46 protein-coding genes, 1 tRNA gene and 1 pseudogene (1 of these 48 running past the window's edge) are annotated in these 57671 nt (G+C 71.6%); 25 read left to right on the forward strand and 23 right to left on the reverse strand.

Translation table 11 applies throughout. The annotated features are described in order from the left end of the window. Positions 1-87 precede the first annotated feature (87 nt). A pseudogene (locus IE274_RS31360) lies at positions 88-774 on the forward strand (DegT/DnrJ/EryC1/StrS family aminotransferase); the annotation flags it as partial. Between the two features lie 106 nt (positions 775-880). Continuing rightward, positions 881-953, forward strand: a tRNA-Thr gene (locus IE274_RS31365). Positions 954-1050: 97 nt separating this feature from the next. On the opposite strand, the gene IE274_RS31370 is transcribed toward IE274_RS31365, so the two are convergent. Continuing rightward, positions 1051-3669 (reverse strand): SpoIIE family protein phosphatase, encoded by a 2619-nt coding sequence (locus tag IE274_RS31370; protein ID WP_190119325.1) that lies wholly within the window; start codon positions 3667-3669, stop codon positions 1051-1053. A 306-nt stretch (positions 3670-3975) separates the two neighbouring features. Here IE274_RS31370 and IE274_RS31375 point away from each other — a divergent pair, with 306 nt between their 5' ends. From IE274_RS31375 to IE274_RS31415, 9 genes are all read left to right on the forward strand, one after another. Further along, on the forward strand, positions 3976-9510 hold the full coding sequence (locus IE274_RS31375; RefSeq protein WP_190119326.1) for a HAMP domain-containing protein: 5535 nt from the start codon (positions 3976-3978) through the stop codon (positions 9508-9510). 309 nt (positions 9511-9819) lie between these two features. After that, positions 9820-10503, forward strand: a complete 684-nt coding sequence (locus IE274_RS31380) for a response regulator (protein ID WP_190119327.1) — start codon at positions 9820-9822, stop codon at positions 10501-10503. 127 nt (positions 10504-10630) lie between these two features. Beyond that, positions 10631-13417 carry an FtsK/SpoIIIE family DNA translocase gene (locus IE274_RS31385; protein WP_229909941.1) on the forward strand — a complete coding sequence of 929 codons (2787 nt, stop codon included), beginning with the start codon at positions 10631-10633 and terminating at the stop codon, positions 13415-13417. 268 nt (positions 13418-13685) lie between these two features. After that, the gene (locus IE274_RS31390) at positions 13686-14555 is read left to right on the forward strand and encodes a helix-turn-helix domain-containing protein (protein WP_190119329.1); all 870 of its coding nucleotides are present in this window, start codon (positions 13686-13688) and stop codon (positions 14553-14555) included. 83 nt (positions 14556-14638) lie between these two features. Further along, positions 14639-16168, forward strand: coding sequence for a 30S ribosomal protein S12 methylthiotransferase RimO (rimO, locus tag IE274_RS31395; protein WP_190119330.1), 1530 nt, complete (start codon positions 14639-14641; stop codon positions 16166-16168). Further along, the gene (gene pgsA, locus IE274_RS31400; protein WP_190119331.1) at positions 16165-16875 is read left to right on the forward strand and encodes a CDP-diacylglycerol--glycerol-3-phosphate 3-phosphatidyltransferase; all 711 of its coding nucleotides are present in this window, start codon (positions 16165-16167) and stop codon (positions 16873-16875) included. Before rimO ends, pgsA begins: the two co-directional genes overlap by 4 nt. After that, complete coding sequence (locus IE274_RS31405) at positions 16875-17459, forward strand: CinA family protein (RefSeq protein ID WP_190119332.1); 585 nt, start codon at positions 16875-16877, stop codon at positions 17457-17459. Before pgsA ends, IE274_RS31405 begins: the two co-directional genes overlap by 1 nt. Positions 17460-17568: 109 nt before the next feature. Beyond that, positions 17569-17943 carry a helix-turn-helix domain-containing protein gene (locus tag IE274_RS31410; RefSeq protein WP_030362858.1) on the forward strand — a complete coding sequence of 125 codons (375 nt, stop codon included), beginning with the start codon at positions 17569-17571 and terminating at the stop codon, positions 17941-17943. Positions 17944-18241: 298 nt separating this feature from the next. Beyond that, positions 18242-18712: a Dps family protein gene (locus IE274_RS31415; protein ID WP_190119333.1), complete on the forward strand. Its 471-nt coding sequence runs from the start codon at positions 18242-18244 to the stop codon at positions 18710-18712. An 892-nt stretch (positions 18713-19604) separates the two neighbouring features. On the opposite strand, the gene IE274_RS31420 is transcribed toward IE274_RS31415, so the two are convergent. From IE274_RS31420 to IE274_RS31430, 3 genes are all read right to left on the reverse strand, one after another. After that, positions 19605-20381, reverse strand: coding sequence for an SDR family NAD(P)-dependent oxidoreductase (locus IE274_RS31420; RefSeq protein WP_190119334.1), 777 nt, complete (start codon positions 20379-20381; stop codon positions 19605-19607). A 108-nt stretch (positions 20382-20489) separates the two neighbouring features. Next, a complete protein-coding gene (locus tag IE274_RS31425; protein ID WP_190119335.1) occupies positions 20490-21290 on the reverse strand; it encodes an Fpg/Nei family DNA glycosylase in 801 nt (266 codons plus the stop codon). A gap of 626 nt (positions 21291-21916) precedes the next feature. Beyond that, complete coding sequence (locus tag IE274_RS31430) at positions 21917-26590, reverse strand: ATP-dependent helicase (protein WP_190119336.1); 4674 nt, start codon at positions 26588-26590, stop codon at positions 21917-21919. Between the two features lie 79 nt (positions 26591-26669). On the opposite strand from IE274_RS31430, the gene IE274_RS31435 reads away from it, so the two are divergent. From IE274_RS31435 to IE274_RS31445, 3 genes are read left to right on the forward strand one after another with little or no spacing between them, the layout of a single operon-like run. After that, complete coding sequence (locus IE274_RS31435) at positions 26670-27593, forward strand: AraC family transcriptional regulator (RefSeq protein ID WP_190119337.1); 924 nt, start codon at positions 26670-26672, stop codon at positions 27591-27593. Continuing rightward, positions 27533-28390 carry an AzlC family ABC transporter permease gene (locus IE274_RS31440; RefSeq protein ID WP_190119338.1) on the forward strand — a complete coding sequence of 286 codons (858 nt, stop codon included), beginning with the start codon at positions 27533-27535 and terminating at the stop codon, positions 28388-28390. The genes IE274_RS31435 and IE274_RS31440 overlap by 61 nt, the downstream gene beginning before the upstream one ends. Beyond that, positions 28387-28695 (forward strand): AzlD domain-containing protein, encoded by a 309-nt coding sequence (locus IE274_RS31445; RefSeq protein WP_190119339.1) that lies wholly within the window; start codon positions 28387-28389, stop codon positions 28693-28695. The genes IE274_RS31440 and IE274_RS31445 overlap by 4 nt, the downstream gene beginning before the upstream one ends. 49 nt (positions 28696-28744) lie before the next feature. On the opposite strand, the gene IE274_RS31450 is transcribed toward IE274_RS31445, so the two are convergent. After that, entirely contained in the window at positions 28745-29704 is a 960-nt protein-coding gene (locus IE274_RS31450; protein ID WP_190119340.1) for a hypothetical protein, read from the reverse strand. 79 nt (positions 29705-29783) lie between these two features. Between IE274_RS31450 and IE274_RS31455 the strand changes: the two genes are divergently transcribed. Both IE274_RS31455 and IE274_RS31460 read left to right on the forward strand, forming a co-directional pair. Next, the gene (locus tag IE274_RS31455) at positions 29784-29978 is read left to right on the forward strand and encodes a DUF3046 domain-containing protein (protein WP_190119341.1); all 195 of its coding nucleotides are present in this window, start codon (positions 29784-29786) and stop codon (positions 29976-29978) included. A 136-nt stretch (positions 29979-30114) separates the two neighbouring features. Further along, on the forward strand, positions 30115-31350 hold the full coding sequence (locus IE274_RS31460) for an AI-2E family transporter (RefSeq protein WP_190119342.1): 1236 nt from the start codon (positions 30115-30117) through the stop codon (positions 31348-31350). 10 nt (positions 31351-31360) lie between these two features. Here IE274_RS31460 and IE274_RS31465 read toward each other — a convergent pair whose 3' ends face one another. Beyond that, complete coding sequence (locus IE274_RS31465; RefSeq protein ID WP_229909953.1) at positions 31361-32320, reverse strand: SDR family NAD(P)-dependent oxidoreductase; 960 nt, start codon at positions 32318-32320, stop codon at positions 31361-31363. A gap of 298 nt (positions 32321-32618) precedes the next feature. Further along, on the reverse strand, positions 32619-33404 hold the full coding sequence (locus tag IE274_RS31470; protein ID WP_190119470.1) for an ArsR/SmtB family transcription factor: 786 nt from the start codon (positions 33402-33404) through the stop codon (positions 32619-32621). Positions 33405-33958: 554 nt separating this feature from the next. Between IE274_RS31470 and recA the strand changes: the two genes are divergently transcribed. The 4 genes from recA to IE274_RS31490 all read left to right on the forward strand — a co-directional run bounded on the left by recA (position 33959) and on the right by IE274_RS31490 (position 39284). Beyond that, positions 33959-35086, forward strand: a complete 1128-nt coding sequence (gene recA / locus IE274_RS31475) for a recombinase RecA (protein ID WP_190119344.1) — start codon at positions 33959-33961, stop codon at positions 35084-35086. Positions 35087-35089: 3 nt separating this feature from the next. Further along, complete coding sequence (gene recX / locus IE274_RS31480) at positions 35090-35851, forward strand: recombination regulator RecX (RefSeq protein WP_190119345.1); 762 nt, start codon at positions 35090-35092, stop codon at positions 35849-35851. Between the two features lie 95 nt (positions 35852-35946). Beyond that, positions 35947-36723 carry a winged helix-turn-helix domain-containing protein gene (locus IE274_RS31485; RefSeq protein WP_229909943.1) on the forward strand — a complete coding sequence of 259 codons (777 nt, stop codon included), beginning with the start codon at positions 35947-35949 and terminating at the stop codon, positions 36721-36723. After that, the gene (locus tag IE274_RS31490) at positions 36720-39284 is read left to right on the forward strand and encodes an FtsX-like permease family protein (RefSeq protein ID WP_190119346.1); all 2565 of its coding nucleotides are present in this window, start codon (positions 36720-36722) and stop codon (positions 39282-39284) included. The genes IE274_RS31485 and IE274_RS31490 overlap by 4 nt, the downstream gene beginning before the upstream one ends. A 69-nt stretch (positions 39285-39353) precedes the next feature. Here IE274_RS31490 and IE274_RS31495 read toward each other — a convergent pair whose 3' ends face one another. From IE274_RS31495 to IE274_RS31525, 8 genes are all read right to left on the reverse strand, one after another. After that, positions 39354-39794, reverse strand: coding sequence for a rhodanese-like domain-containing protein (locus IE274_RS31495; RefSeq protein WP_190119471.1), 441 nt, complete (start codon positions 39792-39794; stop codon positions 39354-39356). Between the two features lie 14 nt (positions 39795-39808). After that, positions 39809-40369, reverse strand: coding sequence for a cupin domain-containing protein (locus IE274_RS31500; protein WP_190119347.1), 561 nt, complete (start codon positions 40367-40369; stop codon positions 39809-39811). A 72-nt stretch (positions 40370-40441) separates the two neighbouring features. Continuing rightward, the gene (locus IE274_RS40465; RefSeq protein ID WP_361832679.1) at positions 40442-40528 is read right to left on the reverse strand and encodes a putative leader peptide; all 87 of its coding nucleotides are present in this window, start codon (positions 40526-40528) and stop codon (positions 40442-40444) included. Positions 40529-40595: 67 nt separating this feature from the next. Further along, positions 40596-42449 (reverse strand): FAD-dependent monooxygenase, encoded by a 1854-nt coding sequence (locus IE274_RS31505; RefSeq protein WP_190119348.1) that lies wholly within the window; start codon positions 42447-42449, stop codon positions 40596-40598. 222 nt (positions 42450-42671) lie between these two features. Further along, complete coding sequence (locus IE274_RS31510; protein WP_229909944.1) at positions 42672-43751, reverse strand: amino acid ABC transporter permease; 1080 nt, start codon at positions 43749-43751, stop codon at positions 42672-42674. Beyond that, positions 43748-44395 (reverse strand): amino acid ABC transporter permease, encoded by a 648-nt coding sequence (locus IE274_RS31515; protein WP_190119349.1) that lies wholly within the window; start codon positions 44393-44395, stop codon positions 43748-43750. The genes IE274_RS31510 and IE274_RS31515 overlap by 4 nt, the downstream gene beginning before the upstream one ends. 109 nt (positions 44396-44504) lie before the next feature. Beyond that, positions 44505-45425, reverse strand: a complete 921-nt coding sequence (locus IE274_RS31520) for a glutamate ABC transporter substrate-binding protein (RefSeq protein ID WP_190119350.1) — start codon at positions 45423-45425, stop codon at positions 44505-44507. A gap of 131 nt (positions 45426-45556) precedes the next feature. After that, positions 45557-46333 (reverse strand): amino acid ABC transporter ATP-binding protein, encoded by a 777-nt coding sequence (locus IE274_RS31525; RefSeq protein ID WP_190119351.1) that lies wholly within the window; start codon positions 46331-46333, stop codon positions 45557-45559. A gap of 360 nt (positions 46334-46693) precedes the next feature. Here IE274_RS31525 and IE274_RS31530 point away from each other — a divergent pair, with 360 nt between their 5' ends. Both IE274_RS31530 and IE274_RS31535 read left to right on the forward strand, forming a co-directional pair. Continuing rightward, positions 46694-47383, forward strand: coding sequence for a response regulator transcription factor (locus IE274_RS31530; protein WP_190119352.1), 690 nt, complete (start codon positions 46694-46696; stop codon positions 47381-47383). 9 nt (positions 47384-47392) lie between these two features. Further along, positions 47393-48823 (forward strand): sensor histidine kinase, encoded by a 1431-nt coding sequence (locus tag IE274_RS31535; RefSeq protein ID WP_190119353.1) that lies wholly within the window; start codon positions 47393-47395, stop codon positions 48821-48823. Positions 48824-48914: 91 nt separating this feature from the next. Here IE274_RS31535 and IE274_RS31540 read toward each other — a convergent pair whose 3' ends face one another. The 3 genes from IE274_RS31540 to IE274_RS31550 all read right to left on the reverse strand — a co-directional run bounded on the left by IE274_RS31540 (position 48915) and on the right by IE274_RS31550 (position 51464). Beyond that, positions 48915-49907: a TAXI family TRAP transporter solute-binding subunit gene (locus IE274_RS31540; RefSeq protein ID WP_190119354.1), complete on the reverse strand. Its 993-nt coding sequence runs from the start codon at positions 49905-49907 to the stop codon at positions 48915-48917. A 79-nt stretch (positions 49908-49986) separates the two neighbouring features. Further along, positions 49987-51048: an aminoglycoside phosphotransferase family protein gene (locus IE274_RS31545; RefSeq protein WP_190119355.1), complete on the reverse strand. Its 1062-nt coding sequence runs from the start codon at positions 51046-51048 to the stop codon at positions 49987-49989. 44 nt (positions 51049-51092) lie between these two features. Continuing rightward, the gene (locus tag IE274_RS31550; RefSeq protein WP_229909954.1) at positions 51093-51464 is read right to left on the reverse strand and encodes a MarR family winged helix-turn-helix transcriptional regulator; all 372 of its coding nucleotides are present in this window, start codon (positions 51462-51464) and stop codon (positions 51093-51095) included. Positions 51465-51813: 349 nt separating this feature from the next. Here IE274_RS31550 and IE274_RS31555 point away from each other — a divergent pair, with 349 nt between their 5' ends. Further along, positions 51814-52755 (forward strand): MBL fold metallo-hydrolase, encoded by a 942-nt coding sequence (locus IE274_RS31555; RefSeq protein ID WP_190119357.1) that lies wholly within the window; start codon positions 51814-51816, stop codon positions 52753-52755. 16 nt (positions 52756-52771) lie between these two features. Here the strand turns inward: IE274_RS31555 and IE274_RS31560 are convergent, their stop codons facing one another. The 5 genes from IE274_RS31560 to IE274_RS31580 all read right to left on the reverse strand — a co-directional run bounded on the left by IE274_RS31560 (position 52772) and on the right by IE274_RS31580 (position 56494). Beyond that, entirely contained in the window at positions 52772-53548 is a 777-nt protein-coding gene (locus tag IE274_RS31560; RefSeq protein WP_190119472.1) for an SAM-dependent methyltransferase, read from the reverse strand. Between the two features lie 384 nt (positions 53549-53932). Further along, a complete protein-coding gene (locus IE274_RS31565) occupies positions 53933-54517 on the reverse strand; it encodes an alkaline shock response membrane anchor protein AmaP (RefSeq protein ID WP_190119358.1) in 585 nt (194 codons plus the stop codon). Beyond that, complete coding sequence (locus IE274_RS31570) at positions 54514-55683, reverse strand: DUF6286 domain-containing Asp23/Gls24 family envelope stress response protein (protein WP_190119359.1); 1170 nt, start codon at positions 55681-55683, stop codon at positions 54514-54516. Before IE274_RS31570 ends, IE274_RS31565 begins: the two co-directional genes overlap by 4 nt. Next, a complete protein-coding gene (locus IE274_RS31575) occupies positions 55680-55865 on the reverse strand; it encodes a hypothetical protein (RefSeq protein ID WP_190119360.1) in 186 nt (61 codons plus the stop codon). Before IE274_RS31575 ends, IE274_RS31570 begins: the two co-directional genes overlap by 4 nt. A gap of 113 nt (positions 55866-55978) precedes the next feature. Next, positions 55979-56494: an Asp23/Gls24 family envelope stress response protein gene (locus tag IE274_RS31580; RefSeq protein ID WP_190119361.1), complete on the reverse strand. Its 516-nt coding sequence runs from the start codon at positions 56492-56494 to the stop codon at positions 55979-55981. A 400-nt stretch (positions 56495-56894) separates the two neighbouring features. Between IE274_RS31580 and IE274_RS31585 the strand changes: the two genes are divergently transcribed. Together IE274_RS31585 and IE274_RS31590 are read left to right on the forward strand one after the other, a co-directional pair. Beyond that, the gene (locus IE274_RS31585) at positions 56895-57437 is read left to right on the forward strand and encodes an RNA polymerase sigma factor (RefSeq protein WP_190119362.1); all 543 of its coding nucleotides are present in this window, start codon (positions 56895-56897) and stop codon (positions 57435-57437) included. Then, a protein-coding gene (locus tag IE274_RS31590; RefSeq protein ID WP_190119363.1) for a hypothetical protein crosses the window boundary here: on the forward strand, positions 57428-57671 show its beginning. Its footprint extends 473 nt past the window's final position; only the first 244 of its 717 coding nucleotides appear in the window; the start codon lies at positions 57428-57430; its stop codon lies off the right edge, out of view. Before IE274_RS31585 ends, IE274_RS31590 begins: the two co-directional genes overlap by 10 nt.

The raw sequence follows: 57671 nt of genomic DNA on the forward strand, positions 1-57671 counted from the left end.
ATTTGATAGAGAGCTGGTCCCTGAACTTCGGTTCAGGGACCAGCTCTTTTTTGTTGCGCGTTACTCCCCGTTCACGTTGCGCGACCAACATCCGCAGACATGGGAACACTTGCGATGCTGCGAGCCGCAGGAGTCGGCAGCGGGGACGAGGTCATCGTCCCCGCCTACGGGAACGCCGAAGTGGCCGAGGCCGCCGTGCTCGCGGGCGCCATGCCCGTGTTCGCGGACATCGACCCTCGGACGTACTGCCTCGACCCCGAGGCGGTCGACGCCGTCGTCACCCCCCGCACCGCCGCCGTGGTCGCCGTACACCGCTTCGGCAACCAGGCGGACATCACCGGGCTGCACCGCGTCGGACAGCGGCACGCGCTCCTCGTACTCGAACACACGGAGCCGGACGCGCCGCGTGCCGGGCTCGCTCAGCGGCAGGCGTACGCCTCGTATCTGAACGGGCGCCTCAACGGAGTGATAACGCCGGCCGGGAGCGCCGCCCACAGCCACCAGTACGTCGTGCGGGTGCCCGGGAACGGGCGGCCGGACCGCGACGCGTTCGCGCGGGCCGTACGGGCCAGGGGAGTTGACTGCCACGTACCCGTGAAGACGCCGCTGCACCGGACGCCGAAGTACTGGCGGGACGTGGAGCTGCCGGAGACCGAGCGGGCTGCCGATGAGACGCTGACGCTGCCTGTGGAGGCCTCGTTGACGCGGCGCGAACTCCAGCGGATGGTGTCGGCGTGCAACGCGCTCGGTGGACTGCTCCAGCCCGCTTTCTGAATCCGGCCGCGTTCTTCGTGCCTCAGAAGTCGGCGGTTCTGAGGCGCTCGATGTTCGGGTATGATCTATTCCGTTGCCGCGCGGGAAACCGCGCAGAACGCAACTGGCCCCTATAGCTCAGTCGGTAGAGCGTCTCCATGGTAAGGAGAAGGTCAGCGGTTCGATTCCGCTTGGGGGCTCAGAGATTGATCGAAGGAAGTAAGAGAGAAGGCCACCGTCCTGGGGACGGTGGCCTTCTTTGTTGTGTGCCCCTCAGTAGAAGGGGGCCGTTGTCGCTCAGTCGTCGAGGCCCGGGACGCGCATCGCCAGGATCGCCATGTCGTCCGACGGGGCGTCCGACGCGAAGCGCTCCACCGCGCGCATGATGCGGGCCGCCACCGCGCCCGCCGTGAGACCCGTGCACGTCGTGAGGACGTCGGCGAGACCGTCGTCACCCAGCATGCGCGTGCCCTCGCGGCGCTCCGTCACGCCGTCCGTGACGCACAGCAGGACGTCGCCGGGATCGAGTGTCACCGTCTGCTCGTACAGCTCCAGGTCGTCCATGACGCCGAGGAGGGGCTGCGGCTCCGCGTACGGCTCGACTGTGCCGTCCTGGCGCAGGCGCAGCGGCAGCGGATGGCCGGCGCAGACGATCTTCAGGACCGCCGAGCCGTCCTCCTGGGGCCACAACTCGCCGTACAGGAGCGTGAGGAAGCGGCTGCGGGCGCCCTCGTCGAGGATCGCGGCGTTCAGGCGCTCCAGGACCGCGGGGCCGCCGAAGCCCTCGCGGGCAAGGAGACGCAGCGCGTGCCGGGCCAGGCCCGTGACCGCGGCCGCCTCCGGGCCCGTGCCGCACACGTCGCCGATCGCGAAGCCGTACGCGCCGTCGCGGATCGGGAACAGGTCGTAGAAGTCGCCGCCGACCTCGTTGCCCTCGCCGGCCGCGCGGTAGATGACCTCCACTTCCACGCCCGGGACCTGCGGCAGGCCGGGCGGGAGCAGGCTGCGCTGGAGGGACTGGCTGATCGCCATGCGCTCCGAGTACAGGCGGGCGTTGTCGAGGGCCAGCGCGGCACGGCGGGAGAGGTCCTCGGCGAGCTCCAGGATCTCCTGGCGGAAGTGCTCGTCGGACGGCTTGCCGAGCACCAGCATGCCGATGACGCGGTTGCGGGCGACCAGGGGCAGGACCACGGTCTCGCCGCCCACCGCGGAGGCCGTCGACAGCGTCGTGCCGATGCCCGCGCCGATCGCCATCGGCTCGCCGAGGCCGAGGTTGCGCATCGACGTGCGCAGGGCCGCCTGGTGCGCGGCCTCGGAGGGGGCCGTCCAGACGCGGGCGCCAGGGGTCGGGACCGGGTCCGGCGGGGCGACCTTCGTGAGGAGGGCCTTGAGGCCGTCGATGCGTTCCTCGTCCTCGTGCAGGACGTACGAGAGGTACGGCTCCGAGGCCTGGTCGGCGATCGTGTAGACGGCGCACCAGGTGGCGAGCGTGGGGACGGTCATCTGGGCCATCAGGGCCAGGGTCTGGTCGCGGTCGAGCGTGCCCGCGAGCAGGTCGGAGGCCTCCACGAGGAAGGAGAGGGAGCCGCGGCGCAGGCGCTCCAGCTCGCCGAGACGGGCCGACTCGACGGCGAGGGCGATGCGGTCGGCGGCGAACTGCAGGCGCAGGGCCTCTTCGTTCGAGTACCGGTCGGGGGCCTCGGCGGCGACGCCGAGCGAGCCCGTGAGGCGGCCCTCGACCTTCAGCGGGACGGTGACGACGGAGCGCATGCCGGTGCTGTTGAGCAGCGGGACGGCGCCCGGCACCACCGTGAGGTCCTCGTGGACGGCCGGCAGGCGCGCGGAGCCGTAGCGGCCCGGGCCCGCCTCCACGGGGACGCGGGCGAAGCGCTGGCGGGCCGAGGGCAGGCCGGTGGAGGCGCGGACCTCCAGCTCCGTCTCGTCGTCCGTGGCCAGGAGCAGGAAGGCCGCGTCGCCGTCGAGCATGTCGCGGGCGCGCTCGACCGTGCGCTGGAGGAGGCCGTCGAGGTCCTCCGGCGCGGGCGAGCCGATGAAGACCTCGAAGGGGTCGGTGGCGCGCGGCTCGCTGAGGGTGCCGGACTCGGGGGAGGGGCCGCGCAGCGGGGTCTGCAGGACGGCGCGCTCGTCGTCGCGGACGAGCAGGCAGACCGTGGAGGGCTCGCCGTCGGTGTCGCGGACGCGCAGGTGGGAGGCGTAGACGGGGATGACGCGGCCGCTGGAGTCGCGGATGCCGTAGCTGCCCTCCCAGCGGGAGAGCTGGAGGGCGTCGACGATGCCGGTGCTGGTGCCGGGAGTGTGCGGCCAGGCGGCGAAGTCGGTGAGGGGTTTGCCGGTGACCTGCTCGGCGACGTACCCGAAGAGTTCCTCGGCGTCCTCGTTCCACGCGGAGATGGCGCCCGCGCGGTCGATCTGGACGACGGCGACGCGGACGCGCCCGTCGGTGATCGGGAGGAGGTCGGCGGGGAGCACGGGGCCCGCGGCGCGGGTGCCCACGGGGCGGTCGGGCAGGTTGAGTTGGAACCAGACCTGCTTGTGGGTCGGGGTGTAGTCGACGCCCCAGCGGGTGGCGAGCGCGGCGCAGAGCTGGAGGCCGCGGCCGCCCTCGCGGTCGGGGCTGCCCATGGTCGCGGGGGAGTTCTGGAGGGGGATCTCGCGTTCGGGGTAGTGGTCGGAGACCTCGATGCGGACGGCGTCCTCGGTGCGCAGGCACAGGACGTCGGCGGCGGTGCCCGCGTGCACGACGGCGTTCGTGACGAGTTCACTGGTCAGTACGACCGCGTCGTCGACGATGTCGGAGAACCCCCAGCCCTGGAGGGTGTCTCTGACGAACGAACGGGCCGTCGCGACGGAACGCCCGACGGGTTCGAAAGTCGCAGCCGCGCGCGCGGTGATCACAGAACTCCTCGTCCGTTGTCCCCCGGGAATCTGCAGTCCCATGGTGCGGCCGCCCCTCCGATGCCCGCTGTTTATGTGTGCCACCGCCCAGGCCGGGCAGGACCGGGGTGGTTGGACAGCCGAATGCCAGGTTACTTACCTTCGCCGTCCAAGCTGATGCCGGTCGCCAGTGTTTCCGCCCGGAGGGTGTGCGGACGGTGTGCGAAGCTGCCGAACTGTTATGGCCTGGTTCGGCCATGGTGAAACACTGGACAGGCTTCCAGATGGAGCCCCAGCAGTACGGTCGACCCTTGCGGGAGGGACACAGTGGAGTCTGGCGCATCGACGCGTGCCACTCAGACGCGCGCGAAAGACGGACGGTCCCTGAGCAGTCAGCGCAAGCCGCGGAACGGGACGACGGCCACGGTGGACGCCGCGGCCCTCAACAAGCTGCTCGTCGCCCTGGAGGCGATGCGAGACGGGAACTTCCGCAAGCGCCTGACGGTGTCGGGCGACGACGTGATGTCGCAGATCGCCGCCGTCTACAACGAGGTCGCCGACCGCAACCTCCACCTCACCGGTGAGCTGTCGCGGGTGCGGCGCACGGTGGGGCGTGAGGGAAAGCTCACAGAGCGGCTGCGGGGCGGCGCCCTGGAGGGCTCCTGGGCGTCGGCGATCGACGCCTCCAACGCGCTCGTGGAGGATCTCGTACGGCCTGTCTCCGAGGTCGGCCGAGTGCTGTCCGCGGTCGCCGAGGGTGACCTGGAGCAGCGCATGGAGCTGCGCGCGGAGGCGGACGAGGGCAACGGCCATCCGCTGCGCGGTGAGTTCCTGAAGGTCGGGCGCACGGTCAACAACCTGGTCGACCAGTTGTCCACGTTCACTGACGAGGTCACGCGGGTGGCCAGCGAGGTGGGCACGGAGGGCAAGCTGGGCGGGCAGGCCCGATTGCGCGGTATGTCCGGTTCGTGGAAGGATCTCACGGACTCGGTGAACACGATGGCGTACCGGTTGACGGCGCAGGTGCGCGACATCGCGCTGGTGACGACCGCCGTGGCCAAGGGTGATCTGTCGCGCAAGGTCACGGTGCACGTGGCCGGCGAGATGCTGGAGCTGAAGAACACCGTCAACACGATGGTGGACCAGCTCTCCTCGTTCTCCTCCGAGGTGACCCGGGTCGCGCGTGAGGTCGGCACGGAGGGCGAGCTCGGCGGGCAGGCGCAGGTGCCGGGCGTCGCGGGGGTGTGGAAGGACCTCACCGACTCGGTGAACCTGATGGCGGGCAACCTGACCGCGCAGGTGCGGGGCATCGCCCAGGTCACGACGGCCGTCGCGAACGGTGATCTGTCGCAGAAGGTGCGGGTGAGCGCGCGCGGCGAGGTGGCCCAGCTCGCCGAGACCATCAACCAGATGACGGAGACGCTGCGCACCTTCGCGGACGAGGTCACGCGCGTCGCCAACGAGGTCGGCGCGGAGGGGCAGCTCGGCGGGCAGGCCAATGTGCCGGGCGCGGCGGGGACGTGGAAGGACCTGACCGACTCCGTCAACACGGTCTTCCGGAACCTGACGACGCAGGTGCGGGACATCGCGCAGGTGACGACGGCGGTGGCCAACGGCGACCTGTCCCAGAAGGTCACCGTCGACGTCGCGGGCGAGATGCTGGAGTTGAAGAACACCGTCAACACGATGGTGGACCAGCTGTCGTCGTTCGGCGCCGAAGTGACGCGCGTGGCGCGGGAGGTCGGTGTCGAGGGCGAGCTGGGCGGGCAGGCGCAGGTGCCGGGCGCGGCGGGGACGTGGAAGGACCTCACCGACTCGGTGAACACCGCCTTCCGCAACCTCACCGGCCAGGTGCGCAACATCGCGCAGGTGACGACGGCGGTGGCCAACGGCGACCTCTCCCAGAAGGTGACGGTCGACGTCTCCGGAGAGATGCTCCAGCTGAAGAACACCGTGAACACGATGGTGGACCAGCTGTCGTCGTTCGCCGACCAGGTCACGCGGATGGCGCGGGACGTGGGCACGGAGGGGCGGCTCGGCGGCCAGGCGCGCGTGGACGGCGTCAGCGGTACGTGGAAGGAGCTCACGGACTCCGTCAACTTCATGGCGGGCAACCTGACTTCGCAGGTGCGTCAGATCGCGCAGGTGACGACGGCGGTGGCCCGCGGTGATCTGTCGCAGAAGATCGACGTGGACGCGCGCGGCGAGATCCTGGAGCTGAAGAACACCATCAACACGATGGTGGACCAGCTCTCCGCGTTCGCCGACCAGGTGACGCGGGTGGCGCGGGAAGTGGGCACCGAGGGGCGGCTCGGCGGGCAGGCGCAGGTGCCGGGTGTCGCCGGTGTGTGGCGGGACCTGACGGACTCCGTGAACGGCATGGCGGGGAACCTCACGGCCCAGGTGCGCAACATCGCGCAGGTCGCGACGGCGGTGGCGCGCGGTGATCTGTCGCAGAAGATCGACGTGGACGCCCGGGGCGAGATCCTGGAGCTGAAGAACACCCTCAACACGATGGTGGACCAGCTGTCGGCCTTCGCCGAGCAGGTCACGCGGGTGTCCCGCGAGGTGGGTACGGACGGCATCCTCGGCGGGCAGGCCGAGGTGCAGGGTGTGTCGGGTACGTGGAAGGACCTGACGCAGTCCGTGAACGGGATGGCGAACAACCTCACCCTCCAGGTGCGCAACATCGCCGAGGTCACGACGGCGGTCGCCATGGGGGACCTGTCCAAGAAGATCACCGTCGACGCCAAGGGCGAGATCCTCGAGCTCGTCACGACCGTGAACACGATGGTCGACCAGCTCTCCTCGTTCGCGGAGCAGGTCACCCGGGTGGCCCGTGAGGTGGGCACGGAGGGCAAGCTGGGCGGCCAGGCGCGGGTGGTCGGCGTCACGGGCATCTGGAAGGACCTCAGCGACAACGTCAACCTGATGGCCAACAACCTGACCATGCAGGTGCGCAACATCTCCCAGGTCGCCGCGTCCGTCGCCAACGGTGACCTGACGAAGACGGTGACGATCGAGGCGCGCGGCGAGGTCGCGCAGCTCGCGGACACCTTCAACACGATGGTGAAGACGCTGAGTTCGTTCGCCGACCAGGTCACCAAGGTGGCCCGCGAGGTGGGTACGGACGGCATCCTCGGCGGGCAGGCCCGGGTTCCGGGCGTGTCCGGTACGTGGAAGGACCTCACCGAGTCCGTGAACGGGATGGCGTCCAACCTGACCGGTCAGGTGCGCAACATCGCGATGGTCACGACGGCCATCGCCAAGGGCGACCTCACCAAGAAGATCGACATCGACGCGCGCGGCGAGATCCTGGAGCTCAAGACCACCATCAACACGATGGTCGACCAGCTCTCGTCGTTCGCCGAGCAGGTCACCCGGGTCGCCCGCGAGGTGGGCACGGAGGGGCAGCTGGGCGGTCAGGCGCGGGTGCGGGACGTCGACGGGACCTGGCGGGACCTGACGGAGTCCGTGAACGAGATGGCCGGGAACCTCACCCGGCAGGTGCGCGCGATCGCGGCCGTCGCCACCGCGGTGACCCGCGGCGACCTCAACCTGAAGATCGACGTGGACGCGGCGGGCGAGATCCAGGTCCTCCAGGACAACATCAACACGATGATCGCGAACCTCCGTGACACCACCCTCGCCAACAAGGAGCAGGACTGGCTCAAGGGCAACCTGGCGCGGATCTCCGGCCTCATGCAGGGCCGCCGCGACCTGGAGGACGTCGCCTCGCTGATCATGAGCGAGCTGACGCCGGTCGTCTCGGCGCAGCACGGCGCGTTCTTCCTGGCCATGCCCACCGACGACGCGAGTGACCTCGGCGGTGACGAGGACGCGTACGAACTGCGCATGCTGGGCAGCTACGGCTATTCGATGGGGTCGATGCCGACGTCGTTCCGGCCGGGGGAGACGCTGATCGGCACCGCTGCCAAGGAGCGGCGCACGATTCTGGTGGAGAACGCGCCGTCCGGCTATCTGCGGATCGCCTCCGGGCTCGGCGAGGCACCCCCGGCGCAGGTCATCGTGTTGCCGGTGCTCTTCGAAGGCACGGTGCTCGGAGTCATCGAGCTGGCGTCCTTCCAGCCGTTCACACACATCCAGAAGGACTTCCTCAGCCAGATCGCCGAGATGATCGCGACGAGCGTCAACACGATCAGCGTGAACACGAAGACGGAGATCCTGCTGAAGCAGTCGCAGGAGCTCACCGAGCAACTGCGCGAGCGCTCCGAGGAGTTGGAGAACCGGCAGAAGGCGCTGCAGGAGTCCAACGCCGAGCTGGAGGACAAGGCGGCGCTGCTCGCCCAGCAGAACCGCGACATCGAGGTGAAGAACACCGAGATCGAAGAGGCCCGGCAGGTCCTCGAGGAGCGCGCCGAACAGCTCGCGGTCTCGATGCGCTACAAGTCCGAGTTCCTGGCGAACATGTCGCACGAGCTGCGCACCCCGCTCAACTCCCTGCTGATCCTCGCCAAGTTGCTCGCCGACAACGCCGACGCGAACCTCACGCCCAAGCAGGTGGAGTTCGCCGAGACGATCCACGGCGCGGGCTCGGACCTGCTCCAGCTCATCAACGACATCCTCGACCTGTCGAAGGTCGAGGCGGGCAAGATGGACGTCAGCCCGACGCGCATCGCGCTCGTCCAACTCGTGGACTACGTAGAGGCCACTTTCCGCCCGCTGACTGCGGAGAAGGGCCTCGACTTCTCCGTACGGGTGTCGCCGGAGCTGTCCGCGACGCTGCACACGGACGAACAGCGCCTCCTTCAGGTGCTGCGCAACCTGCTGGCCAACGCGGTGAAGTTCACCGACTCCGGAGGGGTCGAACTGGTCATCCGGCTGGCCAGCAGCGACGTGCCCAACGCCATCCGGGAGCAGCTCCTCGAAGCCGGGTCGCTGCGGGACGCGGACGCCGACCTGATCGCCTTCTCCGTGGCCGACACCGGCATCGGGATCGCGGCCAGCAAGATGCGGGTGATCTTCGAGGCCTTCAAGCAGGCCGACGGCACGACGAGCCGCAAGTACGGCGGCACGGGCCTCGGCCTGTCGATCAGCCGGGAGATCGCGCGGCTGCTGGGTGGTGAGATCCACGCGGCGAGCGAACCGGGGCGCGGCTCGACCTTCACGCTGTATTTGCCGTTGCACCCCAGCGAACTGCCGCCGCAGGGCTACACCCAGCTCCCGCCGCCGCCCGCGACCCCCGAACTGCCCGCACTGGAGTCCCTGGAGTCTCTGGAGTCCCTTGAGGCCGCCGCGGACGGGGCCGAGCGCCCGGAGTCCCAGCCGCCCTCCGCCACGGCTCCGCAGGCGGCTCCTGGCCCCGCCGCGCTGTTCCGGCGCCGCCGCCGGGGCGCGCCGCCCGCCGCGGGTCCGGCGCGGGCGCTGCCGGGGCAGTCCGCGCCGGGGGCCGGGGCGGGGACGCCGGAGCAGTGGCAGGAGAGCGCGGGGCAGGAGGCTCCGGCCGCGCGCGTGCGCATCCAGTTCGGCGGCGAGAAGGTGCTCATCGTCGACGACGACATCCGCAATGTGTTCGCGCTCACGAGCGTCCTGGAGCAGCACGGCCTGTCCGTGCTGTACGCGGAGAACGGCCGCGAGGGCATCGAAGTCCTGGAGCAGCACGACGACGTGACGGTCGTCCTGATGGACATCATGATGCCGGAGATGGACGGCTACGCGACCACGACGGCGATCCGCCGCATGCCGCAGTTCGCCGGGCTGCCGATCATCGCGCTCACCGCGAAGGCCATGAAGGGCGACCGGGAGAAGGCCATCGACTCCGGAGCCTCGGACTACGTGACCAAGCCGGTCGACCCCGATCATCTGTTGTCGGTGATGCACCAGTGGATGCACCGGGAGTGACCCAGCGGCCCGCGGGCGGCCGGAACGCGACTCAGGTACGGCGTGAAGGCGGCTCGCGGCCGGTGCGAAGAAGCCGCACCATTACGCGGAGTTGCTGACAGAGTGTGGCCGACGTCGTGTAGAACCGCGGTATTCGGGGAACCTTCTGGTCCGCCGCTGCGTTTCTGCTACGTGCACAGTGACATCGCGGTGACAGGGTGTGGCGACAGGCGGGGTGCGGCTACCATGACCGGCACAAGGACGGACGGCGCAAGGGAGCCGTCCTCTGGGGCGGCGCCCGGTGTACCGCCGGGGCGAGGAGGGCGGGCCATGGTGCAGAAGGCCAAGATCCTCCTGGTCGATGACCGGCCGGAGAATCTGCTGGCGCTGGAGGCCATCCTCTCTGCGCTCGATCAGACGCTGGTGCGGGCATCGTCCGGGGAGGAAGCGCTCAAAGCACTGCTGACGGACGACTTCGCGGTCATTCTGCTGGACGTCCAGATGCCAGGAATGGACGGTTTCGAGACCGCCGCGCACATCAAGCGGCGGGAGCGGACCCGGGACATCCCGATCATCTTCCTCACCGCCATCAACCACGGCCCGCACCACACCTTCCGCGGGTACGCGGCCGGTGCCGTGGACTACATCTCCAAGCCCTTCGACCCGTGGGTGCTGCGCGCCAAGGTCTCGGTGTTCGTCGAGCTGTACATGAAGAACTGCCAACTGCGCGAGCAGGCGGCGCTGCTGCGGCTCCAGCTCGAGGGCGGCGCCAAGGCGGCGGCCGCGGAGGCCAAGGAGCCGGCCGGTCTGCTCGCCGAGTTGTCGGCGCGCCTCGCGGCGGTCGAGGAGCAGGCCGAGGCGCTGTCCAAACAGCTCGACGACGACTCGGCGGACGCCGCCGCCGTCGCCACGGCCGCCCATCTCGAACGCAAACTCACGGGTTTGCGCAGGGCTCTTGACGCACTGGAGCCGGGCACCGGCAGCGGCGCCCCTTCGGTGCCCTCGCAGAACTGACGCGCGCGCAGGTCCCACACGCCCACTGTGAACACCCGTCAGTTTCCCGCCCCGGCAAGGGCGACACAGACGGGTGAAGCAGTGGGCACACGTGTCCACCGTCGTCTCCCCCGGTAACCTCACACCCATGGCCTCACGTCAGCCCGCAGCCAAGAAGACGCCCGCGAAGAAGGCGGCCGCGCCGACCAAGGCTCCGGCGAAGAAGGCCGCTGCCAAGAAAGCGCCCGCGAAGCCCGCGGCGAAGAAGGCACCCGCCAAGAAGGCCGCGGCCAAGAAGCCCGCCCCGAAGCCGGCGCCGAGCCCCACCAACGGCCTCTACCGCGTGGTGCGCGCCGTCTGGCTCGGTATCGCGCACGCGGTGGGCGCGATGTTCCGCGGCGTGGGACGCGGCGCCAAGAGCCTCGACCCGGCGCACCGCAAGGACGGCATCGCGCTGCTGCTGCTCGGCCTCGCCCTGATCGTCGCCGCGGGCACCTGGTCCAATCTGCGCGGCCCCGTGGGCGACCTGGTCGAGATGCTGGTGACCGGCGCCTTCGGCCGCCTCGACCTGCTCGTGCCGATACTGCTCGCGGCCATCGCCGTGCGGTTCATCCGGCACCCCGAGAAGATCGACGCCAATGGCCGCATCGTGATCGGCCTGTCCGCGCTCGTCATCGGTGTGCTCGGCCAGGTGCACATCGCGTGCGGGTCGCCCGCGCGCGACGACGGCATGCAGGCGATAAGGGACGCGGGCGGGCTCATCGGCTGGGGCGTATCCACGCCGCTGAACAAGGCCATGGGTGAGGTCCTCGCCGTACCGATGCTGGTCCTGCTGACCGTCTTCGGGCTGCTCGTCGTCACGGCCACCCCCGTCAACGCCATCCCGCAGCGACTGCGGCAGCTCGGCGTGCGGCTCGGCGTGGTGGAGGGCGAGCTGCCCGCGCGGGACGGCGCGTACGGCGACCACGGGGAGTACGCCGACTACCCCGAGTACTCCGACGACGACGAGCGCTACGACGAGCAGTGGCGCGAGGCCCTGCCCGCGCGCCGCCGCAGGAAGCCCGGGAGTGGCACGCAGGGGCCCTCGGCCGACGAGGCGGAGGAGGAGGCGCTGTCCAAGCGGCGCAGGCCGCGTCGCGCCTCTGTGCGCCCCGACCTCGACCGCCCCATGGACGCCGTCGACGTGGCGGCCGCCGCGGCCGCGGCACTCGACGGCGCCGTCATGCACGGCATGCCGCCCTCGGCGCTGGTCGCCGACCTCACGCAGGGCGTCACGGTGGACCGGGACGAGCAGGAGCGGTCCGCCCCGGTGCCGTCGGCCCGCGCGACCGAGGCCCCCGTCGCGGGCCGGAAGACGCCGCCCCCGGCGGCCGCGGGCGGCGGCGTGCCCGACCTGACCAAGGCCGCCCCCGAAGCGCACCGCGACCTGCCCCCGCGCGCGGAGCAACTGCAGCTCTCCGGAGACATCACCTACTCGCTGCCCTCGCTCGACCTCCTGGAGCGCGGCGGCCCCGGCAAGGCCCGCAGCGCCGCCAACGACGCGGTGGTGGACTCGCTCACGAACGTGTTCTCGGAGTTCAAGGTCGACGCGGACGTCACCGGCTTCACGCGCGGTCCGACGGTCACTCGCTACGAGATCGAGCTCGGCCCGGCCGTGAAGGTCGAGAAGATCACGGCCCTGGCCAAGAACATCGCGTATGCCGTGGCGTCCCCGGACGTGCGGATCATCTCGCCCATCCCCGGCAAGTCCGCGGTCGGCATCGAGATCCCGAACACCGACCGCGAGATGGTCAACGTCGGTGACGTACTGCGCCTCGCGGACGCCGCCGAGGACGACCACCCGATGCTGGTGGCGCTCGGCAAGGACGTCGAGGGCGGCTACGTGATGGCCAACATGGCCAAGATGCCGCACATCCTGGTGGCCGGTGCCACCGGCTCCGGCAAGTCGTCCTGCATCAACTGCCTGATCACTTCGATCATGATAAGAGCGACGCCTGAGGACGTCCGGATGGTCCTCGTCGACCCCAAGCGCGTCGAGCTCACCGCGTACGAGGGCATCCCGCACCTGATCACGCCGATCATCACCAACCCCAAGCGCGCGGCCGAGGCGCTGCAGTGGGTCGTACGCGAGATGGACCTGCGCTACGACGACCTCGCGGCGTTCGGCTACCGGCACATCGACGACTTCAACCAGGCCATCCGCGACGGCAAGCTCAAGACGCCCGAGGGCAGCGAGCGGGAGCTGAAGACGTACCCGTATCTGCTGGTGATCGTCGACGAGCTCGCCGACCTGATGATGGTCGCGCCGCGTGACGTCGAGGACTCGATCGTGCGCATCACCCAGCTCGCGCGGGCGGCGGGCATCCACCTGGTGCTCGCCACGCAGCGGCCCTCCGTGGACGTCGTGACCGGCCTGATCAAGGCAAACGTTCCCTCACGGCTCGCCTTCGCGACCTCCTCGCTCGCCGACAGCCGCGTCATCCTCGACCAGCCGGGTGCCGAGAAGCTGATCGGCAAGGGTGACGGTCTGTTCCTGCCGATGGGCGCGAACAAGCCCACCCGCATGCAGGGCGCCTTCGTCACCGAGGACGAGATCCACGCGGTCGTCCAGCACTGCAAGGACCAGATGGCGCCCGTCTTCCGGGACGACGTCACCGTGGCCACCAAGCAGAAGAAGGAGATCGACGAGGACATCGGCGACGACCTCGACCTGCTGTGCCAGGCGGCCGAGCTGGTCGTCTCCACCCAGTTCGGGTCCACGTCGATGCTCCAGCGCAAGTTGCGCGTCGGCTTCGCCAAGGCGGGGCGGCTGATGGACCTGATGGAGTCGCGGAACATCGTCGGCCCGAGCGAAGGCTCAAAGGCACGTGACGTTCTTGTGAAACCCGATGAGCTGGATGGAGTGCTCGCCGTGATCCGCGGGGAGGCTTCCTGACGGACCCCGTTCGCCCGTACGGAGCCGGTTCGCCCCCGGGAGGGCGGCGTTCACCCGTACGGGGACGTGCTCACCCGTTCGAGAACGGAAGCAACCGTTTCTCTTCGGCTCACGTCCAGTTGAGGGGAAGAACACCCCCGTGCCCCACCATCAGGATGTCCGGCCATTCTGATGGCGTACAAAGTCCGTCCGCCCGGTTGCCCCACCCTTTCTCGGCCCCCCTAGACTGAATGTCCGGCAGGTGGCTACACGCTCGAAAGGCGCACCCGTGTCCATCGGCAACTCTCCTGAAGACGACCACCCTTCAGACGACCGCCTCGCAGAGGACAGCCCCGCGGCCGAACGACCCGCGGAAGAGCCGCCCTCGATCGGTCACGTCCTTCGGCAGGCACGCGTGGACGCGGGACTGACCGTCGACGAGATCAGCACGTCCACCCGGGTGCGCATCCCGATCGTGCACGCGATCGAACAGGACGACTTCTCCCGCTGCGGCGGCGACGTGTACGCACGCGGGCACATCCGAACGCTGGCGCGCGCCGTCGGCATCGACCCCGCCCCCCTGGTCGCCCGGTACGACGCGGGCCACGGCGGCAGGCCGCCCGCGCCGACCCCGGCCGCGCCGCTGTTCGAGGCCGAGCGGATCCGCTCCGAGCCGCGCCGCCCGAACTGGACCGCCGCCATGGTGGCCGCCATCGCCGCCGTGATCGCCTTCGTGGGGTACACCGCCTTCAGCGGCGACGGCGACGACAGCGGCGACGGCCAGCAGGTCGCCGAGGGCTCCACGCCCAGCAAGGCCGCCGCCCCGAAGCCGAGCGGCAGCAAGCCCGCCGACCCCAAGCCCGACCCCTCGGACAGCGCTGTCGCCGGGGTGCCCCGGGACAAGGTGACCGTCAAGGTCGACGCCACCGACGGCCGCAGCTGGATCTCCGTGAAGGACCACAACGGCCGGCAGCTGTTCGACGGCCTGCTCAAGCAGGGCCAGACCAAGACCTTCCAGGACGACAAGAAGCTCGCCCTCGTCCTCGGCGACGCCGGCGCGATCAAGCTGTTCGTGAACGGAAAGCCGGTCGACAACGAATTCGAACCGGGCCAGGTCGAGCGCCTGACATACACGAAGGGTGACCCGGAAGTCGGCTGACCTGTCCCGTCCCGAGCGCCTGTCGCGATCACCAGGAACCCTGGCGGCGGGCGCCGACGCATGGACGAAGTAGTCTTGATTCCATGCCCGAACGCCGCACCGTCGCCCTTGTCACGCTTGGCTGCGCCCGTAACGAGGTGGACTCGGAGGAGCTCGCAGGCCGCTTGGAGGCGGACGGCTGGGACCTCGTGGAGGACGCCGAGAACGCGGATGTCGCCGTCGTCAACACCTGTGGCTTCGTCGAAGCCGCCAAGAAGGACTCCGTAGACGCCCTGCTCGAGGCCAATGACCTCAAGGGTCACGGCCGGACGCAGGCGGTCGTGGCCGTCGGCTGCATGGCCGAGCGCTACGGCAAGGACCTCGCCGAAGCGCTGCCCGAAGCCGACGGCGTCCTCGGCTTCGACGACTACGCCGACATCTCCGACCGCCTGCAGACCATCCTCAACGGCGGCATCCACGCCTCGCACACCCCCCGCGACCGCCGCAAGCTGCTCCCGATCAGCCCCGCGGAGCGCCAGGAGGCGGGCACAGAGGTCGCGCTGCCGGGCCACGCGCCCGTGGACCTGCCCGACGGCGTCGCGCCCGCCTCCGGGCCGCGTGCGCCCCTGCGCCGCCGTCTGGGGACCAACCCGGTCGCCTCGGTGAAGCTGGCCTCCGGCTGCGACCGCAGGTGCTCCTTCTGCGCCATCCCGTCCTTCCGCGGCTCCTTCATCTCGCGCCGCCCCTCGGACGTGCTCGGCGAGACGCGCTGGCTGGCCGAGCAGGGCGTCAAGGAGGTCATGCTGGTCTCCGAGAACAACACCTCGTACGGCAAGGACCTCGGCGACATCCGCCTCCTGGAGACGCTGCTGCCCGAGCTGGCCGCCGTCGACGGCATCGAGCGCGTCCGGGTCAGCTATCTGCAGCCCGCCGAGATGCGCCCCGGGCTCATCGACGTCCTGACGTCCACGGAGAAGGTCGCCCCGTACTTCGACCTCTCCTTCCAGCACTCCGCGCCCGGCGTGCTGCGCGCGATGCGCCGCTTCGGAGACACCGACCGCTTCCTGGAGCTCCTGGAGACCATCCGCGAGAAGGCGCCGCAGGCCGGTGTCCGCTCCAACTTCATCGTCGGCTTCCCCGGCGAGACCGAGGCCGACGTCACCGAGCTCGAGCGGTTCCTCACGGGCGCGCGGCTCGACGCCATCGGCGTCTTCGGGTACTCCGACGAGGAGGGCACCGAAGCGGCCACGTACGAGCACAAGCTCGACCAGGACACCGTCGACGAGCGGCTCGCGCGGGTCTCGCGGCTCGCGGAGGAGCTGACCTCCCAGCGCGCCGAGGAGCGCCTCGGCGAGCGCCTCGAGGTGCTGATCGAGGCCGTCGACGACGAGGACGGCGCCATCGGTCGCGCCGCGCACCAGGCGCCCGAGACGGACGGCCAGATCCGATTCGCGGACGCGACGGCTGGGGAGCCCTTGCACGTCGGCCGTATGGTCGTGGCAAAGGTGGTCGGTACGGAAGGCGTGGATCTGGTGGCGGAGCAGTGCGAGCTCCTGGGAGACGGGGCCGGAGCCGGCCCCGAGGGCCCCGGTGCGGGCCGGTCCCGGGGCGTCGGCGAAGGGACGGGCAGATGACCCAAGTCCCGGCATCCGCGGCGGGCGGCTCCGGCGCGCACGGCGCGAAGCCGGTGCGCGGCGGGAAGCTGGGCGCCGCGGCGGTCGACCAGGCCAGCCTGTGGAACGTCGCGAACCTGCTCACCATGGTCCGGCTGCTGCTCGTGCCCGGCTTTGTGATGCTGCTCCTCGGCAACGGCGGCTACGACCCGGCCTGGCGCTCGTTCGCCTGGGCGGCCTTCGCCATCGCCATGATCACCGACCTCTTCGACGGTCACCTCGCCCGCACGTACAACCTGGTCACGGACTTCGGGAAGATCGCCGACCCCATCGCCGACAAAGCGATCATGGGGGCGGCGCTGATCTGTCTGTCCTGGCTGGGCGATCTGCCCTGGTGGGTGACCGGCGTGATCCTCGGGCGCGAGCTCGGGATCACGCTGTTGCGCTTCTGGGTGATCCGCTACGGCGTGATTCCGGCCAGTCGCGGCGGCAAGATGAAGACGCTCGCGCAGGGCACGGCGGTCGGGATGTACGTCCTGGCGCTGACCGGCCCGCTCGCGACGCTGCGGTTCTGGGTGATGGCGGTCGCCGTCGTCCTCACCGTCGTCACCGGGCTCGACTACGTGAAGCAGGCCGTGGTGCTGCGCAGGCAAGGGATGGCGGCGAGCGCGGCGGCGCAGGAGGAGGCCGAGACCGACCCGGAGCCGGAGCGGGGGGCCGCGAAGTGATGTCCGGGGGGCCGGCGGGGGCCGATGCGGGCGCCTGGGCCGGTGATGAGGCCGGGGGTGCCGCCGAGGTGCTGCGGCTGCTCGCCGAGCGTGGTGAGACGCTGGCGGTCGCCGAATCCCTGACCGGCGGTCTCGTGGCCGCCGAGGTAACGTCGGTGCCGGGTGCCTCGCGGGTCTTCCGCGGGTCCGTGACGGCGTACGCGACGGAGCTGAAACGGGAAGTCCTCGGGGTCGACGGCGAGCTGCTCGCCGCCCGGGGGGCCGTGGACGGCGAGGTCGCCCTGCAGATGGCCGCCGGTGTGCGCGAGCTTCTCGGCGCGGACTGGGGGCTCGCCACGACGGGCGTCGCCGGACCCGATCCGCAGGACGGACAGGCGGTCGGGACGGTGTTCGTCGCGGTTGTGGGGCCTGGTTCCCGGCTTCGCTCTGAGGGGAATGTGGCCGGCCTGAGGTTGAACGGAATCCGTACGGAAATCCGTAGAGAGAGCGTACGCAGTGTGCTGGGACTGCTCCTTCGGCAGCTCTCCGGAGAACGCGTCAGGAACGAGCGGGCACAGGATACGGAACAGAACGGGGGGACTTGATGTTTGCAGCCCTGAGTGAACACGACATCGCTCCCCGCACGGCCGCCGCGCAAGGCGGTACGGTGGGGCGTGAAGGATGCGGCTACGCGGTCCGAGGAGGGAGCCACCGATGATTCTGCTCCGTCGCCTGCTGGGTGACGTGCTGCGTCGGCAGCGCCAGCGCCAGGGCCGTACTCTGCGCGAAGTCTCCTCGTCCGCCCGAGTCTCACTCGGCTATCTCTCCGAGGTGGAGCGGGGGCAGAAGGAGGCTTCCTCCGAGCTGCTTTCCGCGATCTGCGACGCGCTTGACGTACGGATGTCCGAGCTCATGCGAGAAGTGAGCGACGAGCTCTCGCTCGCCGAGCTGGCCCAGTCGGCAGCGGCTACGGAACCGGTGCGAGCACCGATGCGTCCGATGCTCAATTCCGTCTCGGTGACCGGTGTGCCACCGGAACGGGTGACCATCAAGGCGCCTGCGGAAGCGGTCGACGTCGTCGCCGCCTGACGTTCGGGCCCCTAACGCGCACAGAGAGCCCCGGCCGGGTCATCCGGCCGGGGCTTTCGCTGTGTTTCCGCCCACGTTTCCGGCTGTCGCTTCTGCCTGCTCCCACCGCCTGCTCGCACCGCCTGGGGCCTCTGCTCGTTGCCCCTGCCCCGTTGCTTCCGCTCGGTGCCCGAAGTGGCCGTGATGGTGGGCTTGCGCGATGGTTGATGGTGTTTTGAGCGGCACTGTTTGGACAACCGACAACCGACAGCCGAAGGCAGTCAAGACAGCCGAAGACAGTCAAGACGCGGAGGAAACGATGTACGTCGTGAAGAGCCCGTTGCCCGACGACGATCTGAAGACTGTGTCCGAGGCGCTGCAGGGTGCCCTCGTGGACCTCGTCGACCTGTCCCTGGTGGCCAAGCAGATCCACTGGAACGTGGTCGGCCCGCGCTTCCGCTCCGTACACCTGCAGCTCGACGAGGTCGTCGACACCGCCCGGCTGCACTCCGACACCGTCGCCGAACGCGCCTCCACCCTCGGTGTCTCGCCCGACGGGCGGGCCGGGACGGTGGCGTCGAGCAGCGGTATCGGCCAGGTTCCCGACGGCTGGGTCAAGGACACCGACGCCGTGGGAGCGCTCGTGGACGCGCTCGGAGCGGTGATCACGCGGATGCGGAAGCGGGTGGGTGCCACCGGCGACGCGGATCCGGTGAGCCAGGACATCTTCATCCAGATCACGGCTGATCTGGAGAAGCATCATTGGATGTTCCAGGCCGAGAACGGATAGGTCTGGCGGGGGCGCCTTGGGTGGGTGCCCGGGTGTCCGGGTGCCGGGGTGTCCGGATGCCCGGATTCCTGGGTGCCTGGGGCGTCCTGGTCTCCTCGACGGGTGCCTCTGCGGGGCCGTTGGCCGGGGCGGGGTGCCTCGCGCAGGGCCGGTGAATGTCTCGGCGGACCGGACGGGTCCGACCGGACCGTGTGCGGTGGCCGAGTGCTGTCCTGGCCGCTCGGCGGGGCGGCTGGGAATGTCGGTCCATGCGGATCACCTCCCGCGCGGGTGCTGCGTCGGCGCCGTGCGCTCATCGGATGCGGGGTGGAGTGGGGCGGGGGAGACTCGGAAAGCCCGCGTCCGGCCTTGGTCCGGGCGGGCTCCGTGTGTGGCCGTGCGGTCGGCCCGGCTCCTGGCGGGAGGTGAAAGCCGTGGCGGGGCGCATCGTGCGGTGGGCGCCGGCGCTGGGGCTCTCCGCGCTGTGGTGGTGGGCGGTCTTCCGGCTCGCCCTGGAGCCCGAGGCGGGGGTCCTTGAAGGGACCATCGCCGCCGGGGGGTGGGGGTTGAGTCTGCTGCCGGTGCACTGTGTGGCCAAGGCGCGGGCTGCGGGGGTTGCTGGGCGGGGGCGCGGACGGGGTCGCGGTCGGGGTCAGAGTGGTGATCGTGGTCGGGGTTCGGAGCGGGTACGGGGTGCGGGGTAGGCGAGGGTTAGGGCGTTTCTGATGGCTCTTGGTCGGCCGCCAGGGAGATCGTCGGCGCAACGGGAGCTGCCCCGCGAGGTGCTGCTCGCCCCGGCGCCCACACCCGTGACAGCCATCTGACGGTTTCAAGAGCCGTCAGAAACGCCCTAGGGCAGGGGTGTGGGTGTGGGTGTGGGTGAGGTCGAGGAGCCGGGCGGGGCGGGCCCGGGTCACCAAGGCATCGCGACGCCGCCGTTCGGGCGGAGGATCTGGCCCGTCGTGAACGACGACGCGTCCGACGCCAGGTGCAGTACGGCGTGCGCCACGTCCTCCGGTTCGCCGACCCTGCCCAGGGGCGACCTGCGGGCCAGGGCCGCCTCGGTCGCTGCCTGCGCCTCCTCCTCGTGGCGGTGCGTCATCGGCGTACGCGTCCATCCCGGAGCCACTGCGTTGACGCGGATGCCGTGCGCACCGACCTCCGTGGCCAGCGTCTTCGTCAGCTGTACGACGGCCGCCTTCGCCGAGGCGTAGCAGAGCAGGCCGGGGTGGCTGGTGTCGACGGCGCTCGACGCCATCGTCACGATGCTGCCGCCCGTACCCGCGTCGATCATCGCGCGGGCCGCCGCCTGGCACGTGTACAGCACTCCCTTGAAGTTCACGCCCAGGACCCGGTCCAGGTCCTCGTCGCGGGTCTCCAGGACGGGGCTGCTGTGCATGATCCCGGCGATGGCCGCCAGCACGTCCAGTCGGCCCGTCGTCGCGGCCGTCGCCGCCACGGCCTCCTCAACCTGCGCCTTGTCGGCCACGTCCAACGTGTACGTGAACGCCGTGCCGCCGTCCGCCTTGATGCGGGTCGCCGTCTCCTTCAGGCCTTGGGCGTCGCGGTCGGCGCAGTGCACGGCCGCGCCCGCCTCGGCGAGCAGTACGGCGGTGGCGCGGCCGATTCCGCTGGCGGCGCCTGTGACGAACGCGGTGCGGTCGGTGAGGTCGTACGCCGATAGGGGCATGGCGGGACCGTACGGCGATATCTGACGGGTCGTCAACTAGTCGGTATGTACGTGGTGCGTGGGGTTGTCCGGGGTGGGTGTTTCGGTCGGTGGGGTGGTTCCGCTCGGTCAGGGAGTGGGGCCCTGTTGGCAGGTCGGGCACCAGTACGTGGGGCGTCTGCGGGTGGGTTCGCCCTGGTCCGCCGAGCGCAGGGGGGTGCCGCAGCGCAGGCAGGGGCGGGGTGCGCGGCCGTACACGTACAGGCGCTGGCCGGGGCGGGTGCTGCCCGTCGTCGTACGCGCCGGGCGGTCGCGGTTGGCCTCTAGGAGCCTCTTCGCCAGGGGGGCGAGGCGGGTCGCCTTCTCCTCGGGCAGCTCGCCGATCGGGAGCCAGGGAGTGGCTCCGAGCAGGAAGCACAGTTCGCTTTTGTAGATGTTGCCGATGCCCGCGAGATTCCGCTGGTCCAGCAGCGCCTCGCCCAGGGCGCGCTCGGGGTCCGCGCGCAGGTTGCTCAGCGCCTGCTCGGGGTCCCAGTCGGGGCCCAGGAGGTCCGGGCCCAGGTGGCCCACCGCGCGGTGCTCGTCGGTCGTGCGGAGCAGTTCCAGGACCGGCAGGCGGTAGCCGACGGCCGTGTGGTCGGCGGTCGCGAGGACGGCGCGGATCTGGTGGGCGGGGCCCCCGCGCCAGCGTTCCTGCGGGGTGTACACGCGCCAGGAGCCGTCCATGCCCAGGTGTGAGTGCAGGGTCAGGCCGCCTTCCACGCGGGTGAGGAGGTGTTTGCCGCGTGCGGTTACGTCCAGGACGGTGCGGGTCGTGAGGTCGGTGGTGGCCAGCTTGGGGACGCGGAGGTCGGAGCGGGTGAGGGGGTGGCCGGCTAGGGCTGCGTGGAGGCGGTGGGCCGCCTGGTGGACGGTGTCTCCTTCGGGCATGGGGCCAGCGTTCCACTTTTGCTGGCGGGAGCGCCTTTGCTGGCGGGGGCGCCTTTGCTGGCGGGGGCGCCTTGGGTGGCGGGGGCGCCTTGGGTGGTGAGGGTGTGTGGGCGTGGGGGTGTGTGCTGGCCCCGGGGGCCGGGGTTGCTGTTTCTCGCCTCTTCTCCGGTGGTGGGGTGAGGTCCTCCCGCCTTCTCTCCGGTGGGGTGGTTGCGGTTCTCTCGCCTTCTCTCCGGTGGTGGGGCGGGGCCGTGCCGGTATGTCCGTGCTCGCGTGTGTGTCGTTCGGAACGTTTCGTGTACGTGCGTCGTGGTGGGCCGAGCTGCGCGCGGACATACCGGCACGTCCCCTCCGGTTCGGATGGCGGTGAGCGGTTCGGTGGGGGTGTCGCGTTCGGGCTTCGGGTCGGCTGGGGGTGTCTGCCTCTGCTGTGGGCAGCTGGGCCGCCCACAGGGGGATGGGGGTGCCCAAGCTCGAGTGAAGTCGACTGCTTCGGGGAGGTGGGCACAGTCCAGTCCGGCGGCGCCTGTGATGTTGGGGGAGGGCACGGACCCAGGCCCGGGGGTTCCTGGATGTGTGAGGGGAGAGGGGAGCTTGCGGCCCTCGGGGGCGGGGCTGGGGATGGGTCAGGCGCGGATGCGGAGGCCTCGGGGGGTGGCGTGGAAGCCGGATTGTTCCAGGAGGGGGGCGTGGGGGGATGTCAGGGCGGGGGAGCCGTTGATTCGTTCCACGGTGACTGTGCCCAGGGCTCCTGCCTTGGCCGCGGAGGCCAACGCTGACGCGGCCGCGGGCAGGCGGGGGTTCTCGGTCGAGCCGTCCGGTGTGGTGGTGGACCAGGCGAGCAGTGACTTGCCGCCCCGCTCCATGTAGAGGGTCAACTCGCCGTCCACCAGGACCACCAGGGACCCCGCCTTCCGGCCGGGCTTGTGGCCTGCCTCGGCCGGTGGTTCGGGCCAGGGCAGGGCGGCGCCATAGGCGTTGGCGGGGTCAGCGGCGGCCAGGACGACGGCCTGGGCGTCGGACGGCCGGGCACCGTCCCCGCGCTCACGGGCGTTGGCCCCGGCCCGCAGCCGGTCCACCGCGCCGTCCATCGCGAACTGCGCGGCCCCGAGGCCCTCCACCACGTAACCCCGCCGGGTCTGGCCGTTGTCCTCGAAGGCCGAGAGGACGCGATAGACCGCCGAGAAGCCGCCTTCCACGCCCTCGGCCCCGACCGCCCCGCGGGTCACCACGCCGTGTCGGTCGAGCAGCGTGCGGGCCAGGGCGTGGGCCCGCAGCGTCGGGTCGGGCTCACGGGCGGGCAGCAGGGACCAGCGGCCCGCGACCGTGGGCGGGCCGGTGCGGGAGGCGGGGCGGGCCGCGGCCGTCAGTGAGCCGTACCGCCCGCGTGGGATGCTGCGCTTCGCGCGGTGGGCCGTGGAACCAGCCGTGCGCCCCGACCCCAGGAGGGCGCGCATCGGGGCGAGCGTGTCGTTGGTGAGGCGGCCGGACCACGCCAGGTCCCAGACGGCGTCGGCGATTTGGGGGTCGGAGACGTCCGGGTGCGTGGTCGCGCGGATCTGGTCGGCGATCTGCCGGAAGAACAGGCCGTAGCCTCCGGAGAGGGTGTCCAGGGCGGACTGGTGGAGCGCGGTCAGCTCCAGAGGGTGCGGGGGCGGGAGCAGCAGCGGGGCCGCGTCCGCCAAGTACAGGCTGATCCAGCCGTCCTTGCCCGGGAGGGCTCCGGCACCCGCCCAGACCACCTCCCCGGCCGCCGTCAGCTCGTCGAGCATCGCGGGGGCGTACCCGGTGACCCGGGAGGGCAGGACCAGCTTCTCCAGGGCCGACGCCGGGACCGACGCGCCCTGGAGCTGCTCGACGGCGCGCACCAGGCCGTCGACGCCACGCAGGCCGTGGCCGCTCAAGTGCTGCCACTGGGGCAGGAATTGGGCGAGAGCGGCCGGTGGCACCGGTTCCAGTTCGTGCCGCAGGGCGGCAAGGGAGCGGCGTCGCAGTCGGCGCAGGACGGTGGCGTCGCACCACTCCTGGCCGATCCCGGCAGGGTGGAACTCCCCCTGTACGACACGGCCGCTGGCCGCCAGGCGGTGCAGGGCCCCGTCCGTGACCGCCGCGCCCAGGCCGAAGCGGGCGGCGGCCGCGGCGGACGTGAACGGGCCGTGGGTGCGGGCATAGCGCGCGAGGAGATCGCCCAAGGGGTCCTTGACGGGCTCGGTGAAGGCCTCCGGGACGCCGACCGGCAGCGCCGTGCCGAGCGCGTCCCGCAAGCGGCCCGCGTCCTCGATCGCCGCCCAGTGGTCGGCCCCGCCGACACGGACCCGGATGGCCCGGCGGGCGCCTGCCAGCTCCTCGGCCCACTCGGGCTCCGCGCCGCGCGCGGCCAGCTCGGCGTCGGTGAGCGGACCGAGGAGACGCAGCAGGTCGGCCACGCTTTCGGCGTCCTTGGCGCGGCGGTCGTCGGTGAGCCACTGGAGTTCCTGCTCCAGGGTGGCGAGGACGTCCGCGTCGAGGAGCTCGCGCAGCTCGGCCTGGCCGAGCAGTTCGGCCAGGAGACGGGAGTCCAGGGACAGGGCGGCGGCGCGGCGCTCGGCGAGCGGTGAGTCGCCCTCGTACAGGAACTGGGCCACGTACCCGAACAGCAGGGAGCGGGCGAAGGGGGACGGCTCCGGGGTGGTGACCTCGACGAGGCGGACGCGGCGGGACTCGATATCGCCCATCAGCTCGGTCAGGCCCGGTACGTCGAAGACGTCCTGGAGGCATTCCCTGACCGCCTCCAGGACGATCGGGAAGGAGCCGAACTCGCTGGTGACCTCCAGGAGCTGGGCGGCGCGCTGGCGCTGCTGCCACAGGGGCGTGCGTTTGCCGGGGCTGCGGCGCGGGAGCAGCAGCGCGCGGGCGGCGCACTCGCGGAAGCGGGAGGCGAACAGTGCCGAGCCGCCCACCTGGTCGGTGACGAGCCGGCCGACCTCGCCCTTGTCGAAGGCCACGTCTCCCGCGCCCACGGGTGCCTTCTCCGGGTCGAGCGTCGATTCCACGGAGGGGTCGAGGCCCGCCGGGTCCTGGTCGAGCAGGTCCAGGCCCATCAGGTCGGCGTCGGGCAGGCGCAGCACGATGCCGTCGTCGGCGTGCATGACCTGGGCGTCCATGCCGTACCGCTCGGTGAGGCGGGCGCCGAGGGCCAGGGCCCAGGGGGCGTGCACCTGGGCGCCGAACGGGGAGTGCACCACCACGCGCCAGTCGCCCAGCTCGTCGCGGAAGCGCTCCACCACGATCGTGCGGTCGTCCGGGATGTGGCCGCAGGCCTCGCGCTGCTCGGTGAGGTACGTCAAGACGTTGTCCGCGGCCCAGGTGTCGAGGCCCGCGGCGCGGAGGCGGGCGCGCGCGTCGTCCTGCGGGAGCGAGCCGACCTCGCGCAGGAACGCGCCGAGCGCACGGCCCAGTTCGAGCGGGCGGCCCAGTTGGTCGCCCTTCCAGAACGGCAGCCTCCCCGGGACGCCGGGGGCGGGGGAGACCAGGACGCGGTCGCGCGTGATGTCCTCGATGCGCCAGGAGCTCGTACCGAGCGTGAAGACGTCGCCCACGCGGGATTCGTAGACCATCTCCTCGTCGAGCTCGCCGACACGGCCGCCCCCCTTCTTCGGGTCGGCGCCCGCGAGGAAGACGCCGAACAGGCCGCGGTCGGGGATCGTGCCCCCGGAGGTGACCGCCAGGCGCTGTGCCCCCGGCCGCCCGGTGACGGTGCCCGCGACGCGGTCCCACACCACGCGCGGGCGCAGTTCCGCGAAGGCGTCGGAGGGATAGCGGCCGGCGAGCATGTCCAGGACGGACGTGAACGCCGACTCCGGGAGCGAGGCGAACGGTGCGGCACGGCGGACCAGGCTCAGCAGGTCGTCCACCTGCCAGCTGTCCAGGGCCACCATCGCGACGAGCTGCTGGGCAAGCACGTCCAGGGGGTTGGCGGGGACTCGCAGCGACTCGATGGCGCCCGTGCGCATCCGCTCCGTGACGACGGCGGCCTGGACCAGGTCGCCGCGGTACTTCGGGAAGACGACGCCCGTGGAGACCGCGCCCACCTGGTGCCCCGCGCGCCCCACCCGCTGGAGACCGGACGCCACGGAGGGCGGCGACTCGACCTGCACCACCAGGTCCACCGCGCCCATGTCGATGCCCAGCTCCAGGCTGGACGTGGCGACGACCGCAGGCAGGCGGCCCGCCTTCAGGTCCTCCTCGACCTGGGCGCGCTGCTCCTTGGAGACCGAGCCGTGGTGCGCGCGGGCGAGGACGGGCGGCGCGCCCTGCGCGGCGCCGGACTGCGCCATCACCTCCGCCGGGCTGTGGTCGTCCGGCAGAGCCTCGCCCGTCGCGCGCTCGTACGCGATCTCGTTGAGCCGGTTGCACAGGCGCTCCGCCAGGCGGCGGGAGTTGGCGAAGACGATCGTCGAGCGGTGCGCCTGCACGAGGTCGGCGATGCGCTCCTCCACGTGCGGCCAGATCGACGGTCGCTCCGCCCCCTGGTCGGAGTCCGCCACCGGCGAGCCGCCCAGCTCCCCCAGGTCCTCGACCGGCACCACTACAGAGAGGTCGAACTCTTTGCCCGACGTGGGCTGGACGATCTCCACCCGGCGCTGCGGCGACAGATACCGGGCGACCTCGTCCACGGGGCGGACCGTCGCCGACAGGCCGATGCGGCGGGCCGGGCGCTTCAGGAGCGCGTCCAGCCGCTCCAGGGACAGCGCCAGATGGGCCCCGCGCTTGGTGCCCGCGACGGCGTGCACCTCGTCCAGGATCACCGTCTCGATGCCCGTCAGCGCGTCCCGCGTGGCCGACGTGAGCATCAGGAACAGCGACTCCGGCGTCGTGATCAGGATGTCCGGCGGGCGCATGGCCAGGGCGCGGCGCTCGGCCGCGGGGGTGTCCCCGGAGCGGATGCCCACCCGCACCTCGGGCTCGGGCAGGCCGAGGCGCACGGACTCCTGGCGGATGCCCGTGAGCGGGCTGCGCAGATTACGCTCCACGTCGACCGCGAGGGCCTTCAGGGGCGATACGTACAGCACGCGGCAGCGCTGCTTGGGGTCGGCCGGGGTCGGGGTCGAGGCCAGCTGGTCCAGGGCGGCGAGGAAGGCGGCCAGGGTCTTGCCGGAGCCGGTCGGGGCGACCACCAGCACGTCCGAGCCCTCGCCGATCGCCCGCCACGCCCCGGCCTGGGCGGACGTGGGCGCGGAGAAGGCCCCCGAGAACCAGCCGCGGGTCGCGGGGGAGAAGCCGTCGAGGGCATCGTCGTGACTGCGTGCGGACCTGACCATGCCCCCATCGTGCACCTCGCCACTGACAATGGCTCCGACCTGCGAAAAAGGGCTTGCACCCGTGGCGCAGAATGGAGACATGGCTGGTTCGGCTGAGCAGGCGCGGCACTGGACGTACGCCGAGCTGCCCGGCGTCGACCTACTGCGCGCCCACTACGTCCGCAAGACGTTCTCGCGCCACACCCACGAGCACTTCGTGGTGGCGGCGATCCGCGAGGGCGTCGACGTGTTCCAGCACACCGGCGCCGACCGGCACGCGGGACCGGGAACCCTCGCCCTGATCAATCCCGACACCCCGCACACCGGCCGCGCCGGAGACCCCGACGGCTGGCGCTACGGAGCGGTCTACCCGGCCCCGGACGTCGTCGCCGCCATCGCCAGGGAGACGACGACCCTGCGCGGGACCCCCGGCTTCGTCCTGCCGGTGCTCGACGACCCGTACGCCGTGACCCTGGTCCACCGGGTGCTGCGGGCTGCGGAGGAGGGCAACGCGCTCGCCGCCGACACGTTCCTGCGGGTCGCCGTGACCCGGCTGCTGCGGTCGAACGGCGGCAACCTGCCGCAGCGCAGCGTGCGCTCCGCGGGCGCGCGGGTCGCGGCACGCGCGCGTGCCGTCCTGGAGGACCGGCTCGTCGACCCGCCGAGCCTGGAGCGTCTCGCCGCCGGTCTCGGCGTCAGCTCCTTCGCCCTGCTGCGGGCCTTCCGCGACGCGTACGGCATGCCGCCGCACGCTTGGCTCACCGACGCGCGCGTGCGGCGCGCCCGCCGCCTCCTGGACGCCGGTACGAGCCCCGCCGAGGCGGCCGTCGCCGTCGGCTTCACCGACCAGCCGCACCTCAACCGGCACTTCACGCGGATCGTCGGGGTGCCCCCGGGCGCCTATCAGCGGGAGCGCAAGAACGTACAAGACCCTCCCGACCCGCTCCTCGTAGCGTCCAGGGTGTGGCAGAGCGAACATCATCCCCAGACATACCCGGGTACTCCGAGGGAGCCCGTGACGTAGTCGGCCCTGCGGACAGCGCCGGGCCTGGTCCGGCCCGTCCCGACTCCGCTGTCGTCCGCGACGCCCTCGGCGTCGGCATCGCCGTCGGTCTCTCCGGCTTCGCCTTCGGGGTGACGGCGGCCGGCAGCGGCCTCACCGTGCTCCAGACCTGCGCGCTGAGCCTGCTGGCCTTCACCGGCGCCTCCCAGTTCGCCCTGGTCGGCGCGCTCGCCGGGGGCGGCAGCCCGTACACGGCCGCCGTGGGCGCCGTCTTCCTCAGCATGCGCAACGCCTTCTACGGGATCCGGCTCTCCCAACTGCTGGCCCTCCCGCGCGCGGTGCGTCCCCTCGCCGCCCACATGGTGATCGACGAGACGACGGCCGTCTCCCTGGCGCAGCAGGGGCGGCGCGCGGCACGCATCGGTTTCGTCGTCACCGGAGTCAGCCTCTACCTCCTGTGGAACCTCTCCACGTTCCTGGGCGCCCTCGGCGCGGAGGCCATCGGGGACACCAACACCTGGGGGCTCGACGCCGCCGGTCCCGCCGTGTTCCTCGCGCTGCTCGCGCCGATGGTGCGGACTGCTACGCAACGGGCGGTCGCTGCTGTCGCCGTCCTTCTGGGACTCGGACTGCTGCCGGTGCTGCCTTCGGGAGTGCCGGTCCTGGCCGCCGCCCTCGCCGTCCCGGCCGTCCTCTACGTAGAGGGCCGCAAACTGCAGCAGGCGCAGACCGGTCTCCCCCGAGCGGGAGGCGACTCCACCCCCGCGGACATCGCCCGCACCGCAGAGCCCGACAGCGCGCAAGGGGAAGACCGTTGAACATCTGGATCGCCATCGCTGTGACCGTCGTCGGCTGCTACGCCGTCAAGCTCGCGGGCCTGCTCGTCCCCGCGGGGGCCCTGGAGCGGCCGCTCGTCCAGCGCACGGCCGCCCTGCTGCCGGTGGCGCTGCTCGCCGCCCTCACGGCCCAGCAGGCCTTCGCCGACGGCCGGACGCTCGTGCTCGACGCCAGGGCGGCGGGCCTCGCCGCGGCCGCCGTGGCGCTGCTGCTGCGCGCGCCCTTCCTGGTGGTCATCGGGGCGGCCGTCGTCGTCACGGCGGGCGTGCGGGCCCTGGCGGGGTGAGCCGCGGCGGGCCCGCACAGCAGGCTTCGTGGTGCTCCCGGGCGGTCCGTCAGCCGATGGACCGCCCGTAGGCCCGCAGCGTGCGCAGGGACTCGACCGTGATGATCGGACGGCACTCCAGGGCCGTGCCCGGCGCCCACTGACGCCACCGGATCGGCCAACCGCCGTCTTCTTGTTGCTCGTTCGTGAGGAAGTCCAAGGAGCGCGCCACCTCGTCATCCGTGAACCACGCGCGGGCGAGCGATTCCGGCGCCTTCGCGAAGTCGTACGCGAAGTGGTGCTCCCCGGGGCCGTACCCCGGGGAGACCGGATTGGCGTCGGCGCGCTCCGGGTCGAGGACCGCCAGACGCTGTTCGCGGACCAGCCTGCCCAGCCGGTCGGCGGCCGCCTCCGCGCGCGGGCGGTCGGGCGCGCCGTCGAGGAAGGCGACGGCGGCCTGGATCTCGTACGGATGCGACTTCTCCAGGGACTCCACCGTCCGCCAGCAGAAGTCGGTGGCCCGGAACAGCCAGGCGTGCCACACCTCGTTGCGGTGCAGCAGACCCACCACAGGGCCGGTGGCGAGCAGTTCGCTGGGCGGGTCGTCCACCACGGGCACGAACGGCGCCGAGGGATAGCCGCGTTGGCTGGGATGGATCACAGGCAGCGCGCCGTCAGGGGTCGACACCGCGGTCAGATAGCGGCACACCCGCTCCACCCGCATGCCGCCGCAGCGCTGGATGGAGTCCAGGACGCGCAGCGCGTGCCCGGTGTGCAGCGGCTGGCTCACGGGACCGCGCAGATCGGGTTCGAGCGCGTGGCCGTACCCGCCGTCCTCGTTGCCGTACGCGGCCAGCGCGGTCTCCACCGCGTCGGCGCTCCCGGCGTCGCCGTCCAGGAAGTGGTACGCGAACCGTCGCTGCTCGAGCACGCGCGCGGTGAGCCAGACGAACTGCTCGGCGCGGCGCAGCGGGGAGGACGGCGACGACGGGGAGGAAGCGGCGTGCGGGGACGCTCCGTTTTCGGCCATGTTCCGAAGGTAGGGCGGAACGCGGCCGGGGGAAGCCCTCTGTGCCGGGCTGCACTCTCAGGGGCGCGATACTGGAGGCATGCGGTTGACGGTCTTCTGGCAGCGGATGGTGGCTCACTTCGGCGCGGGGTACGCCGAGACCTTCGCGCGCGATCATGTGATGACCGAGCTCGGCGGGCGCACGGTGCACCAGGCGCTGGACGCGGGCTGGGAGGCGAAGGACGTGTGGCGGGCGGTGTGCTCGGCCATGAACGTACCGGCCGAAAACCGCTGACACGGGGACCCACTGGTGTTGCCCTGCCGGGCGGGGCGAGCTTCACGCGCGCCGGGGGCGTGCCTCCACGCGCGCGTAGGGCTGTGAAAACCGGGGGCGGCGGCCGAATGTCCGCGGCGTGGGCGAGACTGGCACGGTGGCACCCACAGACGAGACCGCGCAGATCACCTCCGAGCCAGCACCGCCCGGCACCACCCCGCCCGCAGAGCCCCCCTCGGCGGAGCAGGCCCGTGGTACCGGCATGCCGCGCTGGCTGCCGCGCGCCATGGTGCTCGCGCTCGCGCTGGTCGCCTGTTTCCAGCTCGGCAGCTGGGCCTTCCACCAGCTCACCGGGCTGTTGATCAATATCTTGATCGCGTTCTTCCTGGCGCTCGCCGTCGAGCCCGCCGTGAGCTGGATGGCGGCGCGCGGTCTGCGCAGGGGCCTGGCCACGGGCGTGGTCTTCCTGGGCGTCATGATCGCGAGCGCGGGCTTCATCACCATGATGGGGTCCATGCTCGCGGGCCAGATCGTCGACATGGTCGAGGACTTCCCCGACTATCTGGACAAGGTCATCCGCTGGATCAACATGACCTTCGACACGGATCTGTCCCGGGTCGAGGTCCAGGACAGCCTCATCCACTCCGACTGGCTGCGGAAGTACGTCCAGAACAGCGCGAGCGGCGTCCTGGACGTCTCCGCGCAGGTGCTCGGCGGCCTCTTCCAGCTCCTGACGATCCTGCTGTTCTCGTTCTACTTCGCCGCCGACGGGCCGCGGCTGCGGCGCGCGCTGTGCTCCGTGCTGCCGCCCGCCAAGCAGGCCGAGGTCCTGCGCGCCTGGGAGATCGCGGTCAACAAGACCGGCGGCTACCTCTACTCCCGCGGTCTGATGGCGCTGATCTCCGGGATCGCGCACTACATCCTGCTCCAGGTCCTCGAAGTGCCCTACGCCCCCGTGCTCGCGGTGTGGGTCGGCCTGGTCTCGCAGTTCATCCCGACGATCGGCACCTACCTCGCGGGCGCCCTGCCGATGCTGATCGCCTTCACCGTGGACCCCTGGTACGCGCTGTGGGTGCTGATCTTCGTAGTGATCTACCAGCAGTTCGAGAACTACGTCCTGCAGCCCAAGCTCACCGCCAAGAGCGTGGACATCCACCCGGCGGTCGCCTTCGGGTCGGTCATCGCGGGCACGGCGCTCCTCGGCGCGGTCGGCGCCCTGATCGCCATCCCGGCGGTCGCGACGCTGCAGGCCTTCCTGGGGGCGTACGTGAAGCGGTACGACGTCACGGACGACCCGCGCGTGCACGGGCACCGGCGCCGTGACGGATCGCCCCTCCTCGCGCGCGTGCGGCGCCTGCTGACGGGCCCCGAGGACGAGGCCGGCCCGCGGTAGCGGAGCGCGCCTACGTCAGGCCGAGGCCCGCGTCGACGTCCGCCAGCTCGCAGCTCGCGGCCCACAAACGGGCCGCGACGGCGGGGTCGGCGATGTGCGCCGGTACCGGTTCGAGCCGTGGCCTGCCGCGCAGCCCGAAGACGCTCGGCCCCCACAACTGCCCTCCCCGCACCGCCGGGTCGAGGACCGCCCGCACGATGGGCCACGCGCCCGCGTCCTTGCCCTGGACCAACAGCCCGGCGGGCAGGCCGCGCAGCCGCTCACCGAAGCTCCGAGCGTGCACCGGCGGGCGGGCAGGGGTGAGGGAGTCCAGCGCGCCGCCGGGGTGGGCCACGACGCTGCGTACGGGGCTGTCGACGGCACGCAGGCGGCGGTCGAGCTCGAAGCCGAAGGACATCTGTGCCAGCTTCGACCTGCCGTAGGCCCGCTTCGGCCGGTAGTCGTGGGCGCACCGCAGATCGTCCAGGTCCAGCCGCTCGGACCGGGCCGCGAAGCTGCCGACCGTCACGACGCGGCCCGCCGGTGCCGCCGCGAGCAGCGGTGCGAGCCATCTGGTCAGCGCGAAGTGGCCGAGGTGGTTGGTGGCGAACATGAGCTCGTGGCCGTCCTCGGTCTCGCGACGCGGCGGATCGTCCAGGGCGATCCCGGCGTTGTGGACCACCGCGTCCAGACGGTCGAGTTCCCACGTGTCCACGGTGGACTTCAGGGACGTCGGTTCGGCGAGGTCCAGAGGTACGTGGTGCAGGCGGGCCCCGGGGACGTACGAGCGGATCGAGGCCATGGCGGCCTCGGCCTTCCGGGGGTCCCGGCTGCCGAGCACGATCAGGGCTCCGGTCGTGGCGAGCTGCTCCGCTACGAAGTAGCCGATACCGGCGTTGCCGCCGGTGACCAGGAAGGTCCGGCCCGGGGCTGGCGGCAGCTCATGGACGTCCCACGGCTGGGGCTCGCGTGATCGGGCTGGTGACGACACAGCGGCATGCTCCTTGCGCTCGGGCGACGCTCCCTGGGGCGCCACCGACTCGTCCACCGTCGCAGCCGCTGCCGACATCCCGGCGACGGTTCGACATCACCGCCGACAAGCTGCCGACATCCCTCTCCGGAGTGGCGGGAGGGATGTCGGACGGTGCGCCCGGGGTCGTCACCGGGCCGATGACGGTGCCACCGGGGTGGTGGTGCTGAGCTGACGGTGTCGCCAAGCTGATGGTGCCGCCCGGCTGGCGCTGGCCACCGCCCTGCCTGTGCCGCCGACCGGAGGGTCAGCCCTCCCGTCAGCCGGCGAGCGGTTCGCCCGTCTCCAGCAGGCTCTTCAGGCTGGAGAGGATGGCCGGCCAGCCCTGGCTGCACATCGCGTGCAGCGCGCCGTCGGGGTCGAATTCGTGGGTGACGGTCAGCTTGACCTGGTCGCCGTGGGGCTCGAGGTCGAAGGTGACCTCGGAACGGCGCTCCGCGGCGAGCTGGGCGCGCGTCTCCTCGCTGATGCCGTTGGCCTGCGCCCACTCGGGGGTGAAGGTGTGCCAGGTGTACGACAGCCGGCTGTGCGGCTCGTAGGCGAGGACGACCTGCTCGGGGTGTTCGGTGACGCTGCCGCCGACCTCATTCCAGGCCATGGGGGATCCCTTGGTCCAGTCGGTCCGGAAGCTGATGCCCCAGTAGCGGTTGGTGAAGGCCGGGTCGATCAGGGCCTGCCAGAGCCGCTCGGGGGTGGTGCGGATGTATGTCGTGTAGACGAAGGTCTTGGTGTCCATGGGAGGTTGCTCCAGTGCTCTCTTCAGGTCCGCGAGCGCGTTGACCCGCCCGCGGTCGAATTGGCTGATCCATCGCTCCGCGATGGCGTTGATCGGAGCGGCGTTCAAGTAGTGCAGCTTCTCCCGCCCCTGTCGCACCGTGGTCACCAGCTCGGCCGCCTCCAGCACGGCCAGGTGCTTGCTGACCGACTGCCGGGCCATGTCCAGTCCCGCGCACAGCTCCCGCAGGGTCTGCCCGTTGCGGTCCCGGAGCCGGTCCAGTAGCCGACGGCGACTGGGATCGGCCAGCGCCTTGAACACCGCGTCCATGAGTCCGCCACCCTCAGTCATGCACCCATGTGGCTGCCTTTTCATAATGGGCAGCCATTTGGCTGCATGTCAAGCAGAGGTCGCGGCCGCCTCTTGAGGAAGATGCGGCAACGATGTCGAGAACGGCCTGGCGGCTTCGTCTCAACGGCGGGGCCCCGGGCGGCCGCAGTCGTGTCGAGCTGGCGATGTTCCACGCGTCGAGGTCCAGGGCGCCGAACTCGTCGGCGAGCTGGCGGGCGGGGGTGGCTACCCGCCCTGCTGCCTCCGCGGCCGAGGGCGTCGTCGCCGGGCTGGCCGGGCGACTCGGCTGAAGCCCGCCGACGGATCGCCGCGTGGTGCGCTTGACAGCAAAATCGAACATCCATTCATATAGGGGTTCCGGTGGCGCGTTCCCGGGGGTTCACGGGGGTATCCCCGGGCTTCGCCGGTGGATCGAGGAGGGCGGATCGCCCGGAGTTATCCACAGGCCGGGCGGGCGTCGGGGCGCATTGTCAGTGGCAGGCGTTAGCGTCTTTGACGTGAAGCGATCGACTCAAGCAAATCGGGTGGAACCCATGGCAGGAACCGACCGCGAGAAGGCGCTCGACGCCGCGCTCGCACAGATTGAACGGCAATTCGGCAAGGGCGCAGTGATGCGCATGGGCGAGCGGCCGAACGAGCCCATCGAGGTCATCCCCACCGGGTCGACCGCACTCGACGTCGCACTCGGCGTCGGCGGGATCCCCCGCGGCCGTGTGGTGGAGGTGTACGGCCCGGAGTCCTCCGGCAAGACGACCCTCACCCTGCACGCCGTGGCCAACGCCCAGCGGGCCGGTGGCGCGGTGGCCTTCGTGGACGCCGAGCACGCCCTCGACCCGGAGTACGCCAAGAAGCTCGGCGTGGACATCGACAACCTCATCCTGTCCCAGCCGGACAACGGTGAGCAGGCGCTCGAGATCGTCGACATGCTCGTCCGCTCCGGCGCCCTCGACCTGATCGTCATCGACTCCGTCGCCGCCCTGGTGCCGCGCGCGGAGATCGAGGGCGAGATGGGTGACTCGCACGTGGGTCTGCAGGCCCGCCTGATGAGCCAGGCGCTCCGGAAGATCACCAGCGCGCTCAACCAGTCCAAGACCACCGCGATCTTCATCAACCAGCTCCGCGAGAAGATCGGCGTGATGTTCGGCTCCCCGGAGACCACGACCGGTGGCCGGGCGCTGAAGTTCTACGCCTCGGTGCGCATGGACATCCGCCGCATCGAGACCCTCAAGGACGGCACGGACGCGGTGGGCAACCGCACCCGCGTCAAGGTCGTCAAGAACAAGGTCGCGCCGCCCTTCAAGCAGGCCGAGTTCGACATCCTCTACGGCCAGGGCATCAGCCGCGAGGGCGGCCTGATCGACATGGGCGTGGAGCACGGCTTCGTCCGCAAGGCCGGTGCCTGGTACACGTACGAGGGCGACCAGCTCGGCCAGGGCAAGGAGAACGCCCGCAACTTCCTCAAGGACAACCCCGACCTCGCCAACGAGATCGAGAAGAAGATCAAGGAGAAGCTGGGCGTCGGCGTGCGTCCGGAGACCCCGGCGGAGCCGGGCGCGGACGCCGCGGTCACCGTCGCCCCCGCGGACGAGGACGCCGCCAAGACGGTGCCCGCCCCCGCGGTCAAGGCCACCAAGTCCAAGGCCACGGCGGCCAAGAGCTAGGCCATGACGCGACGAACCGACTGGGCGGACCGCGCCGACCCCACGGGGCGAAGCCGCCCCGAGGCCGTCGGCCCGGACGGCCGCACCCCGGACGGTGTCGCCCCGGGAGTCCCGGGTGACGACGAGAGCGGCGGCCCCCACGGCGGCGGTCGTGGCGGCAGAAGCGGTCGCGCCGGTGGCCGTCGGCGGCGCGGCGGCTTCGGCGGCCAACAGGACAGCGGTTCCCCGTCCTCGTCGAGGGCCGAGGACGGGGAACCGCCCACGGGGGACCCGGCTGAGCGGGCGCGGGGCATCTGCCTGCGCCTGCTCACCGGGACCCCGCGCACGCGCAGACAACTCGCCGACGCGCTGCGCAAGCGGGAGATCCCCGACGACGTGGCGGAGGAAGTGCTGTCCCGCTTCGAAGAGGTCGGCCTCATCAACGACGAGGCCTTCGCGGACGCATGGGTCGAGTCCCGGCACCACGGCCGGGGCTTGGCGCGGCGGGCGCTCGCGCGGGAGCTGCGCACGAAGGGCGTGGACTCGGCGGTGATCGACGAGGCCGTCGGGCAGTTGGACGCGGACCAGGAAGAAGCCACCGCCCGCGAGCTCGTCGCCCGCAAGCTCCGCTCCACCCGCGGCCTCGACCGGGACAAGCGACTCCGTCGCCTTGCGGGCATGCTCGCCCGCAAGGGGTATGCGGAAGGCATGGCGCTCCGGGTCGTGCGCCAGGCACTGGAGGAAGAGGGGGAGGACACCGAGGAGTTGGGGTACGAAACGTACTGACCTGCGATTCCGGCCAGGGGGTGGGGCTGTCCCCACCCTGAAGATGCCGGGTCACCTCAGTGCACAGGGAACTGTGCACAGGCGACTGTGTACGCATGGCTCAGGACAAGAGCACCACTGACGACGACGCCGCGCACGGTGACGGCAGTGCCTCCGAGCGCGGCACCGCTGAGCCACTGGAGAGCGGCACCCTCGCTGAGGCACCCGAGCGTGGCGCCTCCACGAGCAGCCAACTCCCGGCCGCGCCCCAGGAGCTGACCGACCTCCGCGCCCTCAAGGCGCTCGCGCAGCCCCGGCGGCAGCAGATGCTGCAGCACCTCACCGTGCACGGGCCGGCCACCTCCGCGACGCTGGCGCGCGCCCTCGGCCTGAACACCGGGGCCACCAGCTACCACCTCCGCGAACTGGCTCGGTACGGCTTCGTCGAGGAGACGCCGGGCCCCGGGCGCGGCCGGGAACGTTGGTGGCGCCTGATCCCGGGCGACCGTCGCTTCCCGCCCCGCAGTCGGCAGAGCACCGAGATGCGGCTCGTCATGGACGAGCTGAACCAGCACGCGTACGCCGCCGACCTCGAACTCTTCGCGCAGCTCCAGCGGGAGACCGACGCCGCCGAGGCGGACGAGTGGGCCGACGCCTTCCCGTACTCACGCGGCACGATGCGACTCACGGTGGCCGAACTCCGGGAGTTCTTCGAGGAGTACATCGCGCTCCTCAACCGCTACAAGCGCCCCGACGCCGACACCCCGCCCGGCGCGCGCACGGTACTCACCCGCCTCCTTGCCTTCCCGACCCCGGTGACCGGCGAGGCTGCCGACAACGGAACCCCCGACAACGGAACCGCCGACAACCGAAAAGGTCCCGAAACGCCATGATGCTGCGCTACGCACTGCAGACGATCCGGGACCGCAAAGGCGGATTTCTCGGCGCGTTCGTCGCGTTGATGTGCGCCGCCGCGCTCATTACCGCCTGCGGCACGCTCCTGGAGACAGGCCTACGCGGCACCATCCGCACCGAGCGCTACGCCGCCGCCCCCGTGATCGTCTCCGCGGACCAGAACGTTCACAAGACGACGGTGAAGCACAAGAAGGGCAAGACCAAGGTCAAGCACAAGGCCAAGCCGATCGCCGAGCGGGCCTGGCTGCCGGACGACGTCACGCAGCGGCTCAAGGGAGTCCCCGAGGTCGGCAAGGTGGTGCCCGAACTCACCTTCCTGGCCGAGCCGTTGACGCCCGATGGGGCGCGTGACGCGAGCCGTCCCGCGTACGGCCACGCCTGGACGTCGGCCGCCCTCACGCCGTTCCGGCTCGTCGACGGCCGGGCCCCGCGCGCCGACACCGACCTCGTCGTCGACCGCGGCCTCGCCGACCGCGCCGGACTCAAGCCCGGCGACCGCCTCACCGTGCAGTCGACGCGAGCCCCGCGCGCGTACCGCGTCACGGGCATCGCCACCCCCGGCCAAGCCAACGGCAGCGGCGGCGATGACGCGCTCGCGCACCAGACCGCGCTCTTCTTCTCCGCCCAGGAGGCGCAGCGGCTCGCCGCGCACCCGGGCAAGGTCACCGCCGTCGGCGTAGTACCGGCCAAGGGCATAGCCGCCGACCAGCTCAAGGCGGCCGTCAAGAAGGCGCTCAGCGGTACGACCGCGCAGGTCAGCGCCGGTGGTGACCGGGGTCCCGTCGAGTTCCTGGACGCCGCGGGTGCGCGCGTGCGGCTGGTCAGCATCGGCGGCGCGATGGGCGGCACCTCGCTGCTCGTCGCCGTCCTCGTGGTCGTCGGCACCTTCACGCTCTCCGTCCAGCAGCGTCACCGCGAACTGGCCCTGCTGCGCGCCATCGCCGCGAGCCCGAAGCAGATCCGCCGCTTGCTCGGCCGTGAGGCGCTGGTGGTCGGAGCGGCCGGGGGTGTGCTCGGCGCGCTCGCTGGAATCCCGCTCGGCGGGCTGCTGTACGACGAGTTCGTGTCCCGCGGCGCCGTCCCGGCGACCCTCGACCGCGTCGTCAGCCCCTTCCCGCCGCTCGTCGCCGTCGCCGCGACGCTCCTGGGTGCCTGGGCCGCCGCCCGTCTCTCCGCGCGCCGCATCGCGCGGATCCGTCCGGGCGAGGCTCTCGCGGAGGCACGCGTGGAGCCCGCCAGGCCCTCCTGGGTCCGGATCGGCGCGGGTCTCGTCCTCCTCGCCGGCGGTATCGTCCTCGTCGCCGTCCTCGGCATCCTGCGCACCGAGGCCGCCTCGACTCCCGTCACCTTCCTGGCCGTTGTCGTCCTCGCCACTTCCGTCGCCCTGCTCGGGCCGCTCATCGTGAAGGCGGCCGCCGCCCTCCTCTCCGGCCCGCTGCGCCTGTCCGGCCCCGGCGGCCGTCTCGCGCACGCCAACCTGCGTGGCAACGCGGCCCGGATGGCCGCCGCGGTCACCCCCCTCGTCCTGCTCATCGGCATGACCTGCACCGTCCTGTTCGTCCAGCCCACGCTCGACGCCGCCGCCACCGCCCAGGCCCGCGACGGCGTCCGCGCGGACTGGGTCCTGACCGCACGGGGGCCGGGCGTGCCGGGGCAGGCCGCCGGGCAGCTGCGGACCGCCGCGGGCGTCGACGCCGTCACCGAGGTCGTCCGGACGACCGTGCGCGTCGGGCTCGACAAGTACCCGGCGCAGGGCGTGACCCCGGCGGGGCTCGGCCGCACCTGGGACCCGGACGTCACCGCGGGCTCGCTGACGTCCTTCGGCGCGGGCGACGTCGCCCTCAGCGAGGTCGCCGCCGACCGGCTCCACCTGAAGCCGGGCAGCAGCCTCAAGCTCACGCTCGGCGACGGCACCCCGACGGCCCTGAAGGTCACCGCCGTCTACGCGCGCGGGCTCGGCTTCGGCGATCTGACCATGGCCCACGAACTGGTCGCCCGCCACGTCGACAACCCGCTCGCCGCCACGGTCCTCGTCAAGACCGACCGTACGAAGGACCAACTCGCGGCGGCCCTCGCGAAGTTCCCGGGCGTACGCGTCCAGTCACCCGACGCGGTCGGCACCCTCCAGGCCGAGCGCGGGCAGGCGAACGCCGAGGTGAACCACGTGGCCATGGGCCTGATCCTGGCCTTCACCGCGATCGCCGTCGTCAACACGTTCGCCATGTCGGTCTCCGAACGCGTCCGGGAGTTCGCGCTGCTCCGCCTCGTCGGTGCGACGCGCCGCCAGGTCCTGCGCATGCTGCGCACCGAGGCCCTCGCGGTGCTGCTCCTCGCGACCGTGCTCGGCAGTGGCATCGCACTCGCCGTCCTGACCGGCTTCAGCGTCGGCATGACCGGCACGGCCGCACCGACCGTCCTGCCCCTCGTCCTTGTGACCGTGGTCGCCCTCGCCGGACTGCTCGCCCTGGCGGCGACGGCACTGCCGGGCCGGGCCGCCCTGAAGCCGCGTCCCGTCACCGTCGCGACGGCGAGGGAATGACAGTCAAGGAGTGACGGCCAAGAGGTGAAAGCCAAGGAGTAAGGGGCAGTCCGCAATGGCGGGCGCCCCTTACTCGACTTGCTCGACCGGCAGCCCCGCCGCCTTCCACGCTTGGAATCCACCGATGATGTCCGTCGCGTGCCACAGCCCCAACTGCCGCAGGGAAGCGGCGGCGAGGCTGGACGCGTAGCCCTCGTTGCAGAACACCACGACCCGCAGCTCATGGCTGGCGGCCTCAGGGGCGCGGTGGCTTCCCTGGGGGTCCAGACGCCACTCCAGTTCGTTGCGCTCGACGACGAGGGCACCGGGGATCAGGCCGTCGCGCTCGCGGAGCTCCGCGTACCGGGTGTCGACGAGCAGGCCGCCCGAGTCCGCGATGTCGTACGCCTGCTCCGGAGTGACCCGGTCGAGACCGCGCCGCACCCGCTCCAGCAACTCGTCGATGCCTACGGGGGATTGGGGTTCTCCGGAGGCGTGCTGTTCCGCGGGGACTCCGGGGACGCCGTTCACTTCCAGGCCCGCGCTCACTGCCAGTCCTCCGGACGCTCGACGTGCTCGAGACGCAGCACGGCGCCGGTGCGGCTGTAGCGGCGGATCTGAGGGAGCGGCGGGTAGTAGGCGTGTACGGAGATGGCGTGCTGGACGGTGGACTCGTTGAGGACCTCGTGCACGTGGTTGCGGCCGAAGGCCCGGCCTTGTCCCGTGACGAGCTGCCGTTCGCGGTCGACGCCCTCGGTGAGTTCCAGGGTCTTCCAGCCGTCGGTGGGCAGGCGGGCGGCGAGCGAGTTCTCCTTCAGGGTGCCCGCGGCGGTGGTGAACGCGCCGACCGACTCGGCGTGGTCGTGCCAGCCGGTGCCGGTGCCTGGCGGCCAGCTGATCAGCCAGGCCTCGCTGCCGTGCGGGCCCTCGAGGCGCACCCAGGTGCGGCCCTCCGCGTCCAGGGGCAGCGAGGCGATGAGGTCGGTGTCGGCCGCGGTGCGGCGTACGAAGTCGAGGAGCTCGGCCGACGTGGGCTTGGCCGTCGGCCGGGCGGGCGTGGGCAGCGCGGCGGGCACGGGCGCAGAAGCCGGTACGGAGGCAGACATAGAGGCCGTCCAGTGAGTTCGCGGAAGCGCACACCGGCGTACGGCATGCGCGGAAAAGGAGGAATGGCGAATTCAGCAGGACGGCTGACACACGCAGCCCGCATAGCGGACGAGGTCCATATGGACCCTCCGCCACAGGCGAACAGCGGTGTCGGTCATGGTCCGGAGTAGACCACGCGGCCGGAAGACGGTCAACTCATGTTCAGCATCCGGTCGGTCGGTCGTCTCAGGATGAGCGACCGGGCTTCTTGGGGCCACGCTTTCCGCTGGTCGGAGCGTTGGAAGGAGTGCGGGCGGGGGTGCCGGACGCGGAGTCGGACAGGTGCTCGGGCGAGGCGCCGGACTCGTTGCCGGGACCGGCAACCGCACCGCTCCCACCCGCGCTGGAACCGGCACCAGCCCCGGCCTCGGCGCCCCCCTTGCCCACACCGGAACCCGCCCCACCGCGCTCCGCACCGCCGCTGCGGCCCACCCCGGCCCCGGCTCCCGCGCCGGATCCAGCCCCGTCCCGCCCCTCCGCACCCTCACCTAGCGCCGCCTCCGCCGCCGCGTACAGCTCCGCCGGACGCACGCCGCTGAGCGCGGTGACCAGATGCCCGTCGGGGCGTACGAGAAGCACGGTGTGGGCCGCGGCGCCCGGGTATGCCTCCGCGACGAGGAGTTCGGCGGGGTGGGGGAGTGCGGTGACCGCAGCGGCGAGCCGGGGCATGATCCCGGCCGTCACCCAGTGCCGCCGCTCCCACACGACGGTGCCCGGCGCCACCAGCACGACGAGCAGGTGGCCGTGGCCGAGCCGGTCCCGCAGCCGGACGAAGGTGCCGTCGGGCGCGGTCACACCCACGTCGGTGACCGGACTGCCTGGTTCCGTGTCCACCGCCACGACGGAGTCCGAATGCTCCGGAGCCAGCGGCGAGTCGGTGTACTTGCCGGGCCCGCCCAACTGCCCGTTGCCCACATGGCCGTCCATGAGCAGGGCGTCCTGGCCGCGCGCGGTCCCGGGGACGTACGCCCGCAGCCCCTTGCCGCCGCGCAGTGCGGGCAGTGCCTGGTCGGCGGCGCGCAGGCGTCCGGAGACGGCGCCGCGCCGCTCGGTCTGGTAGCTGTCGAGCAGGGCTTCGCGCGGGCCGTGGTGCCAGGCCAGGGCCAGCTTCCAGGCGAGGTTGTCCGCGTCGCGCAGCCCCTCGTCGAGGCCCTGGGTGCCGAGCGCGCCGAGCAGGTGCGCGGCGTCCCCGGCCAGGAAGGCACGGCCGACCCGCCACCGGCGGGCGAGGCGGTGGTGGACGGTGTGGACGCCGGTGTCCAGCAGTTCGTACGACGGTGTCGCGCCGCCGCACCAGCCGGCGAGCGTCTCGCGGATACGGGCCACGAGGACGTCGGGTGTCACCAGCTCGCCGCGCGGCGGCAGGAGCCAGTCGATCCGCCACGCGCCCTCGGCCAGCGGACGTCCCGTCACCTCGGCACCGCCACCGCGCCAAGGAGGGCTCCGATGCAACAACGCCTGGCCGGGCCAAGGAAGTTCCGTACGCAGCGCGGCGACCGCGTGCCGCTCCACCGCCGTGCGCCCCGGGAAACGGACGTCGAGCAGCTTGCGCACGGTCGAGCGGGGCCCGTCGCACCCCACCAGATAACTGCCACGCCACCAGGTGTCCTTGGGGCCGCGGGTATGGGCGGTGAGCCCGGAGGCGTCCTGCTCCAGGGCGTCGAGCTTGCTCTCCACCGCGATCTTGACGAGGCGTTCCTCGGCGATGGCGGCCCGCAGCGCGCCGGTCAGCTCGTGCTGCGGGACGTGCAACGGAGAGGGCAGCTCGTCACTGAAAGTGAGCTCCCGCATCACCTGCTTGCGGCGCATCGAACGCCATCCGGTCCAGCGCGCGCCGGTCTCCACATCGCCGAAGGAGTGCCCGGCGAGCCGTTCGACGAGCGCCGTGGTGTCCTCGCGCAGGACGGCGGTCCGCGCGGGCCGCTGCTCGTCCTTGCCGGGCCCTTCGTCGAGGACGACGGTGGGGACGGAGTGACGTGCGAGGGCCAGGGCGAGGGTGAGGCCGACGGGGCCCGCGCCGACGACGATCACCGGGTCCACGGCGCGCGGCCTCCTGCCAGGACTGTCCGGGAGTGCTGGACGTACGTACAGGAAATGGCAGTTGGAGCCCGGTGCACGATCACAGAACGTATGCAACAGACTGCATGGCACCCCGTCAAGCGGACGCTCGGGGCGCACCCCTTCGGGAGACTCGGCGGCGTACCGAAACGGCGACGGCCCGCCGGGAATCCGACGGGCCGTCGCGGTGTGCGCGCGAACGCGCTACTTCTTGAGGTCCGGCGGAGGGGTGTCCTCCGGCGGCTCGGAGGCACCGCCGTCGGCCGTGGCCGCACCGTCAGCCGTACCGTCCGTGGAAGTCCTACCGTCCGTGGAAGTCGCACCCTCCGTAGAGGCCGCTTCCTTCGCCACGGCCACACTGTCCGCCGTCGGCGGGACGACGGGCGACACGGGCTTGTCGAGCACCTGCGGGGCCTCGGCGGGCTCCGCGGCCGCCGCCACCCTGATGCCCGTCTTTGCCCGGCTGCCGCGCCGTTCGATCCACGTGGCGAGGGACGAAAGGGCCAGACACATCACGATGTAGATGGCGCCGACGACGATGACCACAGGGGTGATCGGGTTCTCGCCGTTGACGATGATGTTGTTCGCCATCGTGCGGGCGGCGAAGAGCAGTTCGTCGTACGTGATGATGTAGCCGAGGGACGTGTCCTTCAGCGTCACCACCAGCTGGCTGATGACCGTCGGCAGCATGGAGCGGATCGCCTGGGGCATCTGCAGAGTGATCATGACCTGCGACTTGCGCAGGCCGAGCGCGTACCCGGCCTCGACCTGACCGCGGGGCACGGCGTTGACGCCTGCGCGGAACACCTCGGCCTGGACGCAGCCGTTGTACACGGTGAGGCCGATGACCAGGGCCCAGAAGGCGCTGTTCTCGCCGATCACGCCCAGGTCGTTCTGGTAGGTGAGGATCAGCACCCACAGGGCGTAGATGGTGATCAGCAGCGGGACGGCGCGGAACAGCTCGATGAAGCCCGTGGCGAACCAGCGGATCGCCCGGTGGTCCGAGAGCCGGCCGACGGAGAGCAGCAGGCCGAGGGCGAGCGAGAGGACCCCTGCCAGGGCGAACACCTTGAGGGTGCTCAGGAGGCCGTCGCGGATGTTGTTCCGCACGCCCGCGTTGTTGAAGATGTCCCAGACCTCGGGCTCCAGCTGGCCCTTGTCGTGCATTCGGAAGACCGCGAAGACGATCAGGCCGAGCACGGCGAGCGAGCCGATGACCGTGTAGATCCGGTTGCGCAGACGGGCCTTCGGTCCCGGCGCGTCGTACAGGACGTTCGCACTCATCGCGCGACCCCCAAGCGGCGCTCAAGCAGCCGGAAGAGACCGCTGATGGTGAAGGTGATGATCAGGTAGCCGAGGGCCACCCAGAGGAAGATCCAGGCGATGTCGAAGCCCTTGTCGCTGAGCAGCTTCTGCACGCCGAACAACTCCGTCACGCTGAACGCGCCCGCGATGGCGGAGTTCTTCGTCAGGGCGATGAAGATCGAGCTGAGCGGAGGGATCACCGTACGGGTGGCCTGCGGCAGGACGATCAGACGCAGGGTCTGGAAGAACGTCATGCCGATGGAGCGGGCGGCCTCCGCCTGGCCCAGGGGCACCGTGTTGATGCCGGACCTGATGGCCTCGCAGACGAAGGCCGAGGTGTAGAAGCCGAGCGCGAGCAGCGCCTTGGTCCAGGGACTGAGACCCGGCATGAAGATCACGGGAACGACGAACCACGCCACGAGGAAGAGCACCGTGAGCGGGGTGTTCCGGAAGAGCGTGACCCAGGCCGCGCCGAAGAAGCGCAGCGGGGGCACGGGAGACACGCGGAACCCGGCGATCACGATCCCCAGCACCATCGCGAGGGCTCCGCTGGCCAGGGTCAGCAGGATGGTTCCTATGAACCCCTCCCGGAATTCCGGGAGATGATCGAGCAAAACATTCACGGAGATGTCCTAGCGGCGGCTGCTGTCGGGCGGAGCTGCCGCGCCCTGCGCGTGCCGTGACGGCACCCACAGGGCGCGACGCTCAGTGCCGGTGGATCGGACGGAGATATCAGTAGCGCTCGAGGGCCGGGGGCTCCTCGTACGGGGAGCCGGACAGACCGAGGGTCGCGTCGTACGCCTTCTTGTAGTCGCCGTTCTTCTGGTGCGCCTCGAGGGCGTCGGCGACGGCGTCCCGCAGGGCCTTGTCGTCCTTGTTCATGCCGACGCCGTACGGCTCCTTCGTGAAGGGGTCGCCGACGACCTTCAGCTTCTCCGGGCGCTGGGCGGCGTAGCCCTTGAGGATCGCGTCGTCGGTGGTGACGGCGTCGACTTCCTTGTTCAGCAGCTGCTGGACGCACTCGGAGTACTTGGACAGCTCGACGGTCTTGGCGCCGTACTTGGACTTCTTGATCTCCTGCAGCGGCGTCGAGCCCTTGATGGAGCAGACCGTCTTGCCCTTGACGGACTTCGGGCCCGTGATGTCCTTGTCGTCCTTGCGGACGAGCAGGTCGGCGCCGGCCATGAAGTACGGTCCGGCGAACCCGACCTGCTTCTTGCGCTCGTCGTTGATCGTGTACGTGCCTACGTAGAGGTCGACCTGGCCCTTGGAGATGGCCGTCTCACGCACGTTCGAGTCGATCGTCTCGAACTTGACCTTGTCCGCGGGGAAGCCGAGGTCCGCCGCCACCATCTTGGCGATCTCGATGTCGAACCCGGAGCGCTTGCCGTCGGTGTCCTCGAAGCCGAGGAACGGCTGGTCGTTCTTGGCACCGAAGACGATCTCGCCGTCCTTCTGGGCCTTCTTCAGGGTCGACGAGTCGATCTTGACGTTCTTGGCGACCGCGTACGTGGGCAGCTTCGGCTGGTCCTTGCCACCGGCGCCGCCCTTCGGCTTGTCACCGGCGGTCCCGGAGTCGCCGCCGCAGGCGGTGGCGGTCAGGGCGAGAGCGGCGATCACCGCCGCCGCGGCGGCGGACTTGCGAACCTTCATGGTGGACATCCTTTGTTTCGGCGGAGGTTGGGGGAGACGCTGTGGTGCGTCCTGGCATCGGGATGGCGTCCGCGGCGCTCCCGGCGACTTCGGCGCGCGGGCCGCGCCGGCGGGGCGCTCGCGGGTGCGCGTCAGTGATGCAGGATCTTCGACAGGAAGTCCTTGGCCCGGTCGCTGCGCGGGTTGCTGAAGAACTGGTCCGGTACGGCCTCTTCGACGATCCGGCCGTCCGCCATGAAGACGACGCGGTTGGCCGCCGACCGGGCGAAGCCCATCTCGTGCGTGACGACGACCATCGTCATGCCGTCCCGGGCGAGCTGCTGCATGACCTCGAGGACCTCGTTGATCATCTCGGGGTCGAGGGCCGAGGTGGGCTCGTCGAAGAGCATCACCTTGGGGCCCATCGCCAACGCGCGGGCGATCGCGACGCGTTGCTGCTGGCCGCCGGAGAGCTGCGCCGGGTACTTGTCGGCCTGGGAGCCGACACCCACCCGGTCGAGCAGGGTGCGCGCCTTCGCCTCCGCCTCCGCCTTGGCCGTCCTGCGCACCTTGGTCTGGCCCAGCATCACGTTCTCGAGCACGGTCTTGTGCGCGAAGAGATTGAAGGACTGGAAGACCATGCCCACGTCCGCCCGGAGCTTGGCGAGCTCCTTGCCCTCCTGGGGCAGCGGCTTGCCGTCGATCGTGATCGTTCCCGAATCGACGGTCTCCAGGCGGTTGATGGTGCGGCACAGCGTCGACTTGCCCGACCCGGAGGGACCGATCACGACGACGACCTCGCCACGGGCGATGGTCATGTCGATGTCCTGGAGGACGTGCAGGGCGCCGAAGTGCTTGTTGACACCCTTCAGCACGACAAGGTCGTCCGCCGCGGGCTTGGCGTCCTTGGTCACCGATACTTCGGTCACGGCTTGTTGCTCCATCCTCCTCGGGTTGGGAGGACAGTAGTAACCCGGTGCGACCAGCGTCATTACATCTGAGGGGAAATTGAGCATAACGATCCGGCCGCAACCGGACACTCCGTGTGAAGAGGGCGCCCCGGCTGCGTACCGGGTGCATAACGGAACGTGTCCGTGACCCTAAGGGCCTTGACGCGGTCCTTATCCATCGGCGTGGATGCCTTGGGTGCTTTCGCGCACCCGGATACCGCTGGAAAACGCGCGCACGCGCGTGTGCACGGCGGCCGCGAACACACATGCGGAACCGCGTGAGCGGGAACGAAACGACCGATGAACGAATGGGGGGCCGATGGGCTGGGGGGAGACCGCATGAGACTGCTGCTCGTCGAGGACGACGACCACGTGGCCGCCGCCCTGTCGGCGGTCCTGGCCCGGCACGGCTTCGCCGTCACCCACGCCCGCAGCGGCGAGGAGGCCCTGCAGGCCCTGCTGCCCGGCGAAGCGGCACCCTTCGGAGTCGTGCTCCTCGATCTCGGCCTGCCCGACCAGGACGGCTACGAGGTCTGCGGCAAGATCCGCAAGCGCACCTCCATCCCCGTCATCATGGTCACCGCCCGCGCCGACGTACGCTCCCGCATCCACGGCCTCAACCTCGGAGCCGACGACTACGTAGTGAAGCCGTACGACACTGGGGAACTCATCGCCCGCATCCACGCCGTCATCCGCCGCCCCTCGGCGGGCGCCGCCAAGAAGTCCGCCGACACCGAACTGCGGCTCGGCAGCGTCCGCATCGAACTGCCCACCCGGCAGGTCAGCGTGGACGGCGACGTGGTCCAGCTGACCCGCAAGGAGTTCGACCTGCTCGCGCTGCTCGCACAGCGCCCCGGAGTCGTCTTCCGGCGGGAGCAGATCATCAGTGAGGTGTGGCGCACGAGCTGGGAGGGCACGGGGCGCACGCTGGAGGTCCATGTGGCGTCCCTGCGCGCCAAGCTGCACATGCCCGCCCTGATCGAGACCGTGCGCGGAGTCGGCTACCGGCTCGTCGCCCCGGCGACGTAGCGGGCACAGGTGCGCGCCCGCCTCCTGCCGCTCCTCATCGTCCTCATGGCCGGCGTGCTGCTGGCCCTGGGCTTCCCGCTCGCGGTCAGCGTGGCGTCGGCGCAGCAGCAGAAGGTGGTCGTCGACCGCATCGACGACACGGCGCGCTTCGCGGCGCTCGCGCAGTTCGTCACCCAGCGCCCCTCGGGCTCCCGGGTGCGCGACAAGGACGAGCGCCGCGAGACCCTGCAGAAGGAACTCGACTACTACCACGAGGTCTACGGCATCAAGGCGGGCGTGTTCTTCCGCGACCGCTTCCCCATGGCGCACGCCCCCGGCGACTGGTACCTGCCCACCGGCGGCGGAGGCGTGAGCGACGCCTTCGACGAGGCCCTGCGCTCCCGCGGCAGCCACAACCCGCCCCAGGTGTGGCCCTGGAACGAGGGCGGGCGGATCGTCGTCGCCTCACCGGTGATCCGTGACGGCGACGTCGTGGCCGTCGTCGTCACCGACTCGCCCACCGGACGCATGCGCGCGAAGACCCTGCACGGCTGGCTGCTCATCGGCGCGGGCGAGTCGGCCGCGATGCTCCTCGCGGTCGGCGCCGCGCTGCGCCTCACCGGCTGGGTCCTGCGCCCGGTGCGGGTCCTGGACGCCACCACCCACGACATCGCCACCGGGCGCCTCGCCTCGCGGGTCGCAGCCGCCGGCGGTCCGCCGGAACTTCGACGCCTGGCCCGGTCGTTCAACGAGATGGCGGACAACGTCGAAGACGTCCTCGAGCAGCAGCGCGCCTTCGTCGCCGACGCCTCGCACCAACTGCGCAACCCGCTGTCCGCCCTGCTGCTCCGCATCGAGCTCCTGGCCCTCGAACTGCCCGAGGGCAACGAGGAGATCGCCTCGGTGCGCACCGAAGGCAAGCGCCTCGCGCAGGTCCTCGACGACCTGCTCGACCTGGCGCTCGCGGAACACGCGGCAGCGGATCTCCAGCTCACCGACATCGGCGAGCTGGCGGCCGAGCGCGTCGCCGCCTGGCGGCCGCTCGCCGAGGAGCGGGGCGTGCGGCTGGCCGGGGAGTGCCCGGCGACGACCGGCTGGGCGGACCCGGTCGCCCTGTCCAGCGCCCTGGACGCGGTGATCGACAACGCCCTCAAGTTCACGCCGGAGGGAGCCGAGGTGCGGGTGCGGGTCACCGCAGCCGACTCCAGGACCACTGTCGTCATCACCGACGGCGGCCCCGGCCTGACCGACGACGAACTGGCCCGCGTCGGCGACCGCTTCTGGCGCAGCAACCGCCACCAGAACGTCAAGGGCTCGGGCCTCGGCCTGTCGATCTCCCGGGCACTGCTCGCGTCGGGCGGCGGCACGATGGCCTACGAACGGCACGAACCCCAGGGCCTGAAGGTGACGGTCGGCATTCCGCGGCAGGCACCGGAGGGGCAGGGGGCGGCCCGGAAATAGCGCGGGGCGGGGACAGGGGGAGCGACGGGGCTTCGGGGCGGGGTGGGGACGGCTTCCGGCTCGGCCTCGGGACTCGCCTTCCGGCTCGGCCTCAGGGCTTGACCGAGCGGTAGTAGCGCCGCGCGCCCTCGTGCAGCGTGAGGGGGTCGGTGTACAGGGCGGTGCGCAGGTCCACGAGTTGGGCCGCGTGCACGCGCGCGCCGATGTGGTCCCGGCTGTCGATCACGGTCCGGGTCAGCCCCTCCGTGAGCTCCGGGTCGGCCCGGTCGGTGGTCACCAGGAGGTTCGCCACGGCGAGTGTCGGCACGGAGGCGCCCTGCTGAGTCTGCGGGTAGGCGTCGGCCGGCATGGTGGCGGCGCGGTAGTAGCGGGACGCGCCGCCCAGCTTGTGCAGCGCGTTGACCAGGTCGCCGAGCGGTACGAGGCGGATCGCGAGGCCCTCGGACAGCTCGCGCACGGAGGTGGTGGGCAGCCCGCCCGACCAGAAGAACGCGTCGATGTCGCCGTTCCGCAGCAGCTCGGGGGCGGTGTCTATGCCAGCGGGCAGCGCCTTGATGTCCTTGTCGAGGCGCAGCCCCGCGGCCTTGAGCACCCGGTCGGCGATCAGCCGTACGCCCGAGCGCGGCTGCCCTACGGCAACTCGCTTGCCGCGCAGGTCACCGGCCTCCGTGATGGCGGACGAGCGCCGCACGACGAGCTGCACGTAGTCGTCGTACAGCCGCGCGCAGCCCTGCAGCCGGTCCGCGCCCGGGCGGTCCTCCAGGCGGTACTTCTCTACGGCGTCGGCCGCCGCGATGGTGAAGTCGGCCTTGCCCGTCGCGACCCGCTCGACGTTCTGCTGCGAGCCCTGGCTGTTGAGCAGATCGATGTCGAGGTCCGGCATGTCCTCGGCGGCGGCGTTGCGCAGCAGCTTCCCGTACGTCTCGTAGACGGCGCCCTTCACTCCCGTACTGAAGGTCATCCGGCCCTGCGGCGAACTCTCGCCCACCGGGAGCAGCCACCACAGGAGCAGCCCGAACACCACGAGGGCGGCAGCCGAGGCCTGCAGGGCCCGGCGCCGGCTGAGGTGCAGGGCCGCGAACATGAGCGCGATCCTGCCACCTCGCGCGGCGAACTGGCCAGGCTGGGCCGTGCCGGTACGAGGCCGGGGCGCGGGCGGGCTGTCAGTCGCCGCGCGCGTGGTCGGCCAGCACCTCGTGGATCACATGGCGCGCGTTGGCTGCGAGCACCGGGTTGGTGACGGCGTAGTACGGGAGCTGGATCAGGGCCATGGACAGCGCGCGGCCGCGCCCGCGCGCCCACATCGCGTCGTCCGCGCCGGTCGCGACGCGGAACGCGTCGCGTGCGTCGGCGGGCAGGAGGTTCCACGCGACGATCAGGTCGCAGGCGGGGTCGCCCACGCCCGCGGTCCCGAAGTCGATCACCGCGTGCAGGCGGCCGTCGCGGACCAGCAGGTTGCCGGGCATGAGGTCGGAGTGGACCCAGACGGGCGGGGCGTGCCAGTCGGGGGTGCGGAGGGTCGCCTCCCAGGCGGCGGTGGCGGCATCTAGGTCGATGCGGGTGTCGACGGGGGAGAGGGAGGGGGCGGGGGAGGCGTCGAGGTCGAGCGGGGCGTCGGTGCCGTTCGGTTTCGTCTGCGTTGCTTGGCCTGCTTGGCCCGTCTGTCCCGTCTGTCCTGCGTGCCCCGTCCGTCCCATCCGCCGCAGCTTTTCGATCGCCGCACGCGTCTCGGCGTCCTCCGTTGCCACCGGGGCGCCGCGATAGGCGGGCGGCCCGTCCGTGGCGTCGGCGCGGCGCAGTGCCGTGATGAACGCGGCGAGGTCCGCGGCGAGCGCGACGGGATCGGTGAGCGCCCCGGCGGCCGGGTTCTCGCCGTCGAGCCAGCTGTGGACGGACCAGGTCCAGGGATAGCCCTCACCGGGCTCGCCGCGCCCCAGCACGGCGGGGATGGTCGCCGGGAGCTGCGGCGCGAGCCAGGGCAGCCAGTGGCTCTCCTTGGCCACGTCCTCGGCGCCCCCGGCGATCCGGGGCAGGCGCACGGCCATGGCGTCGCCGAGCCGGAACACGGCGTTGACGGTCCCGGCCGAGGGGAACTGCTCGACGGGCAGGTGCGCCCACTGCGGGAACTGGGCGGCGAGCAGCTTTCGGACCAGGGGTACGTCGATGTCCGGCTCCCCGGCGTGCAGCTTGCCGTTCTGGTGGGGCTCGTCGGTGGGCGTCGTCATGCGGGCATTCTTCGTCGTCGCACGGCCCCGGCGAAACCGAATTCTCAGCGGTCGACGGCGCGTTGGAGCAGGTCCTGGAGGGTGTCCTGCTCCTGCTGGGTGAGCGGCGCGAGCGGCGACTCGGCGGAGAGCAGGGCCATCAGGCGCTCGCGCAGGGCGCTGCCGTCGGGTGTGAGGACGAGCTGCTTCGCGCGGCGGTCGCTGGGGTGCGGGCGGCGCTCGACCAGGCCCTGCTCCTCCAGGCGGTCGGAGACGAAGGTGGCGTTGGATGGCTCACAGCACATGCGTTCTGCCAGTTCACGCAGGGTCAGCGGGCCGGTGAGCTCGCGCAGTGCGACGGCCTGCGGGGCGGTGAGGCCCAGGGTGGTGGCGCGGTCGCGCACGTGGGCGTCGATGCGGCGGGCCAGGGTGCCCACGAGGCCGCAGACGCGGCGGTCGGCGGCGGCTTGGAGCTCGGATCGGGCGGGGGACCCGGGGCCCTTGGCTCGGGGAGCCGTCTCGCCCGGGGCCGCGGCGGCCTCGGCGCGGGGACCCGTCCCGTCGGCCGCGCCGCCCCGCGTGCCCGTCGTGGCCCGCGCTCCCGTCCGCGATGTCGTCATGCGGCCCAGCTTACGCAATCGCATCGAACTGCAATAGTTGCAACTCGAATGATTGCAGCTCTAACGTTCTTGGTGCGGCCGGGAAGCCATCCGTTCCGCGTGGTTCCGCCTGCCCGCACCCACGTCACCCGTGCCACCAGCGCCCCCCGACCTCCCAGGGAGTCCCATGACCAGCTCGCAGAACAGCTCGCAGATCAACGCGGAGACCAGCTCGACGAGCCCCTCGGAGATCAGCCCGGACGACCGGTACCGCCGTCCTGCCCACACTCGCACCATCCGCCTGGGCGACCTGCGGATCAGCTATCTGGCCGACGGCGCGGTGGGCCTGAAGCCGCACGGCTGGCTGCCCGCGACGACCGCGGCGGACTGGGAGCCGTACGCCGACCACCTCGACGAACGAGGGCACCTGGTCGCGAGCGTCGGCGGACTGCTCGTCGAGAACGGCGACCGGGCCCTGCTGATAGACACCGGCTTCGGCCCCCAGGTCGCGCCGGACGATCCGGCCAACGAGCGCATCGGCGCCCTCCGGAGCGGCGGACTCCTCGACAGCCTCCGTCAGGTGGGCCGCAGCCCCGAGGACATCGAGGCGGTCGCCTTCACGCATCTGCACGGCGACCACCTCGGCTGGTCCTGGAACCCCGCGCCCGGCAGCGACCGGCCGCCGTTCGCACACGCCGCCCACCTCGTCTCCGCGCCCGAGTGGGAGCAGCGGCATCTGGCTGCCGCGCACGGGGCGCCCGCCGAGAGGCTGGCCGTCTTCGCCGACCGGGTCCGCACGGTCACCGACGGCGAAGAGGTCTTCCCCGGCGTACGCGCCCTCATGACGCCCGGTCACACGGCGGGCCATCTGACCTTCGAGATCACCTCGAACGGCGAACGGCTCCTCGCGTTCGGCGACGCCCTGCACAGCCCGGTCCAGATCGCCCACCCCGAGTGGTCGGCGGCGGTCGACCTCGACCCGGTGCGGTCCGCCGAGCAGCGCCACCGCCTCGTCGACGAGCTGGGCAAGCCCGGCACGCTGGGCTTCGGCATCCACTTCGCGGACGTGGTGTTCGGCCGGGCCGTGCGGGACGCCCAGGGGCGGACGGCCTGGGCCCCGCTGTCGTGACCGGGCTGTGCGTGGCCTAGCGCTTGCGGGCCACACCGCCGAACATGGCCACCTCGTCCGGCTCGTCGGGCCCCGTCGGCTCCGGACGCCACCGCGAGCAGGAGACCACGCCGGGCTCAAGGAGTTCGAGGCCGTCGAAGAACCTGGCGACCTGCTCCGGAGTGCGCTGCGTCAGCTTCGGAGTGCCGTGCTCGTTCCAGAAGGCCACCGCGGCGTCGACGTCCGGCATCGCCGGGCTGGTGATCGTGTGCGAGAGGACCAGGTGGCTCCCGGAGGGCAGCGCGTCCATGACGCGGCGTACGAGACCCAGGGCCTCGTCGTCGTCCTCGATGAAGATCACGACCCCCAGGAGCATCAACGCGACCGGACGGCTGAAGTCCAGCGTCTGGGAGGCGTGTTCCAGGACGGACTCGACGTCACGCATGTCGGCGTCCAGGTAGTCCGTCCGCCCTTCGGGCGAGCTCGTCAGCAGGGCGCGCGCGTGGGTGAGAACCAGCGGATCGTTGTCTACGTAGACGATGCGTGACTCCGGAGCGATCCGCTGGGCCACCTCGTGGGTGTTGTCCGCGGTCGGCAGTCCGGTGCCGATGTCGAGGAACTGGCGTACGCCGCAGTCGGCCACCAGGTGCCGTACCGCGCGGCCGAGAAACAGCCGGTCGGCGCGCGCGTAGTCACCGATTCCGGGGTGGAGTTCACGGATGCTGTCCCCCGCCTCTCGGTCGACCGCGTAGTTGTCCTTGCCGCCGAGCCAGTAGTTCCAGATCCGCGCGGTGTGCGGCTGCGCGGTGTTGATCCGGTTCCGTACGGCGTCGGCCGCGTCGGCCGAGTCCTGCGGGGACGGCTCCTGCGGGGAAGGGCTCGCGGTCACGTGATCGCCTCCTGGCGTGACGTTTTACGTGTGACGTTGTGGCGGGGCGGGGGCCGTGGCTCGCGCGTCCGGCTGATGTGCCAGGAGGCAATCTAGTCGCGGAATGTGAGCGTCCATCGCACACCTGCGGCACGGCACGCATGAACGCCCTTACGGAGGGGCGATTTTCGAGGGGGTGGGGGCTATGGGGGACGGCATTCACGCGCGGGGCGATCTTTACGCGCGGGGCGGCCTTCGAGCGCGGGTCGGCCCTTGGCACGCGGGTCGGCGTCGATGCGCGGGACGGTGTTCGACGGATCGCAACGGTGTTCAACGGATGCGGCGGGTCCTGTGCGTCTGGACGCTGATCCGCACCTCCGCCTCCAGAGCGCGCGGTGCCGCCGCCGCGCGCGCCTCCGAGACAGCCTGCTCGGCCAGGTCGCGCAGGACCGCGCGGGGTGAGCCGTCGGCCGCCAGGACCAGGGTGATGCGGGCCCGCAGCCGGTGCGGGCGGCCGATGAGGCGTACGTGGGCGCGGGCCACGCCGTCGACCGCCTGGACGCGCTCGGCCATCGCGGCGGCCAGCGCGGGGCCCGCGAGGGTGACGCCGCCCCGTCCGAGGGGGAGCACGCGCAGGCGCCCGGTGCGGACCTCCAGGACGGTCCAGCACACGAACAGCAGCAGAGCGACGGCCAAGGCCGCGATCACGACGGGCGGCCACCAGCCGTGATCGCGCCAGCGCCCGAGCGCGGCCTCGTCCAGCCACACGCGGTCGGTGCCGAGGCGCGGCCAGCCGGACGGCAGCCGGTCCCGGACGGGGGCGGTGGTGGTGGCCAGGGCGGCCCCCGAACCGAGCAGGACCGCTGCGGCGCACAGCAGCGTCGCGCGGTTCACGCCGTTCCGGAGTGCGCTCATGAGGGGCTGCTCCTTGGCGGGGGCTCCTGGGTTTCGGTCTGTGGCGTCGTGTCGGGGGTGCTGGGGTCCGGGGTGTGCTGGCCCCGGGTGTCCGGGCCGGGGGCTGCGGGGGCGCTTGCGGGCTTGGTCGCGGGTGTCTCGTCGAGTCTGGGCGCCGTCGCATCCGCACCCGGCCCCGGTTCGGCGGGCGGCGGTGCTGGTTCGTGCCACGACGGCTCCGTACGCAGCCGTACGACCAGCCGAGGCGGCCTCGTGAGCCCGCACTCCGCCAAAGCCGCCTGTGCCGCCCTCAGGGCCTCCTGGCGGGCCGTGACGGGGTCGCCGAACCCCAGCCACACACGCGCCCGCGCCCGGCGGCGTCCGACGCGCACACGGACCCGTGTGACGCCGGGCACCTCCGCCACGGCGTCCCGCAACAGGGCGGCGGCCGTGCCGCGTTCGAGGACCGCGCGCACCCCGGGCAGCGGTGGCGTCATCGGGAGGCGGCGCCGCTGCCCCGGGGTGATCGCCAGGACCAGCAGGCACACGCCGAGGGCGAACACGGCGGCCGCCGCAGCGAGGTTCACCGTCGTACCGCCGTCCGGTCCGTGCGTGGCCAGCCAGTCCACGAGCCGCACCCGCCACCGCGCGGGCGACCGGTCCGCCGCGTGCACCGCCACCACGTCGTACAGCAGGACTCCGGAGGCGACGGCCGCAGCGAGGGCCAACACGGCTACGGGCAGGCGGCGTTCGGACCACGGGCGCCGCGCGCCCTGCGTGACCGTCTCCTCGGGAGACGTTGCCTCCGTAGAGGTCGCTTTGGCACCCTCGGCGTACTCAGTCCCCTCGGCGTAGTCCGCCCCCTCCGTAGAGCCCTCACGAGAGCCCTTGCGCAGGGACAACTCCCGTACGTGGACCCGGGCCGAGTCCACGGAGAGGCCGGTCAGCTCGGCCGTGCGGTCGGTGACGTGCGAGCGCACGCTCTCGCCCGCGTCGTCCAGCACGCCCGGGTAGGGCACGGCCACGGTGACACCCACCCGGGCCCGGCGGCCGCGCACGGCCGCCGAGCCCCGGCTGACGCGGACCTCGCCCGGGCCCAGCGCCTCCGTAGCGGCGCGTTCCGCGATGCGGCGCACCGCGCGGTCCGCGACGGTGGTCGCACCGCGGTCCGCGGCGGGGGTCCTCATCGCCGCTCCCGGTCACGGCCGGACAGGAACTCGCGGATGCCGATGCCGTCGTCCACGAGGCGCCCCAGGACGAAGCCCACCGCGCCGAGCGCGGCGACCAGCAGGAACGCCCCGAAGCCGCCGAACCATCCGGCGAATCCCAGCGCCATCCCCGAAAACAGGCCCACCAGGGCTTTGTTCACCACTCACCTCACACCGCAGAAGACATCGCAGACGGAACACAGCCGGAAGGGCGTCGGGACCGCGCCGACAAGGGGCCGTCCCGACGAAGGGCGTCCCGGCAACGGGCCGAGCCCTACTCCACGCGGGTGTCCGCGGTGGCGTCCCGATCGTCGTCGGGCAGATGCACGTCGTTGATGGCGACGTTGACCTCGACGACCTCCAGGCCGGTGATGCGCTCCACGGCCGCGATGACGTTCTCGCGCACGTCGTGGGCGACGTCCGTGATGGGCACGCCGTACTCGACGACGATGTCGAGGTCGATCGCGGTCTGCCGCTCGCCGACCTCGACCTTCACGCCGCGGCCCACGTTCGGGCGGCCGCCGGGCACGCGGTCGCGTACGGCGCCGATGGTGCGGGAGAGGCCCCCGCCCATGTCGTGCACTCCGGGGATCTCGCGCGCCGCCATGCCGGAGATCTTGACGACCACGACATCCGCGATCGAGGTCTTGCCGCGCGTGGCCGCAGGCTCGCTCGGGCCGGTGCGGCCGGTGAGAGTGGTGGCTCCCTCGGTGCTCTTCACGCCGCCGACGAGGTCCTTCTCGGTGCTGGTGGAAGCGGCCGACTTCGAGGTGAGCTCCTGTGTCGCCATATCGGCATCTCCTAGTCGTTGGTCTCGCTGGTCTTGTCGGTCTCGTTGGTCGTGCGGGTCCTGATGGCCGTACCGGCCACGTCGGCTGTGCTGCCGCGTCGGCCGGACCGGTCGTGTTGGTGTTCTGCCCCCGTCGCGCGTTCCGCGTCATCCGTTCTGCGCCAGATGTCGAGCCGCGGACCGCCGCGCCGAACCTCTTCGTACCGGGTCCCGCACCTTCACTGACACGGGTGCCCCGGATCCGTTACGCGCCTCGCGGGAATTTCTTTCCCGGACGGGTAGCGTGCGTGCGCCGCGTAACGCGGGCGGCTTGTCGTGTGTCGTATGAGGACGACCGAAGCGAGAGGAGCCGCGTGTGCCCGGGGATCGGGGCAGAGCGCCGGAGGATACGGATGCGTCGTTGCCGCATGAGGACGCGCTGCTCGTGGTGCGCGCCGCCGAAGGTGACGACGAGGCCTTCGAGGCGCTCGTGCACCGGCACGCGCCCGTCCTGCTGCGCCTCGCCACGCGGCTGCTCGGCAGCCCGACAGAGGCGGAGGACGCCGTGCAGGAGGCCTTCGTGAGCGCCTGGCGCAAGCTTCCGGAGTTCCGCGGGGACGCCCGCTTCGGCACCTGGATGCACCGGATCGTCACCAACCGGTGTCTCAATGTGCTGCGTTCGCGGCAGCCGGTGGCGGCCCTGGACAGCGTTGCGGAGCCGCAGGCTCCCGAGCACCAGGTGTCGCCGCCGCGGGCGGCCGAGGGGCGCGCGGCCGTCCAGGACCTGTCGCGGGCGATAGAGGGGCTCTCTCCGGAGCAGCGGGTGTGCTGGGTCCTGCGGGAACTCGACGGCGCGCCCTACGAGTCCATCGCCGAGACGGTCGGCATCAGCCCGGAGGCGGTCCGGGGCCGCGTCTTCAGGGCCCGGCGCTATCTGACGGAGGCGATGGCCGGATGGCGATGAACGAAGGCGGGGCACCGGGCGGGACGTCGTACGAGGACGTGCCCGAGGACGAGGTCCTGTCCTGTGGCCGGGAACTGGCGCAGGTGTGGGAGCAGGCGGAGACAGGCGAGCCGGATCCGCACACGGCCGGCTGCCCGCACTGCGCCGAGGCGCTGCGCGCGCTGCGCTCCCTGGAGGCCGTCGTCGCCCGCGCGCGCGACGACGAGCCCCAGGAGCGCCCGTGGGACACCGCCG

Origin of the sequence: Streptomyces flavofungini, assembly GCF_014650815.1 — a bacterium.
Classification (GTDB): domain Bacteria; phylum Actinomycetota; class Actinomycetes; order Streptomycetales; family Streptomycetaceae; genus Streptomyces; species Streptomyces flavofungini.

Bases quoted from the DNA above. Each gene is read 5' to 3' on its own strand.
- IE274_RS31430 (WP_190119336.1), bottom strand. From the start codon at position 26,590: ATGGTCAGGTCCGCACGCAGTCACGACGATGCCCTCGACGGCTTCTCC.
- pgsA (WP_190119331.1), top strand. From the start codon at position 16,165: ATGACCCAAGTCCCGGCATCCGCGGCGGGCGGCTCCGGCGCGCACGGC.
- IE274_RS31470 (WP_190119470.1), bottom strand. From the start codon at position 33,404: ATGGACGCGGTGTTCAAGGCGCTGGCCGATCCCAGTCGCCGTCGGCTA.
- IE274_RS31565 (WP_190119358.1), bottom strand. From the start codon at position 54,517: ATGAGCGCACTCCGGAACGGCGTGAACCGCGCGACGCTGCTGTGCGCC.
- recA (WP_190119344.1), top strand. From the start codon at position 33,959: ATGGCAGGAACCGACCGCGAGAAGGCGCTCGACGCCGCGCTCGCACAG.
- IE274_RS31380 (WP_190119327.1), top strand. From the start codon at position 9,820: ATGGTGCAGAAGGCCAAGATCCTCCTGGTCGATGACCGGCCGGAGAAT.
- IE274_RS31450 (WP_190119340.1), bottom strand. From the start codon at position 29,704: ATGGCCGAAAACGGAGCGTCCCCGCACGCCGCTTCCTCCCCGTCGTCG.
- recX (WP_190119345.1), top strand. From the start codon at position 35,090: ATGACGCGACGAACCGACTGGGCGGACCGCGCCGACCCCACGGGGCGA.
- IE274_RS31520 (WP_190119350.1), bottom strand. From the start codon at position 45,425: ATGAAGGTTCGCAAGTCCGCCGCCGCGGCGGCGGTGATCGCCGCTCTC.
- IE274_RS31530 (WP_190119352.1), top strand. From the start codon at position 46,694: ATGAGACTGCTGCTCGTCGAGGACGACGACCACGTGGCCGCCGCCCTG.
- IE274_RS31510 (WP_229909944.1), bottom strand. From the start codon at position 43,751: ATGAGTGCGAACGTCCTGTACGACGCGCCGGGACCGAAGGCCCGTCTG.
- IE274_RS31405 (WP_190119332.1), top strand. From the start codon at position 16,875: ATGTCCGGGGGGCCGGCGGGGGCCGATGCGGGCGCCTGGGCCGGTGAT.
- IE274_RS31555 (WP_190119357.1), top strand. From the start codon at position 51,814: ATGACCAGCTCGCAGAACAGCTCGCAGATCAACGCGGAGACCAGCTCG.
- IE274_RS31425 (WP_190119335.1), bottom strand. From the start codon at position 21,290: ATGCCCGAAGGAGACACCGTCCACCAGGCGGCCCACCGCCTCCACGCA.
- IE274_RS40465 (WP_361832679.1), bottom strand. From the start codon at position 40,528: ATGACCGACACCGCTGTTCGCCTGTGGCGGAGGGTCCATATGGACCTC.
- IE274_RS31580 (WP_190119361.1), bottom strand. From the start codon at position 56,494: ATGGCGACACAGGAGCTCACCTCGAAGTCGGCCGCTTCCACCAGCACC.
- IE274_RS31570 (WP_190119359.1), bottom strand. From the start codon at position 55,683: ATGAGGACCCCCGCCGCGGACCGCGGTGCGACCACCGTCGCGGACCGC.
- IE274_RS31420 (WP_190119334.1), bottom strand. From the start codon at position 20,381: ATGCCCCTATCGGCGTACGACCTCACCGACCGCACCGCGTTCGTCACA.
- IE274_RS31435 (WP_190119337.1), top strand. From the start codon at position 26,670: ATGGCTGGTTCGGCTGAGCAGGCGCGGCACTGGACGTACGCCGAGCTG.
- IE274_RS31490 (WP_190119346.1), top strand. From the start codon at position 36,720: ATGATGCTGCGCTACGCACTGCAGACGATCCGGGACCGCAAAGGCGGA.
- IE274_RS31485 (WP_229909943.1), top strand. From the start codon at position 35,947: ATGGCTCAGGACAAGAGCACCACTGACGACGACGCCGCGCACGGTGAC.
- IE274_RS31540 (WP_190119354.1), bottom strand. From the start codon at position 49,907: ATGTTCGCGGCCCTGCACCTCAGCCGGCGCCGGGCCCTGCAGGCCTCG.
- rimO (WP_190119330.1), top strand. From the start codon at position 14,639: ATGCCCGAACGCCGCACCGTCGCCCTTGTCACGCTTGGCTGCGCCCGT.
- IE274_RS31385 (WP_229909941.1), top strand. From the start codon at position 10,631: ATGGCCTCACGTCAGCCCGCAGCCAAGAAGACGCCCGCGAAGAAGGCG.
- IE274_RS31415 (WP_190119333.1), top strand. From the start codon at position 18,242: ATGTACGTCGTGAAGAGCCCGTTGCCCGACGACGATCTGAAGACTGTG.
- IE274_RS31455 (WP_190119341.1), top strand. From the start codon at position 29,784: ATGCGGTTGACGGTCTTCTGGCAGCGGATGGTGGCTCACTTCGGCGCG.
- IE274_RS31500 (WP_190119347.1), bottom strand. From the start codon at position 40,369: ATGTCTGCCTCCGTACCGGCTTCTGCGCCCGTGCCCGCCGCGCTGCCC.
- IE274_RS31410 (WP_030362858.1), top strand. From the start codon at position 17,569: ATGATTCTGCTCCGTCGCCTGCTGGGTGACGTGCTGCGTCGGCAGCGC.
- IE274_RS31545 (WP_190119355.1), bottom strand. From the start codon at position 51,048: ATGACGACGCCCACCGACGAGCCCCACCAGAACGGCAAGCTGCACGCC.